The sequence below is a fragment of the Halobellus captivus genome (assembly GCF_003697845.1).
GTDB lineage: Archaea > Halobacteriota > Halobacteria > Halobacteriales > Haloferacaceae > Halorubrum > Halorubrum glutamatedens.
Window position 1 is genome coordinate 1 of the sequence record NZ_RDQE01000011.1, and the last position, 54,741, is coordinate 54,741.

The following is a 54,741-nucleotide window of genomic DNA, read 5'->3' on the forward strand; positions in this document are numbered from 1 at the left end:
GATCTCGTCTAAACAGCCGCCGAGGCGGGCGTTTTTGGGCATAAATCACTTTGAAAACGCACCGCCTCACCTTTCAATCCTTATCTGAACACCGCCTCTAAACAAGGCCTAATTAATTTATTCGCGTTACGTATTACATAAGCCATCAGACACTATTAGAGTAGTTCGAGCTCGCGTCCCACAGGCGGATGTTTGCTGGTTCGGAGACCTAGCTATCAATTGCATACGGACGTTGTTCACCCAGCACTATTCGTTTTCCGAACTTCTCCGCGACTCGTTCAGGTTCGCTTATATGTCCCCCACACTGATCAGTGGATATGGACGACCACTCTCACGAACCCGACCCGGACGAACGCGTGACCTCCCCGATGCAGGGGTTCGGCAGCCGCGAGGTCGGCATCGGCGCGGTCGTCACACTCGTCGGCCTGCTTATCGCGTACGCGGTTCCGTTTTTCGCTACCTTCTGAAACGGACGAACCTGTCGTCACTCGCGGATTTCGTGCCGAAAATCGGAACGACAGTCGATCGTCCCGATCAGTCCCCCGCGGCGTCGTCACTCTCTTCCGGTTCCGCGTTCGGATCCGGAGCGGTACCGCCACCCTGACCACAGCCGTTATTCGCGTTCCCACTCTACGTGGGAACACGTCCCGGCGGACTCGAAGGGCCGGATCGCGCCGCCCAAATCGGTCCGGGAACGGCTCGGAATCGATCCGAGAACGGAGTCGACGTCGCCGTGCTCGCGTGCGCCGAGGCGCGCGGCGCGACCGCCGTCATGGACGAGGCCGCCGGGCGCTCCGCAGCCGAGGTCGAGGGGATCGGGACGCGTGGAACCGCGTACGTCGTCCTCTCGGCCGTGAAGCGTGGCGATCTGTCGCCGGAGGACGGTCGCGAGACGATCGACGCGATGATCGATCGCGGGTGGTACGTCGCCCCGGACCTGTACACGAAGGTCGTTTGAAAACTGAAGTCGTTCGAGTGAACGGCGATCACAGCGCCGAGAGCCAGATGGGATCCGTCTCCGCCGGATCGAACGGCAGCGCCTCGACGCGTGCGACCGCTGCGCGGACGGCCCCGCCGGTCATGTCCTGCGGTGCGACGAAGACCGGGACGGTGGCATCTCGATCGGCGAAATCCTTCACGTCGGTCGTGATGACCGCCATCCCTTCGGATTCGGCGTACGCCACGATCGCGTCGTCGGTCGCCTCCGGACCGAGTTCGGATATCTCCCGGGAGAAGACGACGTCGTGCCCGTCGCCTCGGAGCGCGGAGACGTACTTCTGGCACGTTCGCGTCGGCGAGGATCCGAGACACGACTACGCTGCGTCCTCCGTCGATCCCGCGTTCTCACCGCGGAGTTCCTCGACGAGGGTTCGCGTCCCTCGCTCGCCGGCGCGACGCGTTCGTTCGGCCTCCCGCTCATCGCTCTCGAACGCGTCGCGGTGTTCGTAGTAGTGTGTGAGCGCGCCGAAGAGATCGGCCATCGAGATCTCGTACTCGCCGGCGACGACGTGTGGATCCTCCCCGGCGTCGATCACGCGCCGCTTGATGTCGCGCACGGTGATCCGCGTTCCCTCCACGCGCGGCTCGCCGGAGCGAATCGCCTCGTCCCGAACGATCGATGTCATACCACGGGATACGGCCGATATCCGTTTAGTCCTTCGGACGCTTACTGCCACGTCACCGCCCAGCGTAGGGATTGGCGCACTCGTTCAGGTGCGTTTTTGTATCCGGCGACCGCAGGCCTCGACATGGACGACCACTCCCACGAGCCCGACCCCGAGAAGCGCGTGACCTCGCCGATGCAGGACTTCGGCGGCCGCGAGGTCGGCATCGGTGCGGCCGTCACCCTCGTCGGCCTGCTGATCGCGTACGTAGTGCCGGCGCTTCTGATCTAGATACCGCAGAACGATCCGGTCGACGAACGTCTCGTTTCCCTTCGTTTCCTTCCCGCTACCGCGGGTACCACGCCAGCGGGTGATCGGCGATGAGGTCGATACTCACCGGCTGGTCGAGCTCGAACTCCTCGACGTGGTTGTGCAGGCAGTGGACCGCCTCGCCGGAGTCGAGCTCGACCCGATAGATGAACGAGGGCCCGACGTACTGTCTGGAGACGACGACGCCGTCGGCGACCTCCTCGTCCGCGGGCGTCGCGCGCAGGTCGTCCGGCCGGACGAGCACGTCGACGGGCGCGCCGTCGTAGGTGGTGTCGTACCCCTCCAGCGTGGCGGCGTTGAAGCGGCCGACGCCGGTCTCGACCTGCCCCTCACGGAGGCGGCCCTCGAGGAAGGACGCCCGCCCGAGGAAGGAGGCGACGAACTTCGATTCGGGTTGCTCGAAGACGCTCTCGGGGCGACCCACCTGCTCGATGGAGCCGTCGTTCATCACGGCGACGCGGTCGGAGATGGAGAGCGCCTCCTCCTGGTCGTGGGTGACCGAGATCGCGGTGACGCCCGCGGCCTTCAGGATGCGGCGCACCTCCTCGCGCATCTCGACGCGCAGGCGCACGTCGAGGTTCGAGAACGGCTCGTCTAAGAGGAGCACGTCCGGCTCGGGCGCAAGCGACCGCGCCAGCGCGATCCGCTGTTTCTGCCCGCCGGAGAGCTGGTCGGGCGTCTTGTCGCCGTGCTCGGTCATCTCGACGAGCTCGAGCAGCTCGTCGACCCGGGCGGCCGTCTCCGCGTCGTCGGCGTCCTCCAGCCCGAACGCGACGTTCTCGCGCACGGTGAGGTGCGGGAACAGCGCGAAGTTCTGAAAGACGATGCCCACGTCGCGGCGTTCGGGCGCGACGAACGCGCCACCGTCGTCGGCGTCGGCGACCGTCTCGTCAGCGAGCGTGATCGATCCCGCGGTGGGTTCCTCGAGCCCCGCGACCATCCGCAGCGTCGTGGTCTTCCCGCAGCCGGACGGGCCGAGGAAGGTGAGCAGTTCGCCGGAGCGAACCTCGAGGGAGACGCCGTCGACCGCGCGCTCGGGGCCGAACTCCTTGGTGACGTTCGAGAGAGTCAAGACGGGCTCCGCCGCGGACGAAGCGTCGTGTGTTTCGTCGATCGAGGCACCGTCGGCGAGCCGGTCCGTCCCCGTCCCCGTCGACGCCGACGAGACGGACGACGCCGACGAGGTTCCCTCCACGCGGTCCGCCGCCTGCCGTGAGTCGGTTGGTTCGGAGTGAGCCATGTGGGTTCGAGTGCCGAGCGGGACGGCACCCGTTCGTTGCGACCACATATTTTAGGAGAACCTAAAAGCGTGTCGCTCGCGGCGGTCCGAGGTGGAGCGGGAGGAAGGAGGAACGACCGCGACCGATCCGACGTCTCAGGCGAGTTCGCGCTCGATCACGCCGCGGAGATCGCGGATCGCGTCGGCGTCGACGGCGACCGACTCGTCGCCGACCGACAGCGACAGCGTCCCGTCGGTCGTCACGTCCCCGAGCCGGAAGACCGGGAAGTCACCCGCCAACTCGGCGACTGCGTCGGGATCGGTCGTCTGGACGACGACCCGTCCCGGCGTCTCCTCGAAGGCCGCCGCATGGTCGGGGAGCGAGACGTCCGCGCCCGCGTCGTCGTCGACGAATTCGGCGAGCGCGACCGCGAGCCCGCCGTCGCTCACGTCGTGGGCGGCGAGCGTGTCCTCGTGGCGCGCGATCGACGCGAGCGACGAGACGAGGTCGGCGGGCTCGTCGGGAAGCGTCGGGAACCGGTCCGTCCCGCCGGCCGCCGCGAGGTACGCCGAGCCGCCGAGCGCGTCGCCGGACGGGCCGACGACGAGGAGTTCGGAGTCGCCCGCCTCATCGGCGTCGAGCCGGGCGGGCGGGGCGTCGTAGCCCGCGCGCGTGCCGAGCAGGGCGAGCGTCGGCGTCGGCGGGATCGGCCCCTCGACGCTGTCGTTGTACAGCGAGACGTTGCCGCCGACGACCGGGGTATCCAGGGCGGCACACGCGTCCGCCAGCCCGTCGACGATCGCCTCGAAGCCGCCGTACACGTCCGGCTTCTCCGGGTTGCCGCCGTTGAGACAGTCGACCGCGGCCAGCGGGGTTGCCCCCTTGGCCGCGAGGTTCGTCGCGTTCTCCAGCGCGACCGCGCGCGCCCCGTCGTAGGGTGCGACGCTCGTCCAGCGCGGGTTCGCGCCCGAGGAGAGCGCGAGCCCGACGCCGGTCGACGCCGTAGTCCCGTCCGCGACGGGCTCCGAGTCGTCCGGGGTCGCGCCCGCGGCCGCCTCCCGCATCGCGACGATCGCGGCGTCGTCGCCGGGCTTCATCGCGGTCCGCGTCCCGACCTCGTGGTCGTACTGCCGGTACACCCAGCGCTTGCTGGCGGCGTTGGGATCGGAAACGACGGCCTGGAAGGTGCTCTCGAGTTCCGGGTCCGGCAGGTCGCGGTCGGGCTGGGTCGGTTTCGTGGAGTCGAGATCGTTCATCGGCGCGCCGTCCGCGAGGAACTCGGCGTCGACGTCCACGACCGTCTCGCCGTCGAACGTACAGACGTAGTTGTCCTCGGTCACCTCGCCGATGACCGAACAACCGAGATCGAACCGCTCGGCGAGCGCGCGCACGCGGTCGACGTCGGCGGGATCGACCTCGTAACACATCCGCTCCTGGCTCTCGGCGAGCAGGATCTCCAGGGCGTTCATGTTCGGCTCGCGCTGGTGGACCGCCCCGAGGTCGATCTCGGCCCCGAGCCCGCCCTTCGCGACGAGTTCGGAGGAGGCCCCGCCGAGCCCGGCGGCGCCGAGGTCGCGCGCGGCGACGACCAGGTCCTCGTCGACGAGCGCCTCGTTGCACTCGATCAGCCGCTTTTCCGCGTAGGGGTCGCCGACCTGGACCGCGGGCCGGTCCTCGGTCTCGGCGTCCTCCGCGAGGTCCTCGCTCGCGAAGGAGGCCCCGCCGAGCCCGTCGCGGCCGGTGGCGTTGCCGACGAGCACCAGGGCGTTCCCGGGCTCCTCGGCGGTTGCGGTGACGAGCCGGTCCTCGTTCGTGACGCCGACGCAGGCGACGTTGACGAGCGGGTTCCCCTCGTAGCCGCCGTGGAAGGCGACGCTGCCGCCGACCGTGGGGACGCCGATGCAGTTGCCGTAGTGGGAGATCCCCTCGACGACGCCCTCGAAGAGGTACCGCGACTCCTCGCTCTCGAAGCCGCCGAAGTACAGCGAGTCGAGGAGGGCGATCGGGTACGCGCCCATGCTCATCGTGTCGCGGACGATGCCGCCGACGCCGGTGGCCGCGCCGTCGAACGGGTCGACGTAGGAGGGGTGGTTGTGGCTCTCGACGCCGAAGGTGACGTAGGTGTCGCCGTAGTCGTCGGCGTCGCGCTCGGCCGCCGGCGTGTCGGCTGCCTCGGGAGTCGGCAGCGCGAGCACGGCCGCGTCGTCACCGGGGCCGACGACGACCTGGTCACCCTCGCTCTCGAACGCCGACAGCAGCGGCCGCGAGGAGCGGTACGCGCAGTGTTCACTCCAGAGGTTCTCGAACAGCGCGGCCTCGGCCGCCGTCGGCTCCCGGCCGAGCTCCGCGGCGACGAGCTCGTGGTCCGGCTCGGACAGACTCATTCACTTACGTGGTTATCGAGCCGGTTCTAATGCTTTTCTATGCGCACGTTCGTGGGTACTAATGGTCGATCCGTGTCGATCGACGGCGTCGTTATGATGTGAGAACGATCGTCGGTCGATCGGACGTCGTCGCCGACGTGACACCGGAGAACGTCTCCAAAGCCCCACGCGACCGCACAGCACCACCGGAAGTCGTAGCCCGCGCAGCGAACGAAGTGAGCGAGCAGGAACGTCTTCCGTACTCCCGCTCGCTTCGCTCGCGGGACCGCACCTCACACCTCCCCAGCCTCGCCACTCGCGCTTTTCAAGCGCTCGTGGCGGCCCTCGCGGTCGGGTTCGCGCCCGTCGGGCGCTCACCGGCACGCCACCGTCGCGCTACCGTCGAACCCGCAGGCGTCGCCGGGAGGCGTTACCGTCCCCGCAATCCCAACAGCTCCCGCGTCTCCGCGGGCGTCGCCACCGGCCGACCCAGTTCCTCCGCGATCCGGGCCGTCCGTGCGACCAGCCGCTCGTTGGTCGCCAGTTCGCCGCGCTCGTAGTACCGGTTGTCCTCCAGCCCGACCCGGACGTGTCCGCCGAGCAGCATCGACTGCGTCGTCATCGGCAGCTGGTGCGGGCCGAACCCGATCACGTTGAACTCGACGTTCTCGGGCAGCGCCTCCACTCGGTTCATCAGATTTCGGGGATGCGGCGGCGACGTGGTACCCCCGCCGAAGAGCAGGTTGAGGTACGGCGGCTCCTCGAACTCATCGAGGATCGCGAGCGACTCGTTGAGGTGGCCGTCGTTGAACACCTCCAACTCGGGTTTGATCCCGCGCTCTTGCATCTCCGCGTGGAGCGACGAGACGAGCTCTCGGGTGTTCTCCGAGGTGAGCCGGTCGTAGCGGTTGAGCGGTCCCATGTCGAGCGACGCCATCTCCGGCGCGGGGTCGGTTCGGATCGGCTCGTGCCGGAGGTCGTCCGGGGCGGCGGTGCCGCCCGTCGAGTGCTGGATAACGACGTCGTCGGTCGCCTCGCGGACCGCGTCGGTCACCTCCTGGAACCGCTCCGCCGAGAACGCCCGCTCGCCGTTTTCACGGCGCGCGTGGAGGTGGAGGACGCTCGCGCCCGCCTCCTCGCAGGCCGACGCGGCCGCGGCGATCTCCTCGGGCGTCTCCGGGAGGTCCGGATGCGCCTCCTTCCCGTGGACGCCCCCGGAGAGCGCCGCGGTGATCACCAACGGCTTCCCGTCGAGGTACTCGTCGTAGGTCATCGGTCGTCCCCCGACCCGTCGTCCCCGTCGACCCCCTCGCCGTCCCCCGTGGCGTCCGGTTCGACGTAGAACTCGCAGTCGGTCGCCGGGTCGAGCCCGTATCGGGCGTTACAGATGTCCGCACGCATCGGCTGGACGAAGGAATCGGTCACGGTACAGAAGGCGCGGGCGACCTCGAACGATCGCTCCTCGTCCTCCTCGCGGTACTCCAAGTGTGGACACGTCTCGGCCATACCCGGTCATCGTGAACGACCGGCTTGAAACTACGTGTCGGATCCGACCTCCGTCCGTCGACGATCGGACCGAACCTGCAACCCGCGTGACCGACGGGATTTAACCGGCCGCCCGAGAACGACGGGACATGGAGCCGGTCGACGACTGGCGGACGGCGATCCGGCGGGCCGGCGATCTCTCCGGGCCGATCGCCGCCGCGATCGTCGAGGAGCACGGCGATCGCGGCCAGCGCGCGATCGAGGCGGTCGCGGAGGGGCGGGTGAAGCGGTACCGAGATTTCACGGTCGTCGTCGGCCACGAGGACGAGTACGTCGTCGAGGACGGCGGCTGCGACTGCGCGGACGCGACCTACAACCTCGACCCCGAGGACCCGGGCGAGCGGTGCTGGCACGCCATCGCCGTCGACGTCGCGGACGCGGTCGGCGCGGTCGACCACCACGACATGTGGTACTCCGAGGTCCGCGAGTTCCTGTAAGCGAGGTTCCGGTCGCCGCTCGCCGGCCATACCGAGAACCCGGATCTCCCGATTTTCACCCGAACGAGCCGGGCGTTCTCGGCGTTTCACACCCGGGGAGTCGAAAACGTTTACAACCGCCGCCGGTCTGACCTACTGTATGGCGGACTGTCCACTCGCCGACGACTGCCCCAGCTTCGACGAACGGATCCAGGGCATGGGGTGTCAACACTACGGCAACAAGGGGGGTGCCGAGTGGTGTAACCACTACGACATGCCCATCTACGAGCTCAAACAGCAGCCGGTCCAGCCCGGCGAGGAGGTCGTCGTCGAGGTCGACGACATCCACGAGAGCGGGGCCGGCGTCGGCCGCACCGACGACGGGTTCATCGTGCTCGTCGACGGGTTGCTCCCGCCCGCCCGCGCCGTGGTCTCGATCCACCGGGTGAAATCCAGCCACGCGACCGCCCAGGAGATAGTCGAGCGGCTCCCCGACGACCCGGACGAGGAGGGCGACGAGGATGAGAAGGGGGACGACGCCGACCGCGACGAGGGATCCGGGGAGGACGACGACCGCGAGGGTCGTCCGAGCCGAACCGACCGCGAGCGTCTCGGCAGCCGCGAGAACTTCTGGGGCAAGTGAGACGGCTCGGGGTCGAATCACCCCACGGACAGTCCACACGCCGTCGATCCGGTTCCGTCGGCCGCCGTCCTGCCGCCGAAACCGCCGTTTTTTCACCGCCCGTCCCGTCGACCGAGTCATGGTCGCAGACGACGCCTCGCCCGCGAACGACGCGGACGATGTCGACGACGCGAACGACGTCGACGCCGCGGAACTGCTAGCGCGTGCCGGCTTCGACGCCGACGCGAGCGTGCTCACCGAGCGACAGGCCGAGGTGCTCGCGCTCCGCGAGCGGGGACTCCGACAGTCGGACATCGCGGACCGGCTCGGGACCTCGCGCGCGAACGTCTCCAGCGTCGAGGCGAGCGCGCGCGACAACGTCGATCGCGCGAAGGAGACGGTCGCGTTCGCCGAGGCGCTCTCCGCGCCCGTCCGCGTCGAGATCCCCGAGGGAACCGACCTCTACGACGCGCCCAAACGCGTGTACGACGCGTGCGACGAGGCGGGCGTGAAGGTGAGCCAGACCGCGCCGGACCTGATGAAGACGATCGGCGAGCGCGCCGGCGACGCGGTGTACGGCCGGGAGGTCCGCGAGCGACTCCTCGTCACGGTCGACGCCGACGGGCGGATCCGGGTGCGGTGACGTGGCCGCGGGCCGCCACGCCTCCCCTTCTCACTCCTCGATCCGCTCGGCGACGCCCACCAGCGTCGCGCCCGCGGTGACGGTCGACTCCCGGGCGACCGAGTAGACGATCCCGTCGCGGTCCGCCTCGGCGACCTGGAGCGTCTCGAAGGTCGCGGGGTCGTACACCTCGCCGAGCCGCTGTCCGTCCGTCACTTCGTCGCCGATCGCGAGGTCTGGCTCGGAGTGGAACAGCCCGGAGTCGACCGCGGTCACCCGCCCGAGGTGGTTGCGCGCGACGGTCCCGTTCCACGGGTCGGGATCGCCGGCGAGCACGCCCTCGCGCCGCAGGACGCCCATCATCCCGTCGACGCCCGTCTCGACCGCCTCCTCGACGATCTCGCGGCTGTGAGCGAGCTCCGGCGTGATCGTCGGGATCCCCTCGCGGGTGGCGGCCACGCGGAACTTCCCGCCGAAGTTCCGCTCGGCCCACTCCGTGTCGGCGTCGTCCCCCGCCGCCTCCGCCAGTAGGAGGTCGGTCCCGAACGCCTCCGCGAGCCCGCGGCACGCCTCGTCGCCGCGCATGTAGACGGTGTGCGTGAGCATGTTCGGCGACCCGGTGTGGAGGTCAACGATCGCGTCGGCCGCGCTCGCGAACGGCCAGAGCCGCGCGGCCATGCGCTCGTGGAGCGTTCCGTCGGGATCGCCCGGCCAACAGCGGTTCATGTTGGCGTTGATCGAGTCGAGCGACTCCGGCGTCGTGTACGAGACGTGATCGAACGTGAGCGGGTCCGCCACCGGGACGCTCACGAGCGTCCCGCGGAGCTTCGTTTCTCCCCTCTCGTCGACACCGTCACCGTCGACACCACCGTCCACCAATCGCCCGTGAAGCCGCCGGAGGACGGCCGCGCCGTTCACCTCCCTGCCGTGTTGGGCCGCCTGCGCGTAGACGACGGGGCCGCCGTCGTCTGGAACGTCGAGTTCGGGTCCTTCATCGCCGTCGACGAGGGTTCCCTCGCCGTAGACGTGGACGGTCGTGCGGATCGGGACGCCCGACGGGAGCCGTGCGAGGACGAGCTCGCGGCTGTCGTGCATACCCGAACCTCGCCCGGCGGCCGTTTATATATCAGGGTCGGGACGGTGCGTGACCGCGGTTCCCCGACCACGGACGCTAAGGCCGTGCGGCGAGGAGCGGTTCACGAGATGCGGGTCACCCTCCTCGGAACCGGCGACACCACGGGGACGCCCACCGTCGGCTGCGACTGTGACACCTGCCGCGAGGCGCGCGAGCGCGGCGTGTCGCGGTCGCGGTTCTCGGTCCACGTCGAGAACGAGCGGACCGGCGAGTCGCTGCTGGTGGATTTCAGCCCCGACTTCCGGAGCCAGTTCCTGGACAACGACGTGCCGCTCCCCGACGCCGGGATCGTGACGCACATCCACTTCGACCACCTCGACGGGCTCGGCAACGTCTACCGGCTCGTCGACGGGCTGCCCGTCCACGCGCCGAGCGGGACCGACCCGGCGACCGACGAGAGCGTCGCCGAGACGGTCCGTCGGAAGTACGACTACCTCGAGGACCGGATCGGCGTCCACTCGCGCGAGCCCTTCGAACCCTTCGAGACCTGCGGGCTCGAGGTCCGGTTCGTCCCCGTCGACCATCCCCCGCTTCTGTGTTTCGGCGTCGTCATCGAGGACCCCGAGACGGGCGGGAAGCTCTCGCTCACGGGCGACACGAGCTACGACGTCCCCGAGCGCTCCCGCGAGGCGCTCGCCGGCGCGGATCTGCTTCTCGCTGACGCCATCGTCCCAGCCTCGCTGTGTGAGCACCACCCGATCGGCGGCCGCCACGAGGGGCCCGACGGGGTCCCGCGCACGTTCGGCACGAAACACATGACCCGGGAGGGCGCGCTCGCGCTCGCCGAGGATCTGAACGCCGACCGGACGCGGCTCGTCCACGTCGCGCACTTCTACCCGCCGGAGGAGGCGTTCGCGGAGCCGCTCGCGGTCGACGGCGAGGTCTACCGGCTGTAGCGGCCAGTGACGGCCCGGTGACCGCCTACTCGTACTCGCTCCCGACGACCTCGCGGATCCGTTCGGCGGTCACCGGGCCGACGCCCTCCACGTCCAGGAGGTCTTCCTCCCGCGCGGTCATCACCGCCTCGACGCTGCCGAAGTGTTCGAGCAGTCCGCGGGCCGTGACCGGGCCGATGTCGGCGATGGAGGAGACGACGTACTCCTGTTGTTCCGCGCGGGTCTTCGTCGTCTTCTCGCCGTGGACGCTCACCTCCCGGTCGCGCGTCTCCTGCTCACGGCGGGCGATCGTCGCGAGCAGCTCCGTCGTGTCCGTCTCGCCCTCGGTCCGGAGGACGCTGACCCCGAAGTCGACCGCGAGCGACGCGAGCGCGCCGCGGATCGCGTTGGGTTCGATGTCGCGCTGGCCGTAGAGGTTCGTCCCCTCGACGACCAACACCGGTCGAGCGTACGCCCGCGAGAGCTCACCGACCTGCTCGAACATCGAGCGGTCGGCATCGAGCATGGAGTCGACGAAGTCCGCCGCCGACTTCCGCTCGACGGCGACCCGGTCCGAGAGCACGTAGTCGCCCACGGCGAGCGTCTCCAGCCGGGTGACGAGCCCGTCCCGGGTCGAGAGGTCCTTCGCGATGGAGGAGTCGAGCTCGCGCTGGTCGATCACGACCTCGACGCCGTCCTCGACGCCGGCGGTCGCGACGACGGGGTCGTCAGCGGCGTCCACGTCGTCCGCGTCGCCGGCGGCGTCCCCGTCGTTCGCGGCGTCCTCGTCGTCCGCGGTCCTCTCATCGTCCGCGGCGTTCCCGTCGTTCGTCTCGTTGCCGTCGCGCGTCTCGTCGCCGTCGTTCTCGCGTGCCTCGGCGGCGAAGTCGGTGAGTCCGGCGTCCGCCGTGGCGGTCTCGTCGTCGGACGGGTCATCGTCCTCAGGAGAGGGGTCGGCGGAGACGTCGGCGGATTCGTCGATCTCCGACCCCTCGTCGGCGGCCGTGCCGTTCCCGGCGAACGCGTCGAGCCCCGCCTGTCCGTCGTCGCCGACCGACTCCTGGATGTCGTCGGTGGCGGCCTTCAGGTCGGCGAGCTGGCTGGCCATCTCCTTCTCGCGCCGCCTGGAGATCCAGAAGAACGCCTCGTCGCGGGTGTCCTCGGCCATCAGGACGACGACCTTCCCCTCCGCCTGCCGTCCGGTCCGACCCTTACGCTGGATCGAGCGGATCGCGGTGGGGACCGGCTCGTAGAAGCAGACGAGGTCGACCTCGGGCACGTCGAGACCCTCCTCGGCGACGCTCGTGGAGACGAGCACCTCGAAATCGCCCGCCTTGAACGCCTCGAGCGTCTCCTGCTGTTGTTTCTGGCTCATCCCGTCCGAGCCCTCCTTGTCGCCCTGGCCGACGAACTTCCGGACGTCGAAGCTCGTCTCCAGGAACTCCACGAGCGCCTCCGCGGTGTCGCGGGACTCGGTGAAGAGGATCGCACGCTCGCCCTCGTCGATCCCGAGCGTCTCCGCGAGCAGGATCCGCGCCTGCGAGAACTTGGGGTGGAGCCCGTCGAAGGACTCGACCTTCCGCATCGCCTCGCGAACCTTGGGGTCCGCGACCATTCGCTGGCTCGCCTTCGACGCGCCCGACGAGCGGGCGGCCTCGCGCTGGCGCTCGAAGTAGCGCCGGACCGACTCCACCGACTGCGTCTCGACCAGCTCGACCGCCCGGCGGAGCTTCATCACCTCGGCGTGGGTGCTCATCCCCTTGTAGCCGTCCGACTGGTCGTTGTCCATCATCCGCTTCAGCTTCCCGCGCATCTCGTTGAGGTCGCGCTGGGAGAGGTCCGGGCTCGTCTTGTTCGTCACGCCGAGTTGCTTCAGCTTCTCCAGCCGTTCCCTGATCACCTCGTTCAACGCGTCGCGGATCGCGAGCACCTCCTCGGGGAGCGTGACCCGCTCCCAGCGCACGTCGGTGTCGTGGGTGTACTCGTCGACGTCGGCGTCCTCCTCCGTCATCACCTCCACGTTCGTCAGCCCGAGGTTCTCACAGACGGTCTCGATCTCCTCGACGTCGCCGCCGGGGGAGGCGGACATCCCCGTCACGAGCGGGTCGGCGGCGTCGGCGTAGTAGCGCTCGGCGATGTACACGTAGGCGTAGTCGCCGGTCGCGCGGTGGCACTCGTCGAAGGTGAGGTGGGTCACCCCGCGGACGGAGATCCGGTTGCCGACGAGGTCGTTCTCGATCACCTGCGGCGTCGCGATCACGACGCGGGCGTCCTCGAACAGCGCCGCGCGGTCGTCGGGTTTCACGTCGCCGGTGAACACGACGATCTCGTCGTCCGGGATCGTCATTGCCTCGCGGTAGAACTCCGCGTGCTGCTGGACGAGCGGCTTGGTGGGGGCCAGAAACAGCGCCGTTCCGCCCGCCTCGTGGAGCCGTCTCGCGGTGACGAGCAGGCTCACCGTCGTCTTGCCGAGGCCGGTCGGGAGACACACCAGCGTGTGGTCGTGGATCGCGGCGTCCGCCAGTCGGAGCTGGTAGCGGCGTCGCTGGAGGAAGTCGTCGACGAGCAACGGGTGGTCGATCCCTGCGGCCTCGGTCGCCATCGGCGACGCTTCGCCGCGGTCGGCCTAAAGGCTTCGCGAAGCGGGGTGAAAGTTAACGGTCGCCGGTGTAGTCCTCCCGGACCTCCTCCGGGACGTCCTCGTCGACCAGCTTCGCCCACTCGACGAGCCGATCTCCGGATGGTGTCTGCGTGCTCATCGGGCGACGGATCTCCGTGGTTCGTATTAACACTTACCCCGATTCCAGTCGAGTCGGGATCGGTTTCGACGAGTATCGGGTCCGAAGGCGGGGTTCGAGCTCGACGACGGGGACCGGATCCGACGACGAGTATCGATCCCGACCGCACGATCGACGTCGGCGTCACGGGCCCGACTCGCACGCCTTTTAGGGTTCACGCGCCTCCGGCCGGCATGAGCAAGCTCGAGGAGTTCCTCGCCGGCGATCGACTCGACGACGTCGTGTTCTACGTGAGCGACGCGTACCTCGAGGACGACTCGCGACTCCGGGAGGTCGGCACCGAGACCGACGACGGGGTCCGACTCGTCCTCGACGGCGAGACCGGGCGGTCGGCGTTCCAGGCCGGGACGGGGATGGGCGCGATGGAGTTCGCGAAGGAGGCGATGGCCGCAGAGGGGGAGATCGCTCGGTCGCTCGACGGCGGCGAGTGTCCGTTCGCCGGCGGCGACGCGACCGACGGCGGCGACGCGGCCGACGGCGACGACGCGCCCGCCGGCGACGACCACGAGGTCCGGTTCGTGTTCGCGTTCGCCGAGGGGGAGAACCCCGAGGTGGGTGGTCTCTACGCCGAGGGCGACGTGATCCACGCGTACGCACACTGTACCTGCGGGGAGAGCTACTCGAAGAAGTGGATCGTCGGCGACCGGGAGTGAAACGAGGATCCGGAGAAACCGCTATGCTCCCGGCGGACCGAGACGGAGCATGGACGCCCTCGAGTCGGCCCGCGACGCAGCCTGGCGACGACACGCGAACCCGAAGAGCGGCTGGAGTCGGCTCCTCGTCACGCCGGTTCTGTTGTACGCGGCGTACCGACGCGACGGGAAAATCGCGGCGCTCGCGCTCGCGTTCACGGTCGTGAACCCCGTCCTGTTCTCGCCGCCCGCGGACGACGACGCGTGGATGACGCGCGTCGTCCTCGCCGAGCGGTGGTGGATCGAGGAACGCGAGGAGGACGTCCTCGCGGCGTCGTATCCCGCCGTCCTCAATCTGATCAACCTTCCCGTCTTCGCGTACGCGTTCCTAGCAGCGTACCGGAAGCGTCCCGTCCGGGCCGCGGTCGCGGGACTGGCGTCGATCCTCCTCAAACTCCGATTCGTCGACGAACTCGTCCGGCGGTACGACGCGGAGACGGCGGGCAGCGAGTCCGTGGGCAGCGAGTCGACGGGCGAGCGAAGCGACGCGAAGTGAGCCGACGGGGGAGGTCACAGCGCGGATCCGGTCAGTTCCCGGTCCAGCGCAGGATCGCCAGCGTCCCCTCGAAGAGGACGATCATGGTGAGCGTGACGATGATCGGGGCCATCCCGGTCGGGTCGGGGCTGAACAGGAACGCGATCCCGAGGAACGAGCCCCAGAAGATGAGGCGTTTGTCCTCCAGCCACTGTCGCGTGACGAGGTTCATCATGATCGCGAGCATGATGAAAAGCGGGATCTGGAAGACGATCGCCATGAACGCCAGCATGATCACGATCAGGTTGAACGTCTCCGCGAGCCCGAAGGCGATCGTCGCGGCGTCGGAGGTGTACGTGGTGAAATACGAGAAGATCGCGGGCAACACGAGGAAGTGCGCGAACGCGATCCCGATTCCGCCGAGCACCAGGCTCGTCGGAACCGCCGCGAGGTAGTACCGGCGCTCGTTCTCGTAGAGGCCGGGCTTCATGAACCGGTACGTCTGGTAGACGAACGCCGGGAGGCCGACCACGACGCCCGCGAGCCCGGCGACCTTCAGCCGCGTCAGGGGGAGTTCCAGCGGCCCGTACAGTCGGGGACGGTTCTCGAGCGGCGCGGGGATGTGGTACCCCCAGAAGTAGTTGATGAGGTCCGTCGACTCCGTCACCGCGACGAGCGTCGCGAGGCCGCCGAAGAGGAAGACGACCGCGAGCCGCCGCATCATCTCCTCGATGTGTTGGGCGAGCGGCATCTCCTCATCGGTGTCGGGTCCCTGGATCCCACCTAGGTCCTCGGCGTCTCCGGCGGTCGCCGGCGTGCCGCCGTCACCGAGGCTCTCGCCGTCGTCGTCGGTGTCGGCGGTGTCGCCGTCGTCGTCGGTGTCGGCGGCGTCGTCGTCAGTGTCGCCGTCGTCGTCGGTGTCGGCGGCGTCGTCGTCAGTGTCGCCGTCTTCGGTATCGCCGTTTTCAGAGTCGTCAGTGTCACCGTCTTCGGTATCGCTGTCTTCGAGGCCGTCTTCAGAATCGTCAGTATCGTCGGCGTCGAGGTCGTCGACGTCACCGGTCTCGTCGGTATCGACGACCTCCCCGGCGTCTTTCCTTTCCGATTCGACGTTCCCGCCGCCGACCCCTCCGTCGAGCGTCGTCGACTTCCTCGATTCGACCGACGGCGACGGGTCTTCGGGGTCCGACGGCTCGTCGCTCGGCCGGTCGTCGTCCTCCATTCACCTTAGGTACGCAACCGGGTGATTATAGGCCTTTTCGGATGGCGTCGCCGGGACGGGGCGTTCCCCGGGCGCGGTCGAAAAGGTTGATAACGACGACGGTCCTCTCCCGCCGTATGGCGAGTGCCCTCGACGAGGACACCCAACAGTCGCTCGCGGCCGGCCGCGAGTCGGCCCGGGCGTTCCTTCGATCCATCCAGAAGGACCTCCAGAAGGTGTTCGTCGTCTTCCTGATCGGCTTCGTCGGCACGTTCTGGGCGCTCCGCGTACACGTGTGGGACTACCTCTTCTCGATGACGCTGGCGAACATGTCCCCCGACGTCGCCGCCGAGGCCGACGTCATCGCGACCACGCCCTTCGAGGTCATCCTCCTCCAGGCGAAGATCGGCCTCGTCGTCGGCGCGATCGTCTGTCTGCCCGCGTTGATCTACTTCGCCCGCGACGAACTGCGGGCACGCGGGATGTGGCCGCAGTCGCCCGTTCCCCGCTGGAAGCTCGCGGCGATCGGCCTGCTCGGGTTCGTCCTCTTCGCCGTCGGCGTCGCCTACGGCGTCTACGCCTTCTTCCCGATCATGTTCTCCTTCCTGGCCGGGTTCGGGCTCGAGGCCGGCATCCAGCCGACCTACGGCATCGTGATGTGGACCGAGTTCATCGTCTTCCTCTCGCTGTCCTTCGGGCTCGCCGGCCAGATGCCGCTTCTCATCACCGGGCTCTCGTACGCCGAGATCGTCCAGTACGAGACGTTCCGCGACAAGTGGCGCTACGCCGTCGTCGCCATCTTCGTCTTCGGCGCGGTGTTCTCGCCGCCGGACCCGTTCACCCAGCTGATGTGGGCGTTCCCGCTCGTCGCGCTGTACGGCTTCAGCCTCTATCTCGCGAAGCTGGTCGTCACCGCGAAGCGGAGCTCCGACCGGATCCGCGTGCTCGGGGCGATCCGGAACCACTGGAACGTCGTCGGCGGCGCGGCCGTCCTCGGCGGCGGCCTCGTGTACGCCTTCTACGAGTACGGCGGCCGGACGGCGATCAACGGTCTCCTCCGCGCGCTCGACAGCGACTGGCGCTTCCTCACACCCGGGGAGGGGCTCGGGCTCGACCCGGCGACGGCCGCCGCGCTGTACGGCACGGCGTGGGCGCTCGCGTTCGCGGCCGTCGCGACGCTGTGGGCGGTGTACACCGACCTCGACACCACGAGTGCGGGGTATCGATACGGCGACCCGGCCGCCATCGACCTCGACGACCTCGACGCCGCCGGGGTCCGCGCCGCCCCCGAGGAGCCGTTCCTGGAGATGTCCGAGGAGGAGTCGCTCGCGCGGGCGCAGGCGGCGATCGACGACGACGACCCCGAGAAGGCACAGGCGATCCTCGACCGCTTCGACGAGGTGACGGCGGACGCCGACGACGGCGGCGAGGGCGGCGACGCCGCAGGGACGGGAGACGACGGGTCGGCCGGCGCGGGAGGCGGCGCCGCGGCCGGCGGGCTCGCCGGGTCGGTCGGCGACCGCACCTCGCGTGCCTCCTCGACGTTCCTCTCCGAGCTCACCGGCGACGACGAGGCCGAGGAGGACATCGGCGGCTACTACACCGACCTCAAGTTCATCTTCGACTCGGTCCGCTCGAAGTCCTTCATCCTCCTCGTGGTGTTCGGCGGCGTGATGGGCGGGGCGTTCACCTGGCTGTACCTCGGCGGGCTGGCGGCGGTGAGAGCGGACCTCCAACGGCGGGTTCCGGCGGAGGTCGGCGGCGGGATCAACATCATCACGCTCCACCCCGTCGAGGCGCTGATCTTCATGGTGAAGTTCTCGCTCCTGCTCGGCGGAATTGCGGTGTTCCCCGTCCTCCTGTACTCGGCGTGGCCGGCGCTTCGCGACCGCGGGTTCGTCGCCGGACGACTCCGGCAGGTGTACCTCTGGACGGGGGCGCTCTTCGGCGGGCTGATCGGCGGCTTCGCGCTCGGGTACGCGTACATCGCTCCCCGGATCATCGGCTGGCTCGTCACCGACGCCGCGAACGCGAACATGATCATCACCTACCAGGTGAGCGACTTCATGTGGCTCGTGATCTTCACCACCATCGGGATCGGCTTCCTCGCGGACATCCCGGTCGCGATGGTGCTTCTGAACAACGCCGGCGTCCCTTACGACGGCTTCCGCGGGCGCTGGCGGGAGGTCACCGTCGGGATCATGCTGTTCGCGGCGGTGTTCACCCCCGCGGACGTGATCACGATGTTCCTCGTGACGATCCCGCTCATGCTCGCGTACGGGGTCGGACTCGGCGTCCTGTTCCTCGTCACGCTCGGCGGCCGACGGAACCTCTCGCCGCCCGCCGAGATCGTCGGGCGGTAGCGGGTCGTCGAGAGACCGCCCGATCACCGAAACCGACGGGTATTCCCGCGCGCGGGCGTTACGCGTCAAGCAGAATGAGCAAGGACTACATCGAGGTCCGCGGCGCGGAGGAGCACAACCTCAAGGACCTCGACGTCCGGGTCCCGCGCGAGGAGTTCACGGTCGTCACCGGCCTCTCGGGGTCGGGCAAGTCGTCGCTCGCGTTCGACACGATCTACGCCGAGGGCCAGCGCCGATACATCGAATCGCTGTCGGCGTACGCCCGCAACTTCCTCGGACAGATGGACAAACCGCAGGTCGAGGCGGTCGAGGGGCTCTCGCCCGCGATCTCCATCGACCAGAAGAACGCCGCCAACAACCCCCGGTCGACGGTGGGTACGGTCACGGAACTCCACGACTACCTCCGGCTCCTGTACGCCCGGATCGGCGTCCAACACGACCCGATCACCGGCGAGGAGGTCGGCGAGCAGTCCGCCCAGGACATGGTGACGCAGATCCTCGAGTTGCCGGAGGGCACCCGCGCGAAGGTCGCCGCGCCGGTCGTGCGCGACCAGAAGGGCGCCTTCGAGGACCTCTTCGAGGACCTGGTGTCGGAGGGGTACGCCCGCGTCGAGGTCGACGGCGAGCCGATGGACCTGACGCTCGACGAGCCGGATCTCGACCAGAACTACGACCACACGATCGACGTGATCGTCGACCGGGTTCGGGTGAGCCACGACGCCCGCTCGCGGATCACGGACTCCGTCGAGACCGCCTTAGAGGAGGCCGGCGGCGCGCTCAAGCTCATCGTTCCGGACCCGCCCGCGGACACGCCGTTCGCCTCGAACGCCCGATCGACCGGGTCGCTGGCGGCGGATTCGGAGGGTGACGACCGGCTCGTCGTCGAGTTCTCCGAGGAGTTGGGGAACCCGAACTCCGACTTCCAGTTCTCGGCGATCGAGACGCGCTCGTTCTCCTTCAACAGCCCGTACGGCGCGTGTCCCGAGTGCGAGGGGATCGGGTCGACGAAGGAGGTCGACGAGGACCTCGTCGTCGTCGATCCCGGAAAACCCCTGAAACACGTCTTCGAGCCGTGGAGCTACAACCGGACGTACTACTCCAGGCAGATCGACAACGTCGCGGAGCACTTCGGCGTCGACCTCGAGACGCCCTTCGGGGAGCTCGACGAGTCGATCCGGCGGCAGTTCCTCCACGGCACCGACGACGTCGTCCACTTCGAGTGGACCACGAAGAACGGCACCCGCGAGAAGACCGAGCGCTTCGAGGGCGTCATCCCGAACCTCGAGCGTCGCCACGTCGAGACCGACTCCGAGCGGGCCCGCGACCACATCGAGGAGTACATGGCCGTGACGACCTGCCCGGAGTGTGAGGGCACCCGGCTCAAGGAGCAGTCGCGCCACGTCCGCGTCGCCGGGACGCCGATCACCGAGGTCAACCGGCTGTCGATCGCCGAGGCCCGCGAGCACTTCGAGGGGATGGAGGACGACCTCGGCGAGCGAGACACGAAGATCGCGACGGAGATCCTCAAGGAGATCCGCGCCCGGCTCGGCTTCATGGAGGAGGTCGGGTTGGAGTACATCACGCTCGACCGGGAGGCCTCGACCCTCTCCGGCGGCGAGAGCCAGCGCATCCGGCTGGCGACGCAGGTCGGCTCCGGGCTCGTCGGGGTGCTGTACGTGCTCGACGAACCCTCCATCGGGCTCCACCAGCGCGACAACGACCGGCTGTTGAACACGCTCGAGGGGCTTCGCGACCTGGGGAACACCCTGATCGTCGTCGAACACGACGAGGAGACGATGCGGCGGGCCGACGAGATCGTCGACATGGGCCCGGGTCCCGGAAAGCGCGGCGGCGAGGTGGTCGCACAGGGCGACTTCGACGACATCGTCGCGGCCGACGACTCCGTCACCGCGGACTACCTCGCGGGCCGCAAGGAGATCCCGGTGCCCGAGGAGCGCCGCGAGCCGGAGGGGGAACTGGTCGTGCGGGGCGCACGCCAGCACAACCTGAAGGACCTCGACGTGCCCATCGAACTCGGCACGCTCACGACCGTCACCGGCGTCTCCGGCTCGGGGAAGTCGACCCTGATCAACGACGTCCTCTACAAGGGACTCGCCCGGGAGATGAACGACAACACGAGCGTCGACCCCGGCGAACACGACGCGATCGAGGGGATGGAGGGGATCGAGACCGTGCGGCTCATCGACCAGTCGCCGATCGGCCGGACGCCGCGGTCGAACCCCGCGACGTACACGGACGTGTTCGATCACGTCCGCGAGCTGTTCGCGGAGACCAAGCTCGCGAAGCGCCGGGGCTACGAGAAGGGACGGTTCTCCTTCAACGTGAAGGGCGGTCGCTGTGAGGAGTGCGGCGGACAGGGCACCGTGAAGATCGAGATGAACTTCCTCTCGGACGTCCACGTCCCCTGCGAGCAGTGTGGCGGGGCGCGCTACAACGACGAGACGCTGGAGGTGACGTACAAGGGCGCGACGATCGCCGACGTGCTCGGGATGAGCGTCGCGGAGGCGTACGACTTCTTCGAGAGCCACGGAGGGCTCCAACGTCGCCTGAAGCTCCTGAAGGACGTGGGGCTCGGCTACATGGAGCTCGGGCAACCCTCCACCACCCTCTCCGGCGGCGAGGCCCAGCGCGTGAAGCTCGCCGAGGAGCTGGGCAAGAAGGCCACGGGCGACACCCTCTACCTGCTCGACGAGCCGACGACCGGCCTCCACAAGGAGGACGAACGGAAGCTGATCGAGGTGCTCCACCGTCTCGTCGACGCCGGCAACACGGTGGTCGTCATCGAACACGAGCTCGATCTCGTGAAGAACGCGGACCGCGTGATCGACCTCGGCCCAGAGGGCGGCGAGGGCGGCGGCGAACTCGTCGCCAGCGGGACGCCGGAGGCGGTCGCCCGCGACGACGACTCCCACACGGGTCGGTACCTGCGCGACCTCCTCCCCGCCATCGACATCGAGGGTCCCCGAAGCGACCGGCGGAAGCCCGCGAAGGCGGCCGACGACGACTGATTCGGTCGGTCAAACGCTGGTCGGGGTCGCGGCTCGGCCGGATCACGGCCCGGCCGGGTCGATCCCCAGGTCCTCCGCCGATCCGCAGCTTGATATGCCGTGCCGTCGTCGCTCCCGACGATGAAAGAGATCACGAGCGACGACGTTCCGGACGCGCTGGGCCCGTACTCGCAGGCGATCGTGTCGGACGGCACGGTTCACGTCTCGGGCAAGACCGGCGTCGACCCCGAGACCGGCGAGGCTCCGGACTCGGTCGGCGCACAGACGACGCAGACGCTCGCGAACGTCGAGCGGATCCTGAAGGCGGCCGGCACCGATGCGGACGCGATATTCCGGTCCACCGTCTACCTCACGGACATGGACGACTACGACGAGGTGAACGAGGCGTACCGGTCGTACCTCTCCGAGCCGTATCCCGCCCGGACCTGCGTCGAGGTGTCGCGGCTTCCCGCGCCGCTCGACGTCGAGATCACGGTCGACGCGGAGCTCGACGGCGACGAGTGACGCGGATTCGATCGGGGGACGGGGCGGAGTGCGGCGGAGACGGGTGACCGCGCTCAGAACTTCTCCAACAGGTCCCCGTAGAAGTCGCCGCCGCGGTCGTCGGCCAGCTTCTCGACGATGAGCTCCGGGGTCGACCGTGCGAGGTGTCCCTCCCGCGGCGAGCGGTTCACGCGGAGCTCGCCGTCGACGAGCCCGACCGCCTCTATCCCGTCGACGGCCACGTCGTAGTCGGCGGCCTCGCGGATCTCGCGGGCCAGATGCGAGACGAAGACGGCGACCGCGTCCTGGTCGTCGAGCGCCTCCAGGATACCCGCGATGATCTTCGCGGACGCCCCAGGCTCCGTGATCGACTCCAGCTCGTCGACGAGGACGAGCCGCCCGTCCGCGCCTTCGACGAGGTCGCCGAAGTCCCGCAGCGTCGCCTCGAACGCCCCCGCGTCGAGGGTGCCCTGGGATTTGGCGTAGTAGTGGACCTCCTCGAAGCGGTCGAGTGCCGCCTCCTCGGCCGGGACGGGCATCCCCATCTGTGCGAGGACGACCACGAGCGCGACCAGATCGAGAGTGGAGGTCTTCCCGCCGGAGTTCACGCCAGAGAGCAGTCGCACCCCGTCGACCGCGTAGTCGACCGGCTCGACGTCGGCGAAGTCCACGTCGAGAAGCGGCGAGCGGCCGCCCTCGATCCGGAAGCCGCCCGAGCTTCCGTCGTCCGCGCCACCCACGCCCTCGTCGCCAGCGTCGCCTTCGTCCCTCCCGTCCGGATCGCGGACCTCGGGAATGACGCAGTCGAAGTCGCGGGCGAACCGGGCGATCGCGAGCTCCACGTCGAGTTCCAGGGCGTCCCGCACGAGCTCCTCGACGGGCCCGTGGAGCTCGCCCAGGTCCGCCGCGAGCTCCGCTTTCAACCGGGCGGCCCGCCGGTCCCGGCCGGCGGCCAGCTCGGTCCGCAGCCGCGAGACGGTCGACTCGTCGCGTTCGACCGGAAACGAGGGGTCGTCGTCGAAGACGCGCTCGGCGAGGTCGACCTCCTCGGGCGCGAGCTCGAGCGCGTCGACGAGGTGCTCGCGGGCGCGCCCCATCGCGGTGTCGTACTCGTCCGCGAGCTCGCGGTCGAGAAGCGAGTCGACGCGAGCGCCCTGCTCGACGAGCGAGAGGAAGTCCGTCCCCTCGATGGTGACGTCGCGCTCGCGGATCGCCTCGCGGAGGTGGTCGTCGGCGACGGACTCGGCCGTCGAGACCGCCGTGTCGAGGTCGTCGACGGCGGCGGTCAGCCGCTCGAGCTCCGCGTCGCCGACGATCGTTCCGTCCTCGTCGAGCCGCGAGAGCGCGTCCCGGAGCGCGTCGAGGTCGGCCGCGGGCTCGGGGGCGGCGTCGCCGTCGGCGTCTCCCGTCCGGTCGGCCGCACCCACCGTCTCGTGGACCGCCGCGGCCGCCTCCAGCCGCTCGCGGTTCTCGGCGAAGAACGCGAGCAGGCGCTCCGGGACCGTCTCGGCGGGCGTCGAGAGCGCGTCCGGCCGCACGTGGACGTCGCCCTCCACGTCCATCCCCGCGAACTCCTCGTCGAGGACGATCACGCTCGCGTACGACCGCGCGAGTTCCGCGATGTCCCGAGTGTCCTCCACGGTCTCGACCGACAGCTCGGGCACACGGGCCTCGGCGCGGGCGTACTCCTCGGCGTCGGCGGTCGCCAGACAGCGGTCGCGCACCCTGACGGTCGGCGGGTCCTCGAGCGGCTCGACCCCCTCGAGCGCGTCCAAAACCGCCGGATCGGGGTCGTGCTTCGTCGCCTCGGCGGCGAACGCCTGCGCCTCCGCGATCCGCGAGGCGGACGCGCTCGGGTAGAACGTCTCGAGACGCTTCTCGGCGTAGTCGGTCACCGTGCGCTCCTTCAGCAGGCCGAGCGCGCCACGGTACACCTCCCGTGCCCGGTCGGTCGCCAGCACGCGGCTCGCGTCGTCGTGGCGTCGGCGGATCGCGCCGCGGGCGACGCGGGCCGCCCGCGCCTCGTTCACCCCCGGCGCGCGGGCGATCGCCGCCACGTCGCCGGACTCGACGGTCGCCGCCGGGTCGTCGAGCTCGCGGAGCGCCCGGGCCGTCTTCTCTCCCACGCCGGGGATCGCCTCCAACTCCATTCACCCCTCATATCGCGGCAACCCGCAAAAGGATGCGGGTGTCGGCGGTCCGAGGCCGTCACGGCGGAGACGCCGTCGCCCCCGGCCGACGCCGACGACCTTTTTCGCGACGACGACGAACCGCGACCATGGACCAGGACGCTCCCACGGTCGGGATCGACGACCCCATCGCGACGGGAACCGACCGACTGGACCCCGAGACGGCCGAGAAGGCGCGAGCCGCTCGCGAGGATCTCGCGGCCCGTGACGGGGTTCTCGTCGCCTTCTCCGGCGGCGTCGATTCCTCGGTGGTGGCGGCGCTCGCACACGACGCACTCGGCGAGGACGCGGTCGCGTGTACCGCCCGCAGCGAGACCCTGCCGGCGGCCGAACTCGACGACGCGAAACGGGTCGCCGGGGAGATCGGGATCCGCCACGACACGGTGACCTTCTCGGAGCTCGACGATCCGAACTTCGTCGCCAACGACGGCGACCGGTGTTACCACTGCCGGACGATGCGGCTCGGCCGGATGTACGACCGGGCCCGCGAGCTCGGGATCGGGACCGTCTGTGACGGGACGAACGCCGACGACCCCGGCGAGGGCCACCGCCCCGGCCTGCGCGCGGTCGAGGAGCTCGACGTGTCCTCGCCGCTTCTCGACGCCGGGATCACGAAGCCGGAGGTCCGTGAGATAGCCGAGGCGTACGGCCTGTCGGTCGCGGACAAGCCGTCGATGGCGTGTCTCTCCTCGCGGATCCCGACCGGACTCGAGGTGACGGAAGCACGGCTCTCGCGGGTCGAACGGGCCGAGACTATCCTCCGCGAGTGGGGGTTCGAGGGGTTCCGCGTGCGCGACCACGACGGGCTCGCACGGGTGGAGATCGCCCCCGACGAGCTGGAGCGCGCGCTCGATCCCGCCTTCGCCGACGCGGTCCACGAGCACCTCACCGACGTCGGCTTCGAGTACGTCACCCTCGACATGGCGGGCTACCGGACCGGCAGCGTGAGTCCCGGCGGCGACGGCGACAACGGAACGGGCGAGGGCGACGTGGACGAGGACGACGCGGGCGGAAGCGGCGACGCGGACGAGGGCGACGCGCTCGACCTCGACCGACGGTACCCGCGCTGACGACGTTGGACGAGGCTAAGCGAGGTCGAGCGAAGTCGAGAGGTCTCCGCCGAGACACGTCAGCCGTTTCATGTTATCAGCCGGGAGAATCCGGCACGAACGCTTATAAGCCGTATCGGCCGATCCCACGGCATGGGCGAAGCCAACACGCTCGCGGTGCTCGCGGGCGGGGTCGGCGGCTCCGTCGGCGCGTTCGTCGGCGTCGCGGTCGGCGGGGACCCGATGCGAGTCACGCTGATCACGCTGGTCGTCGCGCTCGTCGTCGGAAGCGCGGTCGTCGCCAGCGCGGTCATCGCCGGCGACGTCGAGTTCCTCGTCGATCCCGACGGTGAGTGAGCGATCGAGCGGACGGGACCGAAACCCTCTGGACGGTCGCGACCCTCCCTCCGATCATGAGCGCCGAGAGGTCCGATCCCGTTCCGGTCACGGTCTACACCCGCGAGGACTGCTCGCCGTGTGTCGTCGCCCGCGAGACGATCGAACGGGTCGCGTCGGGGCTGGCGGTCGACGTCGACCTCGAGCTCGTCGACGTCGACGATGACCCCGAACTCGCCGACGAGTACGGCAAGCGCGTCCCGTACGTGTTCGTCGACGGCACCCCGGCCTTCAAATACGAGGTCGACGAGCGGGAGCTCAAGCTGAAGCTGCTCGCGGCGTCGTGAGCGGTCGCCACCGATCACCTATTTACCTGACCGCGACGAGGTCCCCTCCATGACGGCATCACGCGCGCCGGCGGAGCCGGCGGTCCGCGAGTTCGAGTCGACGGTCGAACGGATCGACGGCCGGGAGGTCGTGCTGGCGGAGACGTACTTCTACGCCGAGTCGGGCGGCCAGCCGGCCGACCGTGGGACCCTCGGGGGCGTCCTCGTCGACGACGTGTTCGAGCGCGACGGCGAGGTCGTCCACGTCCTCGCGGAGGACCCCGCCGCCGGAACGGCGGGCGACGTGGAGCCGGGCGACACCGTGACGGGCGTCGTCGACGACGACTTCCGGACCTATTGTGCCCGCGCACACACCGCCTCACACGTCCTCTACGGCGCGGCCCGTCGGACCTGCGAGGACCTCGGGTACGCCGGCTTCGACATCTCCCCCGAGAAGGTTCGCGTCGACCTCACGACCGCCGAGCCGCTCGACGACGCGGACCTCGTCGAGCTCGAGCGGCTCTCGAACCGGGCGGTGTGGGACTCCCGATCGGTCTCCTGGGAGGTGCTCCCCGAGGCGGAGGCGCGCGACCGCGACGGGATCGCGTTCAACACCAAGACCGAGGAGGGCGCGATGAGCGGCGGCGAGTCGGTCCGCGTCGTCACCGTCGAGGACTGGGACGTGGCCGCCTGCGGGGGAACTCACGTGGAGAACACGGCCGAGATCGGTCAGATCACGGCGCTCGACCGGTCGAACCCCGGCGAGGGGGTGACCCGCGTCGAGTTCGCCGTCGGCCCGACCGCCGTCGATCGCGGGGCCGCGATACACGCGGCCGCCCTGGAGTCGGCCGCGGCCGCCGACACCAACGTCGGCGACCTCCCCGAGGAGGTCCGGCGGCTCCGCGGGGAGGTCGACCGGCTCGACGCGGCGCTTCGGGACGCGCGGTCCGACCTGCTCCACGCCCGACTCGCCGAGTTTCCGACGAGGGAGGTCGACGGGGTGGTCTGGGCGGTCGGGTCGCTCGCGGACGCCGACCCGAACGACCTCCGCGAGCCCGCGACGGCACTGCTCGAGTCGGACCCCGCCGTCGACGCGCTCGCGGCGGTCGGAAGAGGGAGCGCGCCGTTCGTCGTCGCCGCGGTCGCGCCCGACGCCGACGCGGACGCCGGCGCGGTCGTCGAGGCGGCCACCGACGAGTTCGGCGGCGGCGGCGGTGGCGGGCCGACGTTCGCGCAGGGCGGCGGGCTCGACGCCGACCCCGACGAGGTCGTCGCGTGGCTCCGGGAGCGATGACGGGGAAGGTCCCTCCGGACGCGCTCACGGATCTCCTCGCGGCGACCGGCGCGACTGACCCGGCGGTCTCGGTGGGACCCGCCCACGGCGAGGACGCGGCCGCGATCGACCTCGGCGACCGGACGCTCGTCGTCGCCACGGACCCGCTGTCGCTCGCGACCGAGGCGGTCGGACGGCTCGCGGTCCACGTCGCCTGCAACGACGTCGCCGCGAGCGGCGCGGACCCCCGGTGGCTGACGAACACCGTCCTCGTCCCCGACGCCGATCCCGAACGCCTGCGGACGATCGCGACCCAGGTCGACGAGACGGCGACGGACCTCGACGCGGCGGTCGTCGGGGGCCACACCGAGACGGTGCCCGCGCTGGACCGCCCGCTGCTCTCGATGACGGCGCTCGGGACGACCGACCGCTTCCTCTCCACGGGGGGAGCGACACCCGGCGACCGGCTGCTGCTCACGAAGGGCGCGGGCATCGAGGCGACCGCGATCCTCGCGACCGACTTCCGGGAGGAGTGTGCGGCCGCGGGCGTTTCGGAGGCGACGCTCGAGTCGGCTGCGGGGTTCCTCGCGGACGTGAGCGTCGTCCCCGACGCCGCCGCAGTTCGGGAGTTCGCGACCGCGGCCCACGACCCGACCGAGGGCGGGGTCGCCGGCGCGCTCGTCGAGCTCGCCGCGGCCGGCGGGAGCGTCGTGGAGGTGGATCGCGACCGGGTGCCGGTCCGGCCGGAGACGTTGGCCTGCTGTGACGCGCTCGGGATCGACCCGCTCCGCGCGTTCGGCTCGGGCGCGCTGCTCGTGGCGGTCCCCCCCGAGCGGGTCGACGGAGCGCTCGAGGCGCTCGAGGCGGCCGGTATCGTCGCCGCCGAGATCGGGTCGGTGCGCGATCCGGGAACGGGATCGGGCGGGGATCCGGCCGGCACGCTCCGACTCGACGGCGAGTCGATCCGCGAGCCGCCGCGCGACGAGCTGTACCGGCTCTGGGAGTGAGTCGGGGGTCCCGCCTCGCTCGCCCCACGCCCGTCCGCCCGCGCACTTTTGCCGGCCGGGGTCGAACTCCGGAACATGACTGGCGCGCGCGTCGGGTCGGCGCTGACCGAGGAACAGGCGGCGGTCCGCGACCTCGTCCGGGAGTTCGCCCGCGAGGAGGTCCGCCCCGTCGCACGGGAGGCCGACGCGGCGGGGTCGTTCCCCGAGGACGTGTGGGACGAGCTCGCCGAGCTCGGACTGACCAGGCTCACGGTCCCCGAGGCGTACGGCGGGTTCGACGCGGACGCGACGACGTACGCGGTCGTCAACGAGGAGCTGGCCCACGGGTCTCTCGCGGTCGCGACCGCCCTCTCCGTCCACTGTCTGGTGACCTCCTGTCTCGCCGAGTTCGCGGCGGAACTCCATCGAGAACGATGGCTCCCCGAGATGGCCGAGGGGCGCCCGGTCGGGGCGTTCTGTCTCTCCGAGCCGCACGCCGGGTCGAATCCGGCCGCCATGTCGACGACCGCCGAGTACGACCCGGACGCGGACGAGTACGCCCTGAACGGCGAGAAGCAGTGGATAACCAACGGCTCGCGGGCGGGCGTCGCCGTCGTCTTCGCGAAGGTCGTCGACGGCGACGACGGCGGGGAGGACGCCGCCCCCGACGACCCCGGCTCGATCACCCAGTTCCTCGTTCCCATGGACGCGGAGGGGGTCGCGGTCGGCCCGAAGGAGGAGAAGCTCGGCCTGCGTGCCTCCGACACGACGCCGATCACCTTCGACGGCTGCCGGATCCCGGCGGCGAACCGACTGACCGAGGAGGGACGAGGGCTCTCGGCCGCGCTCGGGACCCTGACGGGCGGCCGGATCGGCATCGCGGCACAGGCCGTGGGGGTCGCGCGGGCCGCCCTCGAGGCGGCGACGGCGTACGCGAGCGAGCGGGAGCAGTTCGGCGAGCCGCTCTCCGAGATCGGAACGATCCGTCACGAGGTGGCGGAGATGTCGACGGACGTCGCCGCCTCGCGGCTCCTCGTTCGCGAGGCGGCCCGGAAGGCGGAGGCGGGCGAGGACGCCCGCGTCGCCGCCGCGCAGGCGAAGTATCGGGCGAGCGAGGCCGCGATGTCGACCGCGAACGAGGCGATCCAGATCCACGGCGGCTACGGGTACACGACCGAGTTCGACGTCGAGCGGTTCTACCGCGACGCGAAGGTCACGGAGATCTACGAGGGGACGACGGAGATCCAAAAGGAAGTCATCGCTCGGGGCGTCTTCGACACACGATGACCACCGCCCTCGACGCGGCCGACGCGATCGTGTACGACCTCGACGGTACCCTCCTCGAACTCGCGGTCGACTGGGACGCCGTCGCCGACGACGTCGTCGCCGCGTACGCCGAACGCGCGCTGATCGCGCCGACGGGCGACCTCTGGTCGCTGCTCGACGCCGCCGCCGACTACGGTATCGAGACCGCCGTCGAGGAGACGATCGCCGGACACGAGCGGACAGGCGCGAGCGAGTCGATCCTCCTGCCGCTCGGCGAACGGCTCGCCGCCGGCGGCGACGACCGCCCCGCGGCGGTCTGTTCGCTCAACTGCGAGGACGCCTGTCGGATCGCCCTCGAGACCCACGGGCTCGGGGAGGCGATCGACGCCGTGGTCGGCCGCGACACCGTCGAGACGCACAAACCCGAGCCGGAGTCGTTGCTGGCGGCGGTCGACGCGTTCGGGAGCGAGCCGGAGCGGGCCGTCTTCGTCGGCGACTCCGAGAGCGACGCGGTCACGGCCGACCGCGCGGGCGTTCCCTTCGTTTCGGTCGTCGACGCGCTCGACGAGTAGGCCGCGCCGATCAATACGGAGGGCTCACGAATCGGTCAATACAGCCACCGTTTTCTCGTCGGATTCCCTCGCTCACTGGGTTCGCTTCGGGAACCGCTCCTCGAAAACCCTGGAGGGAAAAATCCGACTCCGCCGTCTCCGACGGCTCCGTCGGTGAACCGTCACTTCGTCGCCAGCGCTTCGCGCCGGCTGCCAGTGGCGCGTCGCGCCACGGTGTTCGCGGATGCTCAGTACAGGTGAGCGATGTAACGGGGGAAACTACGAACTATCGAATAGCTGTCAAGACACTCGTGCAAGATATAGAGGATGTAGTCCGCAGGTGGTTATTGTCTGTTCCATGTAACTAATTGTGGAACAGCCGATAAGCAGGTGTGCACTTAGCTTGCTCCACTCACCGAAATTCACTGGGGAACGCGTTATGTACTTGATGCTTGAAGTGGTCAGGCATCGTCTCCAGATACGTCCGTCGGGACGCTGCCGTCACTGGAATTGTTCCTGAGTGCTGATGCCGAGTATTCTCTCGAAACAAACACTAATTGGATACTATCGATGGCTGTTGCTCCCAAAACTTCCTCTTCGATTTGGTCATCAGCGAATTCTGCTGGATTTGTTGTCGCTAGCTCTGTTTCTCCCGGTACGTTTGCGGCGACATCGTGGGCGTCGATCACAATCCAGAAATCTTCCTCGTCTTGAGCCCGGAGTTGAGTTAATTCGTCCTGTACCGATTCGTGCGAACTAATCCTCAGCCAGCCTTGGAACGTTGAGTAGAGCGTCTCCTTTCGCGCCTCGGCTCGCTGTTCTATCTCACGAATCACCTCCCGCAATTCATCAGTGACCTCGTAAACACCTCTTCCAGCTTTATCGTCGTAGAAATCCACCAAATACCTCCATGCCGAATTTTCACCTCGGTCTATCTCCGACTGAATCTCCTCGATATCATTCTCACTTAGTTCCCCCTCGTAATTGACTTTCACCTGTTGGATGTTCCGGAGAATCCCGCTCCGGTGCTCCTCGATAATTGAGTCCTTCGCATTTCGGAAGATATTCTCAACCTGTTCCGTAGCGAAATACTCTGTTTCGCCACTAAACAAGTATCTCCTACATTCTCTGTGATGGGGGTCAGTAAAGAAACAGAAACCGAGGATGACTCCCTTGTCAAGAAAGGCGTTGTCCGCCATTCTATAGGTCGTCTAACTCCTCAGAGATAGCCGTATTGTACGAATCACCGACGCTGTCTAAAGCCGAGGTGGACTGTCTTTCTGAGAGGGCACCCTTCCGCTTCTGGGCTACCCGGCTCTGGAGATCTCTGCGCACTTTTTCTTTCTCTTCACGCCAGTCTTCGAGTGCCTCCGAACCAATATTCGAGTGCTCCTCGAAGCGTAGAATGATTCGTGCGGTCCCCTCAATGAAGGCCTCTGTGAAGTCATGGAGTTCTCTCGGGCTTCGCCCGATATCGACCAATAGGCGCACCGTGTCGTCCCAATCAAGGTAGATGTTATGGATTTCCGAGTAACGCTCCTCGTCGAAGTTCGCTAGCATCTCATCCAAGAGTTCTTCGATGCGGGTCTTCTCATCGGGGGCGACGAATTGGCTCAGCCTGTGCTGATCTTCGTCTTGTGAAACCGTGTTTAAGTACCACCGTAAATCAGCATATGCGATAACGAAATCGTCGGGCGCAAAGTTCTGGTACTGGTACTCTTCCAGTTCCTCAGCTGTTTTGTCGCCGTGTTCAGTGACCACGGACTGAACCGCGTTGTAGATGTCGTCTTTGAGGTCTTCCGCCAGGTGGTCGAAGTCGGATTCGCTGACTTGGTTGGCCGGATAGTACGCTTGTCCACCGAAGTGATTCGCGTTGGGTCTGTACGTGACCGCTGAATTCAGATGAGCTTCGGAGATGGTACGGCCGTACTTGTACCAATACTTCGGCAGACCGACTTCCCGGCCGTATTCCTGCGCTAACAGCCGATCAGTTAAACAGCAAAGTTTGTGGATACGGGTCCGCCCTGTCTCACGGCCGTCTTGCTCGTGACGTTCCGCAGCCACCCGATACAGAAGATACTCCGGCGGCCCCAAGTCACCGAGGTCATTATCCGCCGGTGGCGACTCAGACATTTGTCCTATTCAGGCTATAGAATCCGGGTACAAAATAATTGGCGTTGTAATCACGGTCGCGTAAAGTTAGAGAATGAGGCGTTCGACTTCAGAGAGTCTATGACCGAAATCGAACGCCTCAGCGAACGTATCGCGTGGATCGACTTGTCGTTTGTGGAGCGAGATCGAACTCCGCGATGGGCGATTGAAATAGGGATCCGCTGTCACTTGGCCGTCATGTCACTACGTGAGGTAAGTAAATTTCTCGATGAATACGGGATCGATCGGAGTCACGTCGCTATCCATAACTGGGTTCATAAAGCCGATCTACAGCCGATCTCGACCGTGTCTGCGGATCAACTCGCGGGTGACGAAAAGATGATCCGCCTCCACGGCCAGAAGTTCTGGCTGTACGGTGCGGTTGATCCGTTTACGAACGAGATCCTTCACGTGAGCCTCTATCCGACCGCAAATAAACAGACGACGCGATGGTTTCTCACCGAGCTACACCGGCGCTATCAGCTCGATAATGTGGAATTTCTCGTCGATGACAGACTATCTCGGATCTGTCCTCGCTGAAGACGGCTATCGATTTCAAATCATTCAACATGGAAATCGGAATGCCATCGAACGTGTTTTTTGGGAAATAGAACGACGAACATCATCGTTTGCAAATAGTTTCAGCAATGTCGCGCTAGAGACAGCTCAAAATTGACTTGAAGCCGTCGCAGTCTACCACAATTCACGCCAAAGTTAACGCGACCGTAATCACTTCCTGAACTCAGAGTGATCTCCAGTAGGAAACCATCACGAATACGACCAACCGCGGTACTTAGCGATTCCTCGTCAGCAGTTTCGACGGTGACAACATGAGCGACAAGCGCCCTACATCTTGCACGGCGTTCAGAACATTCTCTCGAATTGTCAGGTTTTCCCCACTCAATTCGCAAGCGAGACGTAACGGCCGTCTCACACGAGAACCGTCCGAAAGGAACGATTCCGACGAAACGGACGAATCCCGATCCGAACGCGACTTACCCGCGGACCGTCTGGATCGGTCATGGACGTCTACGAGCTGGGCGAGGGCCCGGCGGAAGTCGCGGTCGTCGCGGCGATCCACGGCGACGAGCCCTGCGGGGTCCGGGCGGTCGAGCGCCTCGTCGCCGAGGAGCCGACGGTCGAGCGCGCGATCAAGCTGATCGTCGCGAACGAGGAGGCGCTCGCGGAGGAGACTCGCTACCTCGAGGCCGACCTCAACCGGTCGTTCCCGGGTGATCCCGATAGCGAGGTCCACGAGGGGCGACTCGCCCATCGGCTCCGCTCGGAGCTGGTCGGCTGCACGACCCTCGCGATCCACTCGACGCAGTCGTACGCCGAGCCGTTCGCGGTCGTCGACTCGATGGACGAGGTCGCCCGCGCGGTCGCGCCGCACCTCCCGGTGGACGCCGTGGTTCAGACCGACGCCTTCACCGAGGGGAGACTGATCGAGCACCCGCACACCATCGAGGTCGAGGCCGGCCTCCAGGGGAGCGAGGCGGCCGCCGACAACGCCTACTGGGTGACGCGGGCGTTCCTCGCGGGGACCGGCGCAGTGCCCGCGCCGGGCTCCGACGACGTGATCGACGCCGGCGGCCGCGAGGACGTGCCCGTCTTCCGGCTTCGCGACCGGATCCCGAAACCGAACGCCGAGGAGTACGAGGTGTTCGCGCACAACTTCGAGCGCGTCGAGGCCGGCGACCGGTTCGCGACCGCCGACGGCGACTCGCTCCGCGCCGAGGAACCCTTCTACCCGGTGTTGCTGTCGGCGGACGGCTACCGCGACCAGTTCGGGTACGCCGCGGAGCGGGTCGGCGCGATAGAGTAGGCGATGGCCCGGGGAGGCCGGACGATCGTTCACTCGATTGATCGATACACCAGTTCGTCCTCAAATTCCAAACGAGATAGATGAACACGACGGAACGTCACGAGCATGGCCGGCCTCCAACGACTCAACGAGCGTGAGATGGATCGGTTAGCGGCCTACTCGATCGGCGTCGACGAGGAAACGGTCGAGGGGATAGTACGTGCCTTCGATGCCGTCGGTGTCGATGTGTCAGAGAGACCGACGCAGCTCGTCGACTGGGTCCACGCGGATACGTTGGACCTCCGGTGGAGCGCCGACTGGCCGGTGTATCTGAGTACACGGATCTGGGACCACCGGGTCGTCATCACTGCCGAGGAGCTCCGGATCTATCCGCCATTGGGTCTCGGATACGACTGATCCGTCGGTCGATCCGGTTGAGTTCCCGGCGGCGTCCGGTCGACCCGCTACGCGTACCGCTCACTCGACGAGCTCGATGGTGTCGTCGCCGTTCGGCACCGCACAGAGGAACGCGCCGGGCTCGTCGCCCTCGTTGCGGTACCAGTGCTCGACGCCTGCGGGGATCAGAAGCGAGTCGCCCGCCGAGACCGTGTGCTCCTCGTCGCCGATGCCGACGACGTACTCGCCCGCGAGGACGTGCTGTTCGTGTTCGACCGCGTTGGTGTGTCGAGGAACCTCGCTTCCGGCGTCGATCTCGAACCGCCGGATCGCGAAGTTCGGCGCGCCGTCCGACTCGTCCAGGAGGACCCCCTTTCGGAGACCCTCCGCCGCGTCGACCGACTCGTAGGAGACCTGGTTCGCGCGTTTGACGACCGGTTCCGGGTCGGTGTTGGTCGCTTCGCTCATACCGTTCGCGTCGTTCCGGACCGGCATAAATGGATTTATTGTGGTATAGAGGATCATGAAGAACGTATGCAAGAGAACGTACCCCACGCCGGGCGCGGCGAAACGGACGGGGAGGCGATACCGCACTGGCACGACCCGGACGGTGAGGCGATGACCATCGTCGAAGGGGAGGGCGCGACGGTGTACGACGACGAGGGGTCCGCGTACCTCGATCTCATCTCGCAGCTCTACTGTACGAACGCGGGCCACAGCAACGAGGCGATCACGGACGCGATGACCGCACAGATGGAGCGGATCCCCTACGTCTCCTCGGCGAAGGGGAACGACGTTCGGGACGCGTTGGCGGACGACCTCGCGAAGATCGCGCCCGGCTCGCTCTCGGAGGTCTACTTCTCGGTGTCCGGGAGCGAGGCGAACGAGGCGGCCGCCCAGATCGCGAGGACGGTCCAGGACGCCCCGAAGGTGCTGACCCGGTGGCAGTCCTATCACGGCGGAACCGCCGGCGCCGGCTCGCTCACCGGGGACCCGAGCACGCGCTCGACGCTCGGCCGCTACGCCGCGACGACCGGCTCGGAGAAGTTCCTGCCGCCCCTGCCGACGGCGTTCGACGCCGACTCGCCGGAGGACCTGGCCGAGCAGGCGGCGAACCACGTCGAGTTCGTGATCCAGAACGAGGGGGCGGACTCGGTGGCCGCGATCCTGATGGAGCCGATCGGCGGAACGAGCGGCGGCTACCCCGCACCGCCGGGCTACTTCGAGCGGCTCCGCGAGATCTGTGACGAGTACGACGTGCTCCTGATCGCGGACGAGGTCATCACCGGGTTCGGCCGCTGTGGCGAGTGGTTCGGCATCGAGACCGAGAGCGTCGAGCCCGACATGATCACGTTCGCGAAAGGGGTGACGAGCGCGTACGCCCCGCTGGCCGGCGTGATCGCCGACGAGTGGATCGGCGAGACCGTCCGCGAGGAGGGGTACGACCTGGGACAGACGTTCGCCGGACACCCCGTGGCCTGTGCGGCCGGTCGCGCCGCGATCGACGAGTACGAGTCACACCTCATCGACGACGCGCGTGAGCTGGCGCCGGTGCTCGAGTCCCGCCTCGAGGAGCTGGCGGCGACCCACGACGTCGTCGAGACCGTCCGCGGCCGCGGGTTCCTCTGGAGCGTCGTCTTCGCCGACCCCGAGACCGGCGAGCCGTTCGTCCACCCGTGGGCCGGGGACGACGACGAGGAGAACCCGGTCGCCGCGGTCCGGGAGGCGGCCGCCGACCGGGGTGCCCTCTTCGGGAACGGACGGCCGGACGTACAGATCCTCATCGCGCCGCCGCTCTGCACCACGCGTGCCGAACTCGAACGGGGAATCGACGCGCTCGAGGAGGCGATCGAGGAGACCTTCGAGTAGCGCCCCGGTTCAGTCCCCCGCTTTCGACCACGGGGAGCCGATCGACCGCCCGTCGACGGTCAACAATTAAACGGCCGCCCGATCAACGACGGGGCATGCGTGGACTCCGGATCGGGACCGTCGTCGGCATTCCGGTCAGACTCAACTGGACGTTCCTGATCGTGTTACCGCTCTTCGCGTACCTCATCGGCTCGGAAGTGGAGACCATCGCCGGCGTGATGAACGAGACGTTGGGCGCCGGCATCGACACGGCGGCGGTCGGCGTCGGAGCCACCCCGTGGCTGCTCGGACTGGCGGCCGTTCTCGGGCTGTTCGGCGGCGTCCTCCTCCACGAGTTCGGCCACTCGCTCGTCGCGATGCGGTACGGCTACGAGATCGAGTCGATCACGCTGTGGCTGCTCGGCGGGCTCGCGAGCTTCACGGAGTTCCCCGAGGACTGGAAACACGAGTTCTGGATCGCGGTCGCGGGGCCGATAGTCAGCCTCGGCGTCGGCGCGGTCTGTTACGGCGTGTTCGTGCTCGCACCCGCGGGCTCGGACGCCCTGCTCTTCGTGTTCAGTTACCTGGCGGTTCTGAACGTCGTCCTCGCCGGATTCAACATGCTGCCGGCGTTCCCGATGGACGGCGGCCGCGTCCTGCGGGCGCTCCTCGCGCGCAGCCAGCCGCACGCGCAGGCGACCCAGCGTGCGGCCGGGGTCGGCAAGGTGTTCGCGTTCCTGATGGGCGTCTTCGGCCTGTTGACGTTCCAGCTGCTCCTCATCGTGCTCGCCTTCTTCATCTACATGGCGGCCTCCGGCGAGGCCCAACAGACCACGCTGAAGGCGGTCTTCGAGGGCGTCACCGTCGCGGACGTGATGACGCCCCGCGATCGGCTCCACACGGTGACCGAGACCACGTCCGTCGCCGATCTGATGAGCCGGATGTTCGAGGAGCGCCACACCGGCTACCCGGTGATGGACGGCGGCGACCTCGTCGGCATGGTCACCCTCGAGGACGCCCGCGAGGTCCGGGAGGTCGAGCGCGACGCCTACCGCGTCGAGGACGTGATGGAGACGGACATCGCCTCCGTTACGGCCGACACCGACGCGATGTCCGCCCTTCGAGTGATGCAGGAACACGGAGTGGGACGGCTGCCGGTCCTCGATGCGGACGGCGAGCTGGTGGGACTCATCTCGCGGTCGGACCTGATGACCGCGTTCAACATCATCCAGACGGGCGGCACCCCGAGCGTGATCACCGGTCGACGCGCCGACGAGGACGGTCGGATCCTCTGAGAAGGTGACTCGGACCTCTGAAGGATTCCGTCGCCGCTCCGCCGGCCGGATCTAGTCGTCCGCGGATCCGACCGACGTCGCCGCCCGGTCCGCGTTCGGGTCGTCGTCAGCGAGCTCCGAGAGCCGGTCGAGCGCGTCGACCATCGCGACGACGCTGGCTCGCGTGATGTCCGCGTCCGACGCCGACACCGAGACGGACCGGTCGCCGCGCGAGAGGTCGACCGCCACGGTGACGACGGCGTCGGTCCCGCCGGTGATGGCGTCGACGTGGTAGGAGTCGAGCTCGAAGGAGACGGCGTCGACCCCGCCGCTCTCGTCCGCGAGCGCCGCACGGACCGCCTCGAGGCCGGCGTCGACCGGGCCGGAGCCGGTGCCCGAGGCGACCCGCTCCTCGTCGCCGACGCGGAGCCGCACCGAGGCGGTCGGCAGGTTGCCGCCGGAGGTCGCCGAGAGGTCGACGAGCTCGACGTGACGGTCGCGCTCGCGGCCCTGGACGTCCTCGGTGATCGCGAGCAGGTCCGCGTCGGTGACGCGCTTCCCGCGGTCGCCGAGCTCCTTCACCCGGGAGACGACCTCCCCGAGCTCGTCGTCGTCGACGTCGACGCCGTGGTCGGCGAGCGCGGCCGCGACGCCGGCGCGGCCGGCGTGTTTGCCGAGCACGAGCCGGCGCTCGCGGCCGACCGTCTCGGGCGGGTACGGTTCGTACATCGTCCCGTCCTTCAGCGTGCCGTCGGTGTGGATCCCCGACTCGTGTGCGAACGCGTTCGCGCCGCACACCGCCTTGTTCGGCGGGATCGCGACGCCGGTCACCTCCGAGACGCGACGGCAGAGCCGGTAGAGTCGCTCGACGTCGACGGTGTCCACGTCGTAGGTGCGGTCCAACGAGATCGCGACCTCCTCTAACGCCACGTTGCCGGCGCGCTCGCCGACGCCGAGGACGGTGCCGTGGACCGTGTCCGCTCCCGCCTTCAGCCCGGCGTGGACGTTCGTCAGCCCGAAGCCCAGGTCGTCGTGCGTGTGGAGGCTCGTCGGGCCGAGGTCGGCGAGCCGGGAGACGACCTCGGCGGTTCGCTCGGGGCCGGCCGCGCCGACGGTGTCACAGTAGCAGACGCGGTCCGCGCCCGCGTCGAGCCCGGCACCCATGAGCCGCTCGAGGTACTCGAGGTCGGCCCGCGAGCCGTCCTCGCCGAGCACCTCGACCCAGAGGTCGTGGTCCTTCGCGTACTCGACGAGCTCGACGGTGGTCTCGACGACCGCCTCGCGGCTCGATCCCACCTTCGTCTCGACGTGTTTGTCCGAGGCGGGCACGACGAGGTTGACGCCGTCGACGTCGCAGTCGAGCGCGCGGTCGATGTCGGACCGGACGCCGCGCGCGAAGCTGGTGACCGTCGCGTCGAGTTCCTCGTCGGCGACGCGGCGGATACCCTCGCGTTCGCCCTCCGAGGTACAGGCCGAGCCCGCCTCGATCACGTGGACGCCCGCGGCGTCGAGCTCGCGGGCGACGTCGACCTTGTCCGCGGGCGTGAGCGAGACGCCGGGCATCTGCTCGCCGTCGCGCAGCGTCGTGTCCAGTAGCTGTACCTCCTCGAGATCGGTGAATGGGTTCGGGTTCAAAAGGTTCTCCGTGGTCCGCGTCGGTGTCGTTCGGTCGGTGCCGCCGTCGGGGACGAAGCTCCGAGCGTCGGCGTGAGCGTCGGCGTGTGCGTGGGCGTTACTGTCGGCGAATTTCACGGCCAGCCGCCGTGAGGCGACTTGCTCTATCCTCCGAACGACCACGAGTGTCTCGTGTCATTCGTACCCGTGCGGATGGTCCTCAGGATAATAAAACGGACGGTTCGCGTCCGAACTCGCCGACCGATCGTCGGCGAAGCCCGGTCGAGAGCGACGATCCCTCACCGTTCGTCCCTCATCAACTGTCCCTCGCCACCCGACCCACACCGCTCGTCCCTCATCAACCATCCCTCATCGCTCGTCCCTCGCCACCCAACCCACACCGCTCACCCCAGAAGCGAGCGCAACGATCGACGGCCGGTCCCACACTCTTCCCGGTACTCGCAGGTCGTACACCGGTCGTCGTCGACGCGGGCCGGCGGGCCGGCGATCGCGCGGACCGCCCGGACCGTCCGTCGATAGGCCGCCTTCCGACGGGTCGTGATCCTGACCTCCCGGACGACGCCGACGGCGGGATACTCGAGGACCGCCCGCGGAACGTCGCGCTCCCGCTCCCACGCGAGCGCCTTGGCCGCCGCGACCGCCCGGACCGACTGCGGCTCCCAGACGCCGCGTTCGGGCGGCTCGCCGGGCGAGCAGATCACCGGAGTCGGCGGTCCGCCGTCGACGGCCGCCAGCAGCTTGTGGACGACCCCGTGACACTCGCGTCCCGAGAGGAACGCCCGCGTCTCGGTCGGGTCGACGAGCCGGTCGTACAGGTCGCGCTCGCGGAGCCGAGAGAGGTTCCGGCGGTAGGCGGCCGGCTCGCGGCGGAGCGGGAGCCGTCGGAGGACCGAATCCGGCGCGTCGATCAACTCCGGGTATCGGTCGGCCAGGTCGATCCGCTCGGTCGCCTCCGTCGGAAGGTCCCGATCGTCCTCGCGCCGGCGGTAGTAGAGTTGGCGGGGACAGTACGCCGCGGCCGCGAGGTCGCTGAAGGGGATCACGGGGAGGATCGCCGCGGGTTCACACATAAGGAGTCGGTCGAACCGGACGCGTTACGGCCGACCGGACGCGTTACGGCCGACCGGACGCGTCACGGTCGAAGCGGTCCGCGAGCTGAAGCGGTCCGCGAGCCGAACGGGACGTGATCCCCGGACGTGGTCCTCCGTGGTGGCGCGTGCCCGTGAGCGCCGCCCCGCGGCGCTCGCGGACCGCGCGAGGGAGGTCGAGGGGACCCGCCGGCCCCCCCGGCGGGTCGCCGAGGCCGAGGCTGGGGAGGCGTGAGGTGTGTGCGGTCGGATCTGTCGCGACCGAGGAGTCGACGCCGCTCACGGCGAGGAAACGACCGATCACGAGGGTCCCGCCGCTACAGCGACACGTCGGTCTCGATGTCCTCGGTCGCCTCACGGAGCCCGTCCTCCCGTGCGTCGGTCGCGAGCGACTCCTCGATGTCCGCGTCGGTGAGGAGACCGCGGAACTCGTCGCGGAACCGGTCGTTCACGCGCGTGGACGCCAGGTCCGCGCGGGCGACCGGAACGAACTCGCGAACGACCTCCGGATCGACGTCGAGCTCCGCCGCAGCTGCCTCGACCGACCGGTCGGCCGCGAGCAGACGCTTCAGCGCCGCGTACTCGAAGGGAGCGTCCCGGTCCGCCTCGGCGACGAGGTGGAGGTCGAGGCGCGCGTCGCGGACCGTCCGTGCGTCGATCCCGGAGTCGGCGCCGTCGGGGTCGTCGTCGAGTTCCTCGCCGAGGTCGGCGGCGATCCACCCGTCGTCCTCGCCCGCGAAGAACCCGTAGACGACGCGTTCGTACGCCTCGTCGTCGAGACCGGTGTCCTCGAGCCCCGAGTCGAGATCGTACCGCTCGCGCATCGCCGTGATGAGTTCCGCGACGCGCTCCTCGACCGCGTCGTCGTCGCGGTCGACGAGGCTTCCGGGCGACTCCGACTGTCGCTCGGTCACCGTCTCGGAGCCGGTGGCGTCGACGAAGAGGTCCCGGAGCTCCTCGGTCTTCTCGTCCATGCTCCTAGGAGGAGGCGGCGAGCGCGAAAAAGGGTGTCGGCGACTACCCGATCCGCCGGGATCGTCCCCGAACCGTCGTCCCGGCGCTCCGACGACGTAAACCGATATACTAAAATTGGTTTACGAGAGACCGGCGAGCATGTCCACCCGAACCGAGTCGGTCGACCTCGTCGGCGACGAGGCGGCGGTCAACCTCGCGCGCGCCGCGCTGTTCGCCGCGCTCGTGGGCGCGTTCGCGTACGTCACGTTCCCGAACCCGATCTCGCCCGTCTCCGTGACGCTCCAGGTGCTCGGCGTCTTCCTCGCCGGGATCTACCTCGGTCCCGTGTGGGGGCCGGCCGCGCTCGTTCTCTACCTGGTCGCGGGTGCGCTCGGCGCGCCGGTGTTCGAGGGCGGCTCCGCCGGCGTCGGCGTCCTCGTCGGCCAGTCCGCCGGCTACCTCTGGTCGTACCCGCTGGCCGCGGGCGTCGTCGGCGCGGTCGTCCACCGCGGTACCGCCCTCCGCGATCCCGCCGCCGCCGGGCTCGCGACCCTCGTCGGCGCGATGGTCCTCGGAACCGTCGTCGTCTACGGGCTCGGGATCGCCGGCCTGATGCTCGTCCTCTCGCTCGGCCCCGTCGAGGCGGCCACCGTCGGCGCGCTCGCGTTCCTCCCCGCGGAGGCACTGAAGATCGCCGCCGCGGTCGGGATCGTCCGATCCGACGCGATCGCGGCCGCCTGAACCGTGATCGTTCTCGAGGACGTCACGTGCCGGTACGGGGGAACCGGAGACGCCGGCAACGGAGCGATCGGGGAGCGAGGGGACGCCACGATCGTCGCCGTCGACGACGTCACCCTCACCGTCCCGGATGGCGAGTTCCTCGTCGTCGCCGGCGCGAACGGCTCCGGGAAGACGACGCTCGTCCGCACGTTCAACGGGCTCGTGCGGCCGGACTCGGGAACCGTCTCGGTGAACGGGACGGCCGTCGGGGAGGACCTCGTCGCCGCCCGCGTCGCGATCGGGATGGTGTTTCAGGACCCGCGCGATCAGCTGGTTTCGGCCACGGTCGGCGGCGACGTCGCGTTCGGTCCGGAGAACCTCGGACTCTCTCACGGGGAGATCGACCGGCGGGTCGCCGAGGCGCTCGAGGCGGTGAACATGGTCGGCCGCGAGGACGACCGGATCGCGACGCTGTCGGGCGGCGAGCGCGAGCGCGTCGCGATCGCGGGGGCGCTCGCGATGGAGCCCGACCACCTCGTGTGTGACGAGCCGTTCACCGGGCTCGACGAGCCGGCCCGCGAGTCGGTGCTCGGTCATCTCCGCGAGCGCCACGCGGCGGGGACCGGCGTCGTCGTCGTCACCCACGACCTCCGTGACGTGATCGGGCTCGCGGACCGCGTCGTCGGCCTCGCCGACGGGCGGGTCGTCGTCGACGGGACGCCGGCGGAGGCCGTCCCGGCGCTGTCCGGACTCGGCGTGCGGGTGCCGAGGGGAGGAGAGCGATTCGGCGACGATCGCTTTCCCGACGACGAGGATCCCGACGCGTGACACTCGGATACGTCCCGGGCGACTCGCTCGCCCATCGCCTCGACCCTCGATCGAAGCTGCTCGTCCAGATCGGGTTCGCCGCGGCCGCCTACGCCCACACGACCCCGCGGGGGCTTGCGGCGCTCACGCTTCTCGCCGCCGGCTGTCTGTGGGCCGCCGCCGGCGATCTCGATGACCTGTGGGCGTACCGGTTCGCGCTCCCGGTGCTCCTCCTCGCTCCCCTCGTCGCGGGCGCGACGCTCGGGGAACCCCGGTTCCGCGTCGACCGGGCCGGCGCGGCGGCGCTCGCGAGCTATCGGGTCCTGCTCCTGCTCGTCGTCGCCGCGGCCTACGTGCGGGCGACTCCGGTTCGCGACTCTCGAGCGGCGATCCAGCGCACGGTGCCGGGGAGAGCGGGCGCGTTTCTCGGGATCGGCGTCGGGCTCGTGTTCCGCTTTCTGCCGCTGCTCCGGCGCGACTTGCTTGCCGCTCGCGAGGCGATCCGCGCCCGCGGCGGCGGTCAGCTCCCCGTCCACGAGCGGATGCGGCTGATCGCGGTCGCCGGGACGAACCGGGCGTTCGGCCGGGCCGACCGGCTGGGCACCGCGCTCGCCGCGCGGTGTCTCGCGTGGAACCCGACGCTCCCGCGGTTGGCGTTCGGACCCGCGGACTACCTCGCGCTCGCGTTCGGAGTCGGGCTGCTCGCGTCCGCGGCGGCGGCGGTCTGACCGGCATCGGGACGGCGGTCCGATCCACGACGAGGCGGTCATCTGAGGGCCGGGGGCGATCGGCTCCGGCTCCCGCGTGGCAAGTTTTAACCCGACCGTATGCCCGTGATAGATCATGACTGCGCTGCAGACGGCCACCCGCGAGACGTTCTGGACGATCGGTCCAGTCGGGAAGGCCGCGTTCTACTGGCTCGCCGCGGTGGCGATCCTCGCGTTCCTCTATGGCGTGTACGCCCGATTCGCGGCGTACGCACGGGGACGGGAGGACCCGCGTGACCGGCTCTCGAACCTCCCCGGCCGCGTCGCCTCCGCGACGCGGACGGTCCTCTCGAACGAGAACCAGTTCGACGGGGACGCGTACGCGGGCGTGATGCACACGTTCGTGCTCTGGGGCTTTCTCGTCCTGCTCGTCGCCACGACGATCCTCGGGTTCGACATCGACGTCTACCGCCCGCTCGCCGGCGAGTCCTTCTGGGTCGGCGACTTCTATCTGGTCTACCAGTTCGCCGTCGACGCGTTCGGCCTGCTGTTCGTCGTCGGCGTCGGGATGGCGATGTACCGGCGTTACCGGGAGCGGGAGGGGCGGCTGTGGGGTAAACACACCTCGCTCGAGGACGACGCGTTCGTCTGGACGCTGTTCCTGCTCGGCGTCGGCGGGTTCGTCCTCCAAGCGATCGGCATCGTCGGCCAGCCGGCCCGCGCGAACGAGACGGTGAGCTTCGTCGGCATGGCGATGGCCGCGGCGTTCGAGGCGGCGGGGCTAACGACTGCCGGCGCGGAGGCGATATACGGCGTCGTCTGGTGGAGCCACTCGCTTCTGGCGTTCGCGTTCGTCGCGTGGATCCCGTACGCGAAGCCGTTCCACATGATCTCCTCGTTCGCGAACGTCGTCGTCCGCGACGACACGGCCGGCGCGCGGCTCCCGAACGTCCCCGCCGACCTCGATCACACCAACGCCGAGTCCCTCGAGGACTTCACCTGGAAGGAGCTGATGGACGGCGACGCCTGCACCAAGTGCGGGCGGTGTACCGACGCCTGTCCGGCCGACACCGTCGGGCGAAACCTCGACCCGCGCGACGTGATACTCGATCTCAAGGCGTACCGCGAGTCCGTGGTCGACGACCCGGTCGCGGGGAGACGCGACGGCTCGGCGGTCGCGACCGACGGCGGCGTGGGAAGCTCCGTCGCCGCCAGCGACGGCGGCACCGTCCCCATCGTCGCCGACGAGGGCGGCGTGATCGCGAGCGAATCGATGGAGTCGTGTATGTCCTGTATGGCGTGTATGGACGCCTGTCCCGTCGACATCGAGCACCTCACCTCGTTCACGCGCATGAACCGCCAGCTGGTCGACGAGGGCGCGGTCGACTCGAACCTCCAGGACGTCTTTCAGGACGTGATGGGGAAGGGGAACACCTTCGGCGAGCCGCAGTCGAACCGGGGCGACTGGACCGACGACCTCGAGTTCACGGTCGACGACGCCCGCGAGACGGAGGTGGAGTACCTCTGGTACGTGGGCGACTACCCGAGCTTCGACGACCGGAACGAGAAGGTCGCGCGGGCGCTCGCACGACTGTTCGAGGAGGCGGGCGTCGAGTTCGGCATCCTGTTCGACGACGAGAAGAACGACGGCAACGACGTCCGTCGGATCGGCGAGGAGTTCCTCTACCTCGAGCTCGCCGGCCATCACGTCGAGACGTTCGCGGACTGCGAGTTCGAGCGGATCGTCTGTACGGACCCGCACTCCTATAACACGATGAAAAACGAGTATCCCGAGGTCGACTTCGCGGAGTTCGCCGACGACCCGATGATGCCGTTCGACCGCGAGGAGCCGTGGAATCCGGAGGGGGAAATAGACGTCCTCCACTGGACGCAGGTGGTCGAGGAGCTGGTCGCCGAGGGACGGCTCGGCCTCTCGGGCGACGAGCTCGACTACACCGTCACCTACCACGACCCCTGTCACCTCGGCCGGTACAACGACGAGTACGAGGCTCCCCGAGAGCTGATCCGTGCGACCGGCGCGGAGCTGTACGAGATGCCTCGGTCACGGTCGGACTCGTTCTGTTGTGGCGGCGGCGGCGGCGGGCTCTGGACCGAACACGACGAGGAGGTAAAACCGAGCGAGGAGCGGCTTCGCGAGGCGGTCGAGGACACCGACGCGGGCGACGCGATAGAGAAGTTCGTCGTCGCCTGCCCGATGTGTACGACCATGTTCGAGGACGGCCGGAAGACCGGCGGATTCGAGGAGGACGTCGAGATCGTCGACGTGGCGGAGCTCCTGATCGAGGCGATGGAAGCGGGCTCGTGACGGGACGAGTGGAAGCGGACTCGTAGTGGGACGAACGGAGGGGCGTCGCTGACCGAGGGAACGGAGCTGACGGATGAGGCGGAGGAGACGGAGAGTTCAGGCGCGTCGGGGAGCCGAATCGACGGCGTCGTCGGTCCGGCGAAGCAGCGCGCGGCCCGGAGCCCGGTCGCGGACGGGCGCGTCGCCGAGGTAGTCGACGAGCGCGTCCCGCAACAGCGCCGTACCGTCCGCGTCGAGTTCGTCCCCGCGTTCGATGTGGGCGAGCGGACGACGGTACGGGGAGGCGTCCCCGCCGTCGTCCACGGCGCGCTCACAGGCGTCGAGCAGCGCCGCGTGCGCGACCCACGCCTCCTCGCGGGAGAGCGTCAAGTCGATCGCGTCGGTCCTCCGAGAGGGCATTCACCTGGGTTCTCCAGAGGGAGGGTCTTAAAAGTATGCCCGAGTTTCATACTTTAAGAGTCGGCGCACGAAAGCGCCGGTATGGTGCGGGATCCGTCGCACGAGGAGGACCCACCCGACGTCGCCGAGGTGCTCGACGCGCTGGCCGACGAGGCCGCGCGGCGGATCGTCGCCGCACTCTCGGAGCCGAAGACGGCGAGCGAACTCTCCGAGGAGTGCGAGATCCCGCTCTCGACGACGTACCGAAAACTGGAGAAGCTCACCGACGCGTCCCTGTTGAACGAGTCGACCGACATTCGGCGTGACGGCCAGCACACGACGCGCTACTCCGTCGCGTTCGAGGAGGTCGTCGTCTCGATAGACGGGGAGGACGGGCGCGAGCTGGCCGTCGAGTTCGAGCGTCCCGAGCCGACGCGAGACGAACGGCTGGCCGACCTCTGGTCCGAGCTTCGCGAGGAAACATGACAACGCACATCGACCTGACGATAATCGTGGCAAAGACCGCCATCCTGGTACTGGGTGGCATGATCACCTACTACGCGCTCCGGGCGTACGAGCGAACCGGCGATCCCTCGTTGCGGGCGCTCGGGATCGGGTTCGGCGTGATCACTGTCGGGGCGTTGATCGCCGGCGTCTCCCACCAGTTCATCGGCGCGGACCTCGCGGTGGGGATCGCGATCGACAGCCTGCTGACGGCCGCCGGATTCGCGGTGATCGTCTACTCGCTGTACCTGGAATAGCGCGGTGCGGGCGGTCGCTCGTCGGTGCTTCGCCGTCGGAAACGACCAACGGTGGCCGAACGGTAGCCTTTTGCGGGCTTCACGCATGGGATCGGACGAATGAGCGAGGCCGCACGCGAGGAGCTCTCCCGCCGGATCGCCGGCGAGATAACGCTGAGCGACGATCCGGGAGCGACGCTCCGGAAGTGGCGGACCGACTTCGACGTCTCACAGACGGAGCTGGCCGACCAGCTCGGCGTGTCCTCCTCCGTGGTCTCCGACTACGAGAGCGGCCGCCGGGAGAGCCCCGGGATCGGCGTGGTCCGGCGGACCGTCGAGGGACTGCTCGACATCGACGAGCGTCGGGGTGGCGGCCGGCTGCGCCAGTACGCTCGCGTCCTCTCGGCGGGGTTCGAGAGCGACATCGTCCACGACCTCCGCGAGTACGACACCGCGGTGCCGCTCGAGGACTTCTACGAGGCGATGGGCGCGACCGAGGTCGTCCGCGGCGACCGCGACCGCGTCAACGGCCACACCGTGATCGACTCCATCCAGGCGATCACCCGCCTGTCGAGCGAGGAGTTCTACCGGCTGTACGGCCAGTCTACCAACCGCGCGCTCGTGTTCACGCGGGTCACCCGTGGAGAATCGCCGCTCGTCGCGATGCGCGTCGTCAGCCCGACCCCGAACGCGGTCGTCCTCCACGGGATCGACGCCGACGACCTCTGGGAGCACGCCGGCGACCTCGCCCGCGTGGACGGCTTCTCGCTCGCGACCTCCACGCGCGATCTCGATGCGTGTCTGGCGGACCTCCGGGAGCTGTGAGTTTCGAGGACACGAAGCCGCAATCGCGGCCCTGAAGCCGCTGGCGCGTCTCGATACGGTCATGAGCGACCAGGCATACGCCGACCGGCTCGCCGCCAACCGTCGGGAGAAGGACGAGTTCTTCGCCGAGCACCCGCAGTCGCCGATCCCGCCGGAACATCGCGAGGAGTTCGACGGGCTCGCGTACTTCTCGCCCGGCCCCGACTACCGCGTCGAGGCGACGGTGACCGTCCACGACGAGCCCGAGCCCGTGGAGATGGAGACGACCGCGAGCAACCCGGTCCGGTACCTGCGGATCGCGACCTTCGAGTTCGAACTCGCCGGCGAGACGTACACCCTCGCCGGGTACCGCCAGGAGGGAGAGGAGGGGGCGATCTTCGTCCCGTTCCGGGACAAGACCACGGGCCAACAGACGTACCACCAGGGACGGTACATGGAGCTGGAGCCGGACGACGAACTCGAGGACGGCGACGTCGTCACGGTCGATTTCAACCTCGCGTACAACCCCTTCTGTGCGTACAGCGAGACGTTCGCGTGTCCGCTTCCGCCCGAGGAGAACTGGCTGGAGACGGTGGTTCCCGCCGGCGAGCGGGCACCGGATCTCGAGTAAAAAACGGGCGCGCCCGGGAGCGGACCGTCGGTCCGCGACCGGAACGCGAGGGAGTCGCTGGCGCGGAACTGCGCCAGCGACGAGGCTGGGGAGGCGTGAGGTGCGGCGTGGTCGCGGTGCGGGGCGGTATCGGTACGCCCGGCGACTCGAAGTCGACGCCGAACTCGGGAGCGACACCGAGACCGATCCGTCTCGGCACGCGACCTGAAAACGACCCGATTCGAAAACGGTCTGACCGGACTCTACAACTGCGTTTCGAACCGCTCTGTTGCCCGATCGGCTCCAGCCGACAGGAAGCCGATGTCCGTCCCCGCGATCAGGTAGTCGTAGCCCGCGTCGACCCACCGGTCGACCAGTTCGTCTCTCGTCGCCAGCGTCCCCACCGGTACCCCCTCGTCGTTCGCGGCGGCGATCGTCGCCTCGATCGCGTCCGTGAACGCGGGGTCGTCGTACTCGCCGAACCGCCCGAGCGACGCCGAGAGGTCGGCGGGGCCGACGAACAGCGCGTCGATCCCGGGCACCGCCGCGATCTCGCCGGCCGACTCGACCGCCCGCGGCGTCTCGATCTGGGCGATAACCGCGATGTCGTCGGCCCCGCTCCGAAGGTACTCGTCCAGCCGACGGCCGAAGTCGGACGCCCGGCTGCCGGCGACGCCCCGTCGGCCGCGGTAGCCGTCGGCGTCGACGCGTTCTTCCGGGTCGTCCTCTCCATCCTCCCCGACCTCCCCGACCTGCGGCGGATACCGACACAGCTCGACGAGCTCGCGGGCCGCCCCCGACGAGTCGATCTGCGGGGCCATGATCGCCGACGGGCCCGCGTCGAGCACGCGCTTGATCCGGGCCGGTTCCGCATCGGCGACGCGCACCAGCGCCTCCGTGTCGCCGGGGGCCGACTCGATCGCCCGGAGCATGTCCTCGACGTCCCCCGCCGTGGCCGCCGAGTGTTCGGTGTCGACGGTCACGAAGTCGAAGTCGGCCGTCGCCAGCGCCTCCGCGACGCCCGGCGAGGGCAACGCACACCAGCCGCCGACCGGACGGTCCCCCTCCACGAGCTTCCGTTTCAGGTCCATACGCCACGTTCGCGAACGGGATACAAAAGCGCCGGTGCGTCGGCCATCGCCGAGGGGGTTTTCGCGGGCCGAACCAACGGATAGCGGTATGTCGCGGACGGACTCGAAAGAAACGGGATCGGCGGGAGACCCGAACTACAGCCGGCCGACGTTCTCGACGGCGACGGACTCGACGTCCTCGACCTCGGCGAACGCCTCCTCGACGGCCTCGGTACCGCCCGCGTCGTCGGGGACGATCACGGTGGGGAGCAGCGCGACGAGCCCGAAGGCGACGTCGTCGCGCTCGAAGCCGCGGATGCGCGCACCCTGCGGGAGGGCCGCCTCGAGCTCGTCCTGAAGCTCGTCGAGGTCGACCTCGGGGCTGTTCGGCATGACCTTGATCTTGGCGGCGACGTCCCCCATCTCAGGGCCCCCGGAAGCCGCAGTCATGGCACTCGTAGAGGTTGCTCTGCTTCCGGCACTTCGCACACCGGTGGATCGTCGCGCCACAGTCCGGGCAGGCGAACCGCGCGGCGTTCATCCCGGACACCTGGATGCCACAGGAGACACACTGCTTCGTGCCCCGGCTTTCGGTATCGCTCATACCAGTTCTCACCGGCGCGTGACGTTTAACCGTTGTTCTTTGCCCTCGCACTGGGGTCGTTCGTGACCGCGAGCTCGGCAACCGACCGCTCCGGACCGCCGCCTCGACCGGTCACCCCAGCATCAACGGTCCGATCAACACGCCCATCAGGTGGACGCGCCGCGCGCCGAGCCGCGGCGGGACGAGGCCGAGAAGCGCGGCGACGACGAAGACTCCGACGCCGAACGCGCCGGCGAACGCGTAGGAAACGAGACAGAGCAGACAGAGGACGCCGACCGAGAGCCGGGTGTAGTCGGCGCTCCCGACCACGCGCAGGTACGCGTCGCCGACGAGGAGGACGAGCGCGAACCCGCAGGCCGCCGCGGTGGCGCAGGCGACGAGGAGGATCGGCAACGCGAGCGGCACCTCGGCGCGATCGATGGCGACGGTGACGCCGGTCCGCGGCGTGCCGAGCGCGACGAGCGCGAACAGAGCAAACACGGTGTTGGCGGTGTTAGCCCCGCTCGTGGCGACGATGAACCCGCGGTCCGCCTCGCTCCGCGGGACCGCGGGCAACGCCGCGACCGAGGCGATCGCCGCCGAGATCCCCGGAACGTAGCCGACGACCGCGCCGGCGAGCGACCCCGCGGTCGCGCTGACGCCGAGGTCGCGCTTTTCCATCGTGATTCGGGCGTCCGACTGCGGGGGAACGCCCTCCCCGCCGAGCGCGTCGACGAGGACCGGCGCGCCGAACAGTCCGGCGAAAAGCGGGGCGAGCACGCCGCCCACGTCCAGCGGTGCGGACGGGTCGACGTCGAGGGTGGCCACGCCGAGCGCGGCGCTCGCGAGGAAGGCGACGAGTCCCCCGACGGCGGCCCGCCTCGAGGACTCGGTGACGACGAGAAAGACGACGACGCCCGCGAGTACCAGCGGGAGATGTGCCCGGACGGTCGGATAGCCACGCGCCATGAGCCAGGTGATCGGGAGCGCGAGCGGCACCGCCAGCGCGACCGCGAGCCCCGAGCCGACGGCCGAAAGTCGGATCGCCTCGCGGCCGCGGCCGGCGATCACGAGTCGATGGCCCGGCAACGCGGCGACCGCGGTCGCGGCGTCGGGCACCCCGAGGGCGAGCGCGGGGACGATGTCGAGAAACGAGTGGACGACCCCCGCACCGAGCATGGCGACGCCGACGAGGAGGGGGTCGGCGGGGATCGACGGGGCGAGCCCGGCGAGCAACAGCGCGAAGTTGTTCGCGTGGAGTCCGGGAACCAGCCCGCTCGCGGTCCCGAGCGCCGCGCCACAGAGGAGGAACGCGAGCGCCGCTCCGGCGAAGGTCGGATCGACCACCGGCCGGACGAGTGCGTCCATCCTGACGGGGTGGCCGCGGCTTGCGATATAAACGTGTGCCGGGGTGTCCAGTCGTCGACCGAACGTCGAGGTCGGAAAATCAGGCCGAAGCGGCCGCCTGCGACTTCTTCTGGGTGATGTATCCGGCGATTCGGTTGCGGACGCCCTTCGACTCGACGGTCGTCAGCGCGGAGACGCTCTCCTTGTTCGTCTCGAAGTCGGTGTTGAACGACTCGGGATATCGCTCCAGGAGGACGTTCGCGAGCTGTTTGATGTACTTGGGCTTGATGGCCATACCGAGCGATACCGGCGGGCCGAACTAAAAGGGTTCGTTCCCGTGCGAGCGGCTGTACGGGAGGATCGCGCCGCCGGAGGACTCGGATGGCGGTTCACGACGATCGGATGCCTCGCGGCGATTCGAACAGATCACGACGAGTCGGGCGAGTCGCCCTCCGCGACGTCGACGACGTCGAGCCCGCACTCCGCCGCGAGGGCCCGCCAACCGGTCGCCTCGTCGATCCGGACGAACGCCTCCCGCTCGGCCGGGCCGCCACAGCGGTCGACGACGTCGGCGAAGTACCCTAGCCGGTCGAGTAGCCCGGCCGTGTCGTAGCCGGGGACGTCGAGCCGCGAGGCGGCCACCGTGGCGTCGACGACCGCGCCGAACCCCCGGTTGATCGTCGGCACTCGCTCGGAGACTACCTCGCTCTCGACGGGCTCGAGCGCCCAGGTACGCACGGTGGTGTCTCCTCGCACCTCGCTGTCGATCGTCTCGACGCGCACCTCGACCCAGGCGTCCGCACCCGGGAGGACGGGTTCGGGCTCCTCCCGAACCGTGAGCGCCGCGTCGACGAACTCGCGCGGATCGGCGGTGAACTGGACCACGCCGCCGCCGCGCTCGGTGAAGTTCCGCCAGGTCCGGGTCCGGCCGTACGTCCTGGCGGTAACGGGGGCGTCGGGCGCGTCGGGCGCGTGGAGCCCGAGCGCGGCGACGTTCCACCGGTCGTTGGGTCCGAGGGTGGCGACGACGGACTCCGTGACTCCGCGGAGATCGACCGGCCAGCCGTCGGGAGTCATCGTCAGGGATCCACCCCGTTTCCGTCTCCGTCGCTCCCGTCTCCGTCGCTTCCGTCCAGCCTCGCCCCGCGCCGCAGCGCGACGTACAGCGCCGCGCAGGAGAGGTCCGCCGTCGTCCCCGGGTTGATCCCGCGGTCGACGAACGACGCCGCCAGTTCCTCGGCCGCGCCGAGGTCGATCGCGTGGATCGCGTCGGCGTCGGGGGTGAAGTCGACGGTGTGGTCGTCTCGAGGGGCGTCCGCGCGATCGAGGTCCCGATCGGCATCCGGGTCGCGGTCGACACCCGAAACGATCGCGCGTGCCGTCGCACTCGCCTCGCGCGCGACCTCCGGGCCGTGAGCCGTCGCGACGAGCGTGTCGGGCTCGGCCGCGAGCAGGCCGAGGAAGGCCCTCGCGGTCCGGTCGGTCAGCGGTCCCTCGTCGGCGCGGATCCACTCGGCGGCGCGAAACGTCCGCGGGAATCCCTCGACCCACTCCTGTGAGTTGCGGTCGGGGACGCGGTCGCCGGTCCCGCCGTCCACCGCCTCGTCGACGGTCGCGGACGCGGCCATCACGTCACGGAGCGTGAACCCGCGTTCCCGGAGGGACGGCTCGGCGTCGGCCCCGCGGCGGACGTCGAGCGCCTCGGCGTCCTCGGGTGGATCCCCGACCGCGACGTCGACATGCTCGAACGCGCGGTAGAACGCGACCGCGTCGTCGACGGTGGTACCCCGAGTCACCCGGTCGAGTCCGTCCGGCGAGAGGTCGCCGTTCCGGGTCGCACGGAGGAGCGGAACGAGAAGCAGGAGACACCCGAACTGTGTGTTCGTCCCCGCTCGATCGGCCATCCCGGCGACCGCCCGCTCGAAGGCGTGGCCGACCGCCGCGCCGCGAGCCGCACGCTCGAGTCCCTCGCGGGCCCCGACCGCCCCGCCGAGGAACGACTCGAACCGGAGGTCCGCGAGGTCACGGCGGCGATCGACGTTCCCCGGCTTCGGCGTCCCCGCGACCTCGAGGAGGAGCGCGAGGGTCGCGTCGTCCGCGGGGGCGTGCGGCGGACTCACGGCGAGACCCCCCGATCGTCGGAGCGAACGAACAGCTCTCCCTCACGCCAGTCCGCGACCGCGTCCGCGACCCGGGAGAGGACCTGCGGGTCGTCGCTCGGCCGGCCGACGCTCACCGCGTCGGCCCCGTACTCGGCGTACTCGAGAACCGTCCCTCGGTCCCTGACGCCGTTGTTGGCGACGACCGTCGAGGTAGCGGTTTCGTTCGGATCGGCGTCCCGACCCGCGGAACGAACCGCCTCCGCGACCTCGGCGACGACCGCCTCCGAGTCCATCGCGTCGACGTGGATCCAGTCCGCGCCCGCGGCCGCGACCGCGCCGGCGACTTCGGGGAGGTCGACGCCCTCGACCTCCGTGCGGACCTTCACGCTCGTCGTCGCGCCCGTCTCGGCCGCGGCCGCGACGTACTCGGCGAGCCGCTCGCGGTCCGCGAGCAGGGTCTCCCCGCAGCCGGCCGCACGGAGTTCCGGCTGCCGGCAGTGGGCGTTGATCTCACAGACCGCCTCGCGGTCGGCACAGACCGCGGCCGCCTCGCGGACCGGCTCGACCGTCGCGCTCCGAACGTTGACGCCGGGGCGAACCGGCGCGTCCGCGAGGCTCCGGAGCTGCCGGTCGATCCACGTGATCGGATCGTCGGGGAGGAACTCGGAGCGCCCGCGGTCGACGAGGTCGCGGGCGGCCTCGCGGCTCGCCGGGTCGAGCGCGATCCCGCCCAGCACCGCGCAGTCGACGTGATCGCCGGCCGCGCGCGCCCACGACGCGTCCGACTCGCCGCTGAGGCTGGCGGCGACGAGGAACGGCTCCGCCGGGGCCGCCGACTTCGCCGGGGGCGACGGGGCCGACGAGGGGATCACGACACCGCCTCCAGCGCGTTCCCGCACGCGCGGGCGACGCGCTCGGCGTCGTCGACGTCGTCGAGACGGGTGTCGGTCCGCTCGACGTGACGGTCGGGCTCGGTCGGGTCGTCGTCGTCGAGGACGAACGCGTCCGCGAACGGGTAGGCGTCGACGACGCCCGCGGTCGACGGCTCGAGCCCGACCCCTGCCATCAGCTCGGCGGCGGGCCCGGAGAACACCTCGTCGCCGACGAACGGCGAGACCGCGACGACGGGCGTCGCCTCCAGCGCCGCCTCGATCCCGGATACCGCGAGCATCGGCCCGATGCTCGTCACCGGGTTCGAGGGGCCGATCACCACCGGCTCCGCGAGGGCCGAACGGACCTCGTCGGTCGGCTCGGCCGCGTCCGCGCCGCGGAACTCCACGTCGGCGACCGCCGGCTCGCCGCGGCGGGCGACCCAGTACCCCTGGAAGTGGAGCGTCTCGCCCGCCTCCGTGTGAACCAGCGTCGCGACCGGGTCGTCGGACATCGGCAGCAGGTCGACCGCGAGGCCGAACGCGTCCGCCAGGGTCCCGATGACCTCGGTGAGCGTGTGGCCCTCGTCGAGGAGCCCAGTTCGCGTGAGGTGGACCGCCCGGTCGCGGTCGCCGATCTCCATGAACTCCGCGACGCCCGAGAAGCGTCGCCAGCGAGCGATCGCACGCCCCGCGGTCTGGGCGTCGTCGTCGAGATACCGCGGGCCGTCCTCGAATCCCGCCGCCGCCGCGAGCCGGGAGAGTTCGTCGTGGGTCTC

General features: G+C 69.1%; 56 protein-coding genes and 2 pseudogenes (1 of these 58 only partly in view). 32 read left to right on the forward strand and 26 right to left on the reverse strand.

The features are described from left to right. Positions 1-317 precede the first annotated feature (317 nt). Both EAO78_RS18200 and EAO78_RS18475 read left to right on the forward strand, forming a co-directional pair. Complete coding sequence (locus EAO78_RS18200; protein WP_203227883.1) at positions 318-467, forward strand: DUF7550 family protein; 150 nt, start codon at positions 318-320, stop codon at positions 465-467. A 254-nt stretch (positions 468-721) separates the two neighbouring features. Beyond that, positions 722-958: pseudogene (locus EAO78_RS18475) on the forward strand (PIN domain-containing protein); the annotation flags it as partial. Positions 959-986: 28 nt separating this feature from the next. Here the strand turns inward: EAO78_RS18475 and EAO78_RS12940 are convergent. Beyond that, positions 987-1,223 carry a DUF5615 family PIN-like protein gene (locus tag EAO78_RS12940; protein WP_238987703.1) on the reverse strand — a complete coding sequence of 79 codons (237 nt, stop codon included), beginning with the start codon at positions 1,221-1,223 and terminating at the stop codon, positions 987-989. 90 nt (positions 1,224-1,313) lie between these two features. Beyond that, entirely contained in the window at positions 1,314-1,625 is a 312-nt protein-coding gene (locus EAO78_RS12945) for a DUF433 domain-containing protein (RefSeq protein ID WP_122106263.1), read from the reverse strand. Between the two features lie 123 nt (positions 1,626-1,748). On the opposite strand from EAO78_RS12945, the gene EAO78_RS18205 reads away from it, so the two are divergent. Then, positions 1,749-1,895, forward strand: a complete 147-nt coding sequence (locus EAO78_RS18205; protein ID WP_203227884.1) for a DUF7550 family protein — start codon at positions 1,749-1,751, stop codon at positions 1,893-1,895. A 55-nt stretch (positions 1,896-1,950) separates the two neighbouring features. Here EAO78_RS18205 and EAO78_RS12950 read toward each other — a convergent pair whose 3' ends face one another. The 4 genes from EAO78_RS12950 to EAO78_RS12965 form a co-directional block, all read right to left on the reverse strand. After that, positions 1,951-3,222, reverse strand: coding sequence for an ABC transporter ATP-binding protein (locus tag EAO78_RS12950; RefSeq protein ID WP_379748900.1), 1,272 nt, complete (start codon positions 3,220-3,222; stop codon positions 1,951-1,953). Between the two features lie 87 nt (positions 3,223-3,309). Then, positions 3,310-5,538, reverse strand: a complete 2,229-nt coding sequence (purL, locus tag EAO78_RS12955) for a phosphoribosylformylglycinamidine synthase subunit PurL (protein ID WP_122106264.1) — start codon at positions 5,536-5,538, stop codon at positions 3,310-3,312. Positions 5,539-5,947: 409 nt separating this feature from the next. Then, a complete protein-coding gene (locus EAO78_RS12960; RefSeq protein WP_122106265.1) occupies positions 5,948-6,790 on the reverse strand; it encodes a beta-keto acid cleavage family enzyme in 843 nt (280 codons plus the stop codon). Continuing rightward, positions 6,787-7,023 (reverse strand): hypothetical protein, encoded by a 237-nt coding sequence (locus EAO78_RS12965; RefSeq protein WP_122106266.1) that lies wholly within the window; start codon positions 7,021-7,023, stop codon positions 6,787-6,789. The genes EAO78_RS12960 and EAO78_RS12965 overlap by 4 nt, the downstream gene beginning before the upstream one ends. Positions 7,024-7,151: 128 nt before the next feature. Between EAO78_RS12965 and EAO78_RS12970 the strand changes: the two genes are divergently transcribed. The 3 genes from EAO78_RS12970 to EAO78_RS12980 all read left to right on the forward strand — a co-directional run bounded on the left by EAO78_RS12970 (position 7,152) and on the right by EAO78_RS12980 (position 8,743). Beyond that, positions 7,152-7,499: a hypothetical protein gene (locus EAO78_RS12970; protein ID WP_122106267.1), complete on the forward strand. Its 348-nt coding sequence runs from the start codon at positions 7,152-7,154 to the stop codon at positions 7,497-7,499. A gap of 139 nt (positions 7,500-7,638) precedes the next feature. Continuing rightward, positions 7,639-8,121, forward strand: a complete 483-nt coding sequence (locus EAO78_RS12975) for a TRAM domain-containing protein (RefSeq protein WP_122106268.1) — start codon at positions 7,639-7,641, stop codon at positions 8,119-8,121. Between the two features lie 118 nt (positions 8,122-8,239). Continuing rightward, the gene (locus EAO78_RS12980; RefSeq protein ID WP_122106269.1) at positions 8,240-8,743 is read left to right on the forward strand and encodes a Tfx family DNA-binding protein; all 504 of its coding nucleotides are present in this window, start codon (positions 8,240-8,242) and stop codon (positions 8,741-8,743) included. A 30-nt stretch (positions 8,744-8,773) separates the two neighbouring features. Here the strand turns inward: EAO78_RS12980 and EAO78_RS12985 are convergent, their stop codons facing one another. Next, entirely contained in the window at positions 8,774-9,817 is a 1,044-nt protein-coding gene (locus EAO78_RS12985) for a succinylglutamate desuccinylase/aspartoacylase family protein (RefSeq protein ID WP_122106270.1), read from the reverse strand. A gap of 108 nt (positions 9,818-9,925) precedes the next feature. Here EAO78_RS12985 and EAO78_RS12990 point away from each other — a divergent pair, with 108 nt between their 5' ends. Further along, the gene (locus EAO78_RS12990) at positions 9,926-10,753 is read left to right on the forward strand and encodes an MBL fold metallo-hydrolase (protein ID WP_122106271.1); all 828 of its coding nucleotides are present in this window, start codon (positions 9,926-9,928) and stop codon (positions 10,751-10,753) included. A 25-nt stretch (positions 10,754-10,778) separates the two neighbouring features. On the opposite strand, the gene EAO78_RS12995 is transcribed toward EAO78_RS12990, so the two are convergent. Continuing rightward, a complete protein-coding gene (locus EAO78_RS12995; RefSeq protein WP_122106272.1) occupies positions 10,779-13,334 on the reverse strand; it encodes a DEAD/DEAH box helicase in 2,556 nt (851 codons plus the stop codon). A gap of 369 nt (positions 13,335-13,703) precedes the next feature. On the opposite strand from EAO78_RS12995, the gene EAO78_RS13000 reads away from it, so the two are divergent. Both EAO78_RS13000 and EAO78_RS13005 read left to right on the forward strand, forming a co-directional pair. After that, entirely contained in the window at positions 13,704-14,183 is a 480-nt protein-coding gene (locus EAO78_RS13000) for a DUF5807 family protein (protein ID WP_122106273.1), read from the forward strand. 49 nt (positions 14,184-14,232) lie between these two features. Continuing rightward, positions 14,233-14,718 carry a DUF6653 family protein gene (locus tag EAO78_RS13005; RefSeq protein WP_122106274.1) on the forward strand — a complete coding sequence of 162 codons (486 nt, stop codon included), beginning with the start codon at positions 14,233-14,235 and terminating at the stop codon, positions 14,716-14,718. Between the two features lie 31 nt (positions 14,719-14,749). Here EAO78_RS13005 and tatC (EAO78_RS13010) read toward each other — a convergent pair whose 3' ends face one another. Further along, entirely contained in the window at positions 14,750-15,919 is a 1,170-nt protein-coding gene (tatC, locus tag EAO78_RS13010) for a twin-arginine translocase subunit TatC (RefSeq protein ID WP_122106275.1), read from the reverse strand. A 116-nt stretch (positions 15,920-16,035) separates the two neighbouring features. Here tatC (EAO78_RS13010) and tatC (EAO78_RS13015) point away from each other — a divergent pair, with 116 nt between their 5' ends. The 3 genes from tatC (EAO78_RS13015) (at position 16,036) to EAO78_RS13025 (ending at position 21,794) form a co-directional block, all read left to right on the forward strand. Next, positions 16,036-18,261, forward strand: a complete 2,226-nt coding sequence (gene tatC, locus EAO78_RS13015) for a twin-arginine translocase subunit TatC (protein WP_122106276.1) — start codon at positions 16,036-16,038, stop codon at positions 18,259-18,261. 74 nt (positions 18,262-18,335) lie between these two features. After that, positions 18,336-21,290 (forward strand): excinuclease ABC subunit UvrA, encoded by a 2,955-nt coding sequence (gene uvrA / locus EAO78_RS13020; RefSeq protein WP_122106277.1) that lies wholly within the window; start codon positions 18,336-18,338, stop codon positions 21,288-21,290. 120 nt (positions 21,291-21,410) lie between these two features. Beyond that, on the forward strand, positions 21,411-21,794 hold the full coding sequence (locus EAO78_RS13025) for a RidA family protein (RefSeq protein WP_122106278.1): 384 nt from the start codon (positions 21,411-21,413) through the stop codon (positions 21,792-21,794). A gap of 53 nt (positions 21,795-21,847) precedes the next feature. On the opposite strand, the gene EAO78_RS13030 is transcribed toward EAO78_RS13025, so the two are convergent. Then, entirely contained in the window at positions 21,848-23,923 is a 2,076-nt protein-coding gene (locus EAO78_RS13030; RefSeq protein WP_122106279.1) for a MutS-related protein, read from the reverse strand. Positions 23,924-24,051: 128 nt separating this feature from the next. Between EAO78_RS13030 and larE the strand changes: the two genes are divergently transcribed. The 7 genes from larE to EAO78_RS13065 all read left to right on the forward strand — a co-directional run bounded on the left by larE (position 24,052) and on the right by EAO78_RS13065 (position 29,770). Then, entirely contained in the window at positions 24,052-25,032 is a 981-nt protein-coding gene (larE, locus tag EAO78_RS13035; RefSeq protein ID WP_122106280.1) for an ATP-dependent sacrificial sulfur transferase LarE, read from the forward strand. A 132-nt stretch (positions 25,033-25,164) separates the two neighbouring features. Next, positions 25,165-25,368: a hypothetical protein gene (locus tag EAO78_RS13040; protein WP_122106281.1), complete on the forward strand. Its 204-nt coding sequence runs from the start codon at positions 25,165-25,167 to the stop codon at positions 25,366-25,368. A 56-nt stretch (positions 25,369-25,424) separates the two neighbouring features. After that, on the forward strand, positions 25,425-25,694 hold the full coding sequence (locus EAO78_RS13045) for a glutaredoxin family protein (protein WP_203227891.1): 270 nt from the start codon (positions 25,425-25,427) through the stop codon (positions 25,692-25,694). Positions 25,695-25,743: 49 nt separating this feature from the next. Then, the gene (locus EAO78_RS13050; RefSeq protein ID WP_122106282.1) at positions 25,744-26,967 is read left to right on the forward strand and encodes an alanyl-tRNA editing protein; all 1,224 of its coding nucleotides are present in this window, start codon (positions 25,744-25,746) and stop codon (positions 26,965-26,967) included. Beyond that, positions 26,964-27,953, forward strand: a complete 990-nt coding sequence (locus EAO78_RS13055; protein ID WP_122106283.1) for an AIR synthase family protein — start codon at positions 26,964-26,966, stop codon at positions 27,951-27,953. Before EAO78_RS13050 ends, EAO78_RS13055 begins: the two co-directional genes overlap by 4 nt. 75 nt (positions 27,954-28,028) lie before the next feature. Continuing rightward, positions 28,029-29,219 (forward strand): acyl-CoA dehydrogenase family protein, encoded by a 1,191-nt coding sequence (locus EAO78_RS13060; protein ID WP_122106284.1) that lies wholly within the window; start codon positions 28,029-28,031, stop codon positions 29,217-29,219. Next, a complete protein-coding gene (locus EAO78_RS13065) occupies positions 29,216-29,770 on the forward strand; it encodes an HAD family hydrolase (protein WP_122106285.1) in 555 nt (184 codons plus the stop codon). The genes EAO78_RS13060 and EAO78_RS13065 overlap by 4 nt, the downstream gene beginning before the upstream one ends. A gap of 440 nt (positions 29,771-30,210) precedes the next feature. Here the strand turns inward: EAO78_RS13065 and EAO78_RS13070 are convergent, their stop codons facing one another. Both EAO78_RS13070 and EAO78_RS13075 read right to left on the reverse strand, forming a co-directional pair. After that, positions 30,211-30,948 (reverse strand): hypothetical protein, encoded by a 738-nt coding sequence (locus tag EAO78_RS13070; protein WP_122106286.1) that lies wholly within the window; start codon positions 30,946-30,948, stop codon positions 30,211-30,213. A gap of 1 nt (position 30,949) precedes the next feature. After that, positions 30,950-31,882, reverse strand: coding sequence for a hypothetical protein (locus EAO78_RS13075; protein WP_122106287.1), 933 nt, complete (start codon positions 31,880-31,882; stop codon positions 30,950-30,952). Between the two features lie 99 nt (positions 31,883-31,981). On the opposite strand from EAO78_RS13075, the pseudogene EAO78_RS13080 reads away from it, so the two are divergent. The 3 genes and pseudogenes from EAO78_RS13080 (at position 31,982) to EAO78_RS13090 (ending at position 34,121) form a co-directional block, all read left to right on the forward strand. Next, positions 31,982-32,576: pseudogene (locus EAO78_RS13080) on the forward strand (IS6 family transposase). 345 nt (positions 32,577-32,921) lie between these two features. After that, the gene (locus EAO78_RS13085) at positions 32,922-33,725 is read left to right on the forward strand and encodes a M14 family metallopeptidase (RefSeq protein WP_122106288.1); all 804 of its coding nucleotides are present in this window, start codon (positions 32,922-32,924) and stop codon (positions 33,723-33,725) included. Positions 33,726-33,830: 105 nt separating this feature from the next. Continuing rightward, entirely contained in the window at positions 33,831-34,121 is a 291-nt protein-coding gene (locus tag EAO78_RS13090) for a hypothetical protein (RefSeq protein ID WP_122106289.1), read from the forward strand. 60 nt (positions 34,122-34,181) lie between these two features. On the opposite strand, the gene EAO78_RS13095 is transcribed toward EAO78_RS13090, so the two are convergent. Continuing rightward, positions 34,182-34,568 (reverse strand): cupin domain-containing protein, encoded by a 387-nt coding sequence (locus EAO78_RS13095; protein ID WP_122106408.1) that lies wholly within the window; start codon positions 34,566-34,568, stop codon positions 34,182-34,184. Positions 34,569-34,634: 66 nt separating this feature from the next. Between EAO78_RS13095 and EAO78_RS13100 the strand changes: the two genes are divergently transcribed. Together EAO78_RS13100 and EAO78_RS13105 are read left to right on the forward strand one after the other, a co-directional pair. Next, positions 34,635-35,969 (forward strand): aminotransferase family protein, encoded by a 1,335-nt coding sequence (locus EAO78_RS13100; RefSeq protein WP_122106290.1) that lies wholly within the window; start codon positions 34,635-34,637, stop codon positions 35,967-35,969. 95 nt (positions 35,970-36,064) lie between these two features. Beyond that, the gene (locus tag EAO78_RS13105; RefSeq protein ID WP_122106291.1) at positions 36,065-37,243 is read left to right on the forward strand and encodes a CBS domain-containing protein; all 1,179 of its coding nucleotides are present in this window, start codon (positions 36,065-36,067) and stop codon (positions 37,241-37,243) included. Positions 37,244-37,294: 51 nt separating this feature from the next. Here the strand turns inward: EAO78_RS13105 and EAO78_RS13110 are convergent, their stop codons facing one another. The 3 genes from EAO78_RS13110 to EAO78_RS13125 form a co-directional block, all read right to left on the reverse strand. Further along, positions 37,295-38,857, reverse strand: a complete 1,563-nt coding sequence (locus EAO78_RS13110) for a 2-isopropylmalate synthase (RefSeq protein ID WP_238987704.1) — start codon at positions 38,855-38,857, stop codon at positions 37,295-37,297. 383 nt (positions 38,858-39,240) lie between these two features. Continuing rightward, a complete protein-coding gene (locus tag EAO78_RS13115; protein ID WP_238987696.1) occupies positions 39,241-39,900 on the reverse strand; it encodes a CRISPR-associated protein Cas4 in 660 nt (219 codons plus the stop codon). 362 nt (positions 39,901-40,262) lie between these two features. Continuing rightward, positions 40,263-40,919, reverse strand: a complete 657-nt coding sequence (locus EAO78_RS13125) for a hypothetical protein (RefSeq protein WP_122106295.1) — start codon at positions 40,917-40,919, stop codon at positions 40,263-40,265. 139 nt (positions 40,920-41,058) lie between these two features. On the opposite strand from EAO78_RS13125, the gene EAO78_RS13130 reads away from it, so the two are divergent. From EAO78_RS13130 to EAO78_RS13145, 4 genes are all read left to right on the forward strand, one after another. Next, positions 41,059-41,640 carry a biotin transporter BioY gene (locus tag EAO78_RS13130; protein ID WP_122106296.1) on the forward strand — a complete coding sequence of 194 codons (582 nt, stop codon included), beginning with the start codon at positions 41,059-41,061 and terminating at the stop codon, positions 41,638-41,640. Positions 41,641-41,643: 3 nt separating this feature from the next. After that, positions 41,644-42,447 carry an energy-coupling factor ABC transporter ATP-binding protein gene (locus EAO78_RS13135; protein WP_122106297.1) on the forward strand — a complete coding sequence of 268 codons (804 nt, stop codon included), beginning with the start codon at positions 41,644-41,646 and terminating at the stop codon, positions 42,445-42,447. Beyond that, complete coding sequence (locus EAO78_RS13140) at positions 42,444-43,154, forward strand: energy-coupling factor transporter transmembrane component T family protein (RefSeq protein ID WP_122106298.1); 711 nt, start codon at positions 42,444-42,446, stop codon at positions 43,152-43,154. The genes EAO78_RS13135 and EAO78_RS13140 overlap by 4 nt, the downstream gene beginning before the upstream one ends. A 115-nt stretch (positions 43,155-43,269) precedes the next feature. Next, positions 43,270-45,459 (forward strand): (Fe-S)-binding protein, encoded by a 2,190-nt coding sequence (locus EAO78_RS13145; protein ID WP_122106299.1) that lies wholly within the window; start codon positions 43,270-43,272, stop codon positions 45,457-45,459. Positions 45,460-45,555: 96 nt separating this feature from the next. Here the strand turns inward: EAO78_RS13145 and EAO78_RS13150 are convergent, their stop codons facing one another. Beyond that, positions 45,556-45,858 carry a DUF7853 family protein gene (locus EAO78_RS13150; RefSeq protein ID WP_122106300.1) on the reverse strand — a complete coding sequence of 101 codons (303 nt, stop codon included), beginning with the start codon at positions 45,856-45,858 and terminating at the stop codon, positions 45,556-45,558. 81 nt (positions 45,859-45,939) lie between these two features. Between EAO78_RS13150 and EAO78_RS13155 the strand changes: the two genes are divergently transcribed. The 4 genes from EAO78_RS13155 to EAO78_RS13170 all read left to right on the forward strand — a co-directional run bounded on the left by EAO78_RS13155 (position 45,940) and on the right by EAO78_RS13170 (position 48,012). Continuing rightward, positions 45,940-46,323, forward strand: a complete 384-nt coding sequence (locus tag EAO78_RS13155; protein WP_122106301.1) for an ArsR/SmtB family transcription factor — start codon at positions 45,940-45,942, stop codon at positions 46,321-46,323. After that, positions 46,320-46,598, forward strand: coding sequence for a DUF7521 family protein (locus EAO78_RS13160; protein ID WP_122106302.1), 279 nt, complete (start codon positions 46,320-46,322; stop codon positions 46,596-46,598). Before EAO78_RS13155 ends, EAO78_RS13160 begins: the two co-directional genes overlap by 4 nt. Before the next feature lie 99 nt (positions 46,599-46,697). Next, a complete protein-coding gene (locus EAO78_RS13165; protein ID WP_122106303.1) occupies positions 46,698-47,402 on the forward strand; it encodes a helix-turn-helix domain-containing protein in 705 nt (234 codons plus the stop codon). Positions 47,403-47,463: 61 nt separating this feature from the next. Beyond that, on the forward strand, positions 47,464-48,012 hold the full coding sequence (locus tag EAO78_RS13170; protein ID WP_122106304.1) for a DUF1684 domain-containing protein: 549 nt from the start codon (positions 47,464-47,466) through the stop codon (positions 48,010-48,012). Positions 48,013-48,254: 242 nt separating this feature from the next. Here EAO78_RS13170 and EAO78_RS13175 read toward each other — a convergent pair whose 3' ends face one another. The 9 genes from EAO78_RS13175 to cofD all read right to left on the reverse strand — a co-directional run. After that, positions 48,255-49,082: an HpcH/HpaI aldolase family protein gene (locus tag EAO78_RS13175; RefSeq protein ID WP_122106305.1), complete on the reverse strand. Its 828-nt coding sequence runs from the start codon at positions 49,080-49,082 to the stop codon at positions 48,255-48,257. Between the two features lie 135 nt (positions 49,083-49,217). Next, positions 49,218-49,484, reverse strand: coding sequence for an elongation factor 1-beta (locus EAO78_RS13180; RefSeq protein ID WP_122106306.1), 267 nt, complete (start codon positions 49,482-49,484; stop codon positions 49,218-49,220). 1 nt (position 49,485) lies between these two features. Next, a complete protein-coding gene (locus EAO78_RS13185) occupies positions 49,486-49,665 on the reverse strand; it encodes an HVO_2753 family zinc finger protein (RefSeq protein WP_122106307.1) in 180 nt (59 codons plus the stop codon). A gap of 111 nt (positions 49,666-49,776) precedes the next feature. Then, positions 49,777-51,012 carry a tripartite tricarboxylate transporter permease gene (locus tag EAO78_RS13190; protein ID WP_122106308.1) on the reverse strand — a complete coding sequence of 412 codons (1,236 nt, stop codon included), beginning with the start codon at positions 51,010-51,012 and terminating at the stop codon, positions 49,777-49,779. Between the two features lie 79 nt (positions 51,013-51,091). Next, positions 51,092-51,286 carry a 30S ribosomal protein S17e gene (locus tag EAO78_RS13195; RefSeq protein ID WP_112077531.1) on the reverse strand — a complete coding sequence of 65 codons (195 nt, stop codon included), beginning with the start codon at positions 51,284-51,286 and terminating at the stop codon, positions 51,092-51,094. A 131-nt stretch (positions 51,287-51,417) separates the two neighbouring features. Then, entirely contained in the window at positions 51,418-52,068 is a 651-nt protein-coding gene (locus EAO78_RS13200; RefSeq protein WP_122106309.1) for a DUF447 domain-containing protein, read from the reverse strand. Positions 52,069-52,070: 2 nt separating this feature from the next. Further along, on the reverse strand, positions 52,071-53,111 hold the full coding sequence (locus tag EAO78_RS13205) for a triphosphoribosyl-dephospho-CoA synthase (protein WP_122106310.1): 1,041 nt from the start codon (positions 53,109-53,111) through the stop codon (positions 52,071-52,073). Further along, complete coding sequence (locus EAO78_RS13210; RefSeq protein ID WP_238987697.1) at positions 53,108-53,965, reverse strand: tRNA-dihydrouridine synthase; 858 nt, start codon at positions 53,963-53,965, stop codon at positions 53,108-53,110. Before EAO78_RS13210 ends, EAO78_RS13205 begins: the two co-directional genes overlap by 4 nt. Beyond that, on the reverse strand, positions 53,962-54,741 hold the 3' portion of the coding sequence (gene cofD, locus EAO78_RS13215) for a 2-phospho-L-lactate transferase (RefSeq protein WP_122106311.1). 216 nt of this gene lie beyond the right edge of the window; the window shows 780 of its 996 coding nt (coding positions 217-996); its start codon lies off the right edge, out of view; the stop codon is at positions 53,962-53,964. Before cofD ends, EAO78_RS13210 begins: the two co-directional genes overlap by 4 nt.

What these genes read in the sequence shown, in the direction of transcription:
- EAO78_RS18200 (WP_203227883.1), top strand. Translation starts at nt 318, where the DNA reads ATGGACGACCACTCTCACGAACCCGACCCGGACGAACGCGTGACCTCC.
- EAO78_RS12945 (WP_122106263.1), bottom strand. Translation starts at nt 1,625, where the DNA reads ATGACATCGATCGTTCGGGACGAGGCGATTCGCTCCGGCGAGCCGCGC.
- EAO78_RS18205 (WP_203227884.1), top strand. Translation starts at nt 1,749, where the DNA reads ATGGACGACCACTCCCACGAGCCCGACCCCGAGAAGCGCGTGACCTCG.
- EAO78_RS12950 (WP_379748900.1), bottom strand. Translation starts at nt 3,222, where the DNA reads ATGTGGTCGCAACGAACGGGTGCCGTCCCGCTCGGCACTCGAACCCAC.
- purL (WP_122106264.1), bottom strand. Translation starts at nt 5,538, where the DNA reads ATGAGTCTGTCCGAGCCGGACCACGAGCTCGTCGCCGCGGAGCTCGGC.
- EAO78_RS12960 (WP_122106265.1), bottom strand. Translation starts at nt 6,790, where the DNA reads ATGACCTACGACGAGTACCTCGACGGGAAGCCGTTGGTGATCACCGCG.
- EAO78_RS12965 (WP_122106266.1), bottom strand. Translation starts at nt 7,023, where the DNA reads ATGGCCGAGACGTGTCCACACTTGGAGTACCGCGAGGAGGACGAGGAG.
- EAO78_RS12970 (WP_122106267.1), top strand. Translation starts at nt 7,152, where the DNA reads ATGGAGCCGGTCGACGACTGGCGGACGGCGATCCGGCGGGCCGGCGAT.
- EAO78_RS12975 (WP_122106268.1), top strand. Translation starts at nt 7,639, where the DNA reads ATGGCGGACTGTCCACTCGCCGACGACTGCCCCAGCTTCGACGAACGG.
- EAO78_RS12980 (WP_122106269.1), top strand. Translation starts at nt 8,240, where the DNA reads ATGGTCGCAGACGACGCCTCGCCCGCGAACGACGCGGACGATGTCGAC.
- EAO78_RS12985 (WP_122106270.1), bottom strand. Translation starts at nt 9,817, where the DNA reads ATGCACGACAGCCGCGAGCTCGTCCTCGCACGGCTCCCGTCGGGCGTC.
- EAO78_RS12990 (WP_122106271.1), top strand. Translation starts at nt 9,926, where the DNA reads ATGCGGGTCACCCTCCTCGGAACCGGCGACACCACGGGGACGCCCACC.
- EAO78_RS12995 (WP_122106272.1), bottom strand. Translation starts at nt 13,334, where the DNA reads ATGGCGACCGAGGCCGCAGGGATCGACCACCCGTTGCTCGTCGACGAC.
- EAO78_RS13000 (WP_122106273.1), top strand. Translation starts at nt 13,704, where the DNA reads ATGAGCAAGCTCGAGGAGTTCCTCGCCGGCGATCGACTCGACGACGTC.
- EAO78_RS13005 (WP_122106274.1), top strand. Translation starts at nt 14,233, where the DNA reads ATGGACGCCCTCGAGTCGGCCCGCGACGCAGCCTGGCGACGACACGCG.
- tatC (WP_122106275.1), bottom strand. Translation starts at nt 15,919, where the DNA reads ATGGAGGACGACGACCGGCCGAGCGACGAGCCGTCGGACCCCGAAGAC.
- tatC (WP_122106276.1), top strand. Translation starts at nt 16,036, where the DNA reads ATGGCGAGTGCCCTCGACGAGGACACCCAACAGTCGCTCGCGGCCGGC.
- uvrA (WP_122106277.1), top strand. Translation starts at nt 18,336, where the DNA reads ATGAGCAAGGACTACATCGAGGTCCGCGGCGCGGAGGAGCACAACCTC.
- EAO78_RS13025 (WP_122106278.1), top strand. Translation starts at nt 21,411, where the DNA reads ATGAAAGAGATCACGAGCGACGACGTTCCGGACGCGCTGGGCCCGTAC.
- EAO78_RS13030 (WP_122106279.1), bottom strand. Translation starts at nt 23,923, where the DNA reads ATGGAGTTGGAGGCGATCCCCGGCGTGGGAGAGAAGACGGCCCGGGCG.
- larE (WP_122106280.1), top strand. Translation starts at nt 24,052, where the DNA reads ATGGACCAGGACGCTCCCACGGTCGGGATCGACGACCCCATCGCGACG.
- EAO78_RS13040 (WP_122106281.1), top strand. Translation starts at nt 25,165, where the DNA reads ATGGGCGAAGCCAACACGCTCGCGGTGCTCGCGGGCGGGGTCGGCGGC.
- EAO78_RS13045 (WP_203227891.1), top strand. Translation starts at nt 25,425, where the DNA reads ATGAGCGCCGAGAGGTCCGATCCCGTTCCGGTCACGGTCTACACCCGC.
- EAO78_RS13050 (WP_122106282.1), top strand. Translation starts at nt 25,744, where the DNA reads ATGACGGCATCACGCGCGCCGGCGGAGCCGGCGGTCCGCGAGTTCGAG.
- EAO78_RS13055 (WP_122106283.1), top strand. Translation starts at nt 26,964, where the DNA reads ATGACGGGGAAGGTCCCTCCGGACGCGCTCACGGATCTCCTCGCGGCG.
- EAO78_RS13060 (WP_122106284.1), top strand. Translation starts at nt 28,029, where the DNA reads ATGACTGGCGCGCGCGTCGGGTCGGCGCTGACCGAGGAACAGGCGGCG.
- EAO78_RS13065 (WP_122106285.1), top strand. Translation starts at nt 29,216, where the DNA reads ATGACCACCGCCCTCGACGCGGCCGACGCGATCGTGTACGACCTCGAC.
- EAO78_RS13070 (WP_122106286.1), bottom strand. Translation starts at nt 30,948, where the DNA reads ATGGCGGACAACGCCTTTCTTGACAAGGGAGTCATCCTCGGTTTCTGT.
- EAO78_RS13075 (WP_122106287.1), bottom strand. Translation starts at nt 31,882, where the DNA reads ATGTCTGAGTCGCCACCGGCGGATAATGACCTCGGTGACTTGGGGCCG.
- EAO78_RS13085 (WP_122106288.1), top strand. Translation starts at nt 32,922, where the DNA reads ATGGACGTCTACGAGCTGGGCGAGGGCCCGGCGGAAGTCGCGGTCGTC.
- EAO78_RS13090 (WP_122106289.1), top strand. Translation starts at nt 33,831, where the DNA reads ATGGCCGGCCTCCAACGACTCAACGAGCGTGAGATGGATCGGTTAGCG.
- EAO78_RS13095 (WP_122106408.1), bottom strand. Translation starts at nt 34,568, where the DNA reads ATGAGCGAAGCGACCAACACCGACCCGGAACCGGTCGTCAAACGCGCG.
- EAO78_RS13100 (WP_122106290.1), top strand. Translation starts at nt 34,635, where the DNA reads ATGCAAGAGAACGTACCCCACGCCGGGCGCGGCGAAACGGACGGGGAG.
- EAO78_RS13105 (WP_122106291.1), top strand. Translation starts at nt 36,065, where the DNA reads ATGCGTGGACTCCGGATCGGGACCGTCGTCGGCATTCCGGTCAGACTC.
- EAO78_RS13125 (WP_122106295.1), bottom strand. Translation starts at nt 40,919, where the DNA reads ATGGACGAGAAGACCGAGGAGCTCCGGGACCTCTTCGTCGACGCCACC.
- EAO78_RS13130 (WP_122106296.1), top strand. Translation starts at nt 41,059, where the DNA reads ATGTCCACCCGAACCGAGTCGGTCGACCTCGTCGGCGACGAGGCGGCG.
- EAO78_RS13145 (WP_122106299.1), top strand. Translation starts at nt 43,270, where the DNA reads ATGACTGCGCTGCAGACGGCCACCCGCGAGACGTTCTGGACGATCGGT.
- EAO78_RS13150 (WP_122106300.1), bottom strand. Translation starts at nt 45,858, where the DNA reads ATGCCCTCTCGGAGGACCGACGCGATCGACTTGACGCTCTCCCGCGAG.
- EAO78_RS13155 (WP_122106301.1), top strand. Translation starts at nt 45,940, where the DNA reads ATGGTGCGGGATCCGTCGCACGAGGAGGACCCACCCGACGTCGCCGAG.
- EAO78_RS13160 (WP_122106302.1), top strand. Translation starts at nt 46,320, where the DNA reads ATGACAACGCACATCGACCTGACGATAATCGTGGCAAAGACCGCCATC.
- EAO78_RS13165 (WP_122106303.1), top strand. Translation starts at nt 46,698, where the DNA reads ATGAGCGAGGCCGCACGCGAGGAGCTCTCCCGCCGGATCGCCGGCGAG.
- EAO78_RS13170 (WP_122106304.1), top strand. Translation starts at nt 47,464, where the DNA reads ATGAGCGACCAGGCATACGCCGACCGGCTCGCCGCCAACCGTCGGGAG.
- EAO78_RS13175 (WP_122106305.1), bottom strand. Translation starts at nt 49,082, where the DNA reads ATGGACCTGAAACGGAAGCTCGTGGAGGGGGACCGTCCGGTCGGCGGC.
- EAO78_RS13180 (WP_122106306.1), bottom strand. Translation starts at nt 49,484, where the DNA reads ATGGGGGACGTCGCCGCCAAGATCAAGGTCATGCCGAACAGCCCCGAG.
- EAO78_RS13185 (WP_122106307.1), bottom strand. Translation starts at nt 49,665, where the DNA reads ATGAGCGATACCGAAAGCCGGGGCACGAAGCAGTGTGTCTCCTGTGGC.
- EAO78_RS13190 (WP_122106308.1), bottom strand. Translation starts at nt 51,012, where the DNA reads ATGGACGCACTCGTCCGGCCGGTGGTCGATCCGACCTTCGCCGGAGCG.
- EAO78_RS13195 (WP_112077531.1), bottom strand. Translation starts at nt 51,286, where the DNA reads ATGGCCATCAAGCCCAAGTACATCAAACAGCTCGCGAACGTCCTCCTG.
- EAO78_RS13200 (WP_122106309.1), bottom strand. Translation starts at nt 52,068, where the DNA reads ATGACTCCCGACGGCTGGCCGGTCGATCTCCGCGGAGTCACGGAGTCC.